Raw genomic sequence first — 57,671 nt, 5'->3', positions numbered from 1 at the left:
CACGATGAATTATGAAGGCAAGAGCTGGGAGCTGACAAAGGACGATCTAACCTTTACATACAACACGGAGGAAGTGCTCCGGGAGGCCTACGATTATGCCCGCTCCGAAGAAGATGAGGCGGAGCGCGCCCGGATGATCACGGAGCTGGAGACCCAGCCGAAGACTTTTTCCATCACCGCTTCGCCGGAAATGACCGGATTAAAGGAAAAATTGACCGAGCAGACAAAGGAACTGAATCAGGCGGCACAAAATGCGACCGTCAAAAGCTTTGACGCGTCCAGTGAAACGTTCACCTTTGCGGAGGGCCAAAACGGCCGTCAGGTGGACGTGGATGCGCTGGCGGCCTCAGTGGAGTCCGTGCTGAAAAACGAGCGTACGGGAAGCGTCACCATTCCGGTCAAGGAAGAACCGTTTACCGTCACGGCGGCGGATCTCAAGGCAAACATGAAGAAAATCGGTACTTACAGCACCAAATCCACCAATACCAGCAACGGCAACCACAACATGAAGCTGGCAATGCAGGCCATGAACGGAACGGTCGTTGGGCCGGGGGAAACCTTCTCCTACTTTGACAAGGTGGGGAGCTGCAGTAAGGACGACGGCTATTTGCAGGCAAACGCCATTGTCAACGGCAAGCTGGTCCCGTCGTACGGCGGCGGCATCTGCCAGACCAGCACCACGCTTTACGGTGCGGTGCTGCGCGCCAACGGGGAGATCGTGGAACGCTCCAGCCATTCGATCAAATCGACCTACTGCCCTGTCGGGCAGGACGCGGCGGTCAGCTACGGCGCGCTGGATTTCAAATTTAAAAACACGACAAATTACCCGATGTATCTCTACACGACCATGGAGGGCAAGACCCTTACGGCGACGATTTATGGCTACCAGTCGCCGGAGTACGACAAGATTGAGATCACGTCCCAACAGACAGAGGTAATCCCGGCAACCAGTACGCCCAAATACACGGTGGATAAGTCCATGGCGAAGGGAACCATGCGGCTGGACGCCAAAGCCCGCGAGGGCTACCGTGCCGCCGCACAGCGCGTGTATTACAAAGACGGCAAAGTTGTCAAGACGGAGAAACTGTCGAATTCGTATTACCGCCCAGCGCCGGCCTATTATTCCATTGGGCCGGATACCGACCCGGCAACCGCGACGCTGGTCAACGACAGCGGCAAACCGGTGAACGGACAGCCGACCAGCAGCACGCCGCCGGCGGAAACACCCAGCACCCCGGCAACGCCGGCGCCTGAGACACCGAGCAGCACGCCGCCCGCAGAGACGCCGGTCAATCCGGAAACGCCGACTACCCCGGAGACACCGCCGGTAGAGACGCCGGAAGCACCCATTACGGAAGGCGGGGACGCGGTACAGTCCGTCACGCCTACACCGGACACCGTTCCGCCCGAGCAGCAGACACAGGTGAATCCCGCGGTTTAAAAAATCGTTGTGTTTTTCCGGTTCCAGAGTGCCGATCGGTTGGACTGGAAGAAAAGTGTTTGAAATGATTTTACTAAGATTTTATCTTCTGGGTAAAATAAGGAAGCAGCCTAAATTTGTCCGAATGCTTGACAATTCCCACTAAATTTGTAAGAATAAAGATGTCGAAAGATTGAAAAATAGGATAGAAATAAGTGTATAGAAAATAAGTAAATAGAAAGGGGGCTGTCTGAACATGCAGGCAAAAACACCGGCAGTCAGTATCATCATTCCCGTTTACAACGTGGAAAAGTTTTTGCGACAATGTCTCACCAGCCTGGTGGAACAGACCTTTCAGGACCGGGAGATCATCGCGGTGAACGACGGTTCAATCGATGGCTCATTGGCCATACTAAGAGAGTTCGAAGAAAAATACGATTTTATTACCGTAGTCGATCAGGAAAACAAAGGGATGTCCAAGGCGCGCAACCGGGGGCTGAGCCTGGCGCGCGGCGAATACATCTGCTTTATCGACAGCGACGACTATGTGGCGCCCAATTTCCTGGAACGGCTGCACCAGGCCTGCACGGAAAATGACGCGCAGATTGCCTGTTGCTACTACTATTACCGATTCCCAACCTCCGGCTTTACGTTTGAATATCCCTTCCGCTGCAGCGGTGTCCTGACCCGTGAAGAGGCCATGAACAAGCTGCTGCGGGATACCCAGATTCAAAGCCTGGTATGGAATAAAATGTACCGCCGCAGCCTGTTTACGGATTACGACATCAATTTCCCAAGCATTGCGTTTGAGGATATGGCGACCGCGAACAAGGTGTTTGCCCATGTGGACCGCGTGGCGGTATTGGACGAACCGCTTTATTATTACAATCAGCACAGCACCAGCACACTGGCGACCATCAACGCCAATAAGATCAACGATTTTATCCGCGCGGTGGCAATGGTGCGGCTTTCGCTGGAGAAAAGCGGCCAGTACGCCCAGTATAAAAAGAGCTATCTTGCCCTGACGCGCAAGACCTCCATGTGCTGCTATTGGTATGTACTCCGTTTGTACAAGAATCGAAAATCCATGCGCGGCTGTCTGAGCAATATGAAGCGTATTAATCGCGCCATGCGCCATTATACCGCAGACAACTTCGATGCCGCCTGTCCGCAGCTCCCCGATGTGGTCTGCGTGCCGACGGATAAAAAGCTGGAAAAGGATTTTTCCGTACGCTGAAAACAGAATGTTTTTCCGGGCGATGCCGCCCCGCCGCGCCCGATGTGCGCGGCAGGCGGCGTCGCCCGTTCTCTTTTGCCGGTTCCAACCCCGGCGGACTTGTGGACAAATGATGTGAAAGGGGACCCCTGTATGAAAAACGACGGATTTATACGGCTCGCGGCGGCGACGCCGCGCATTCAAGTGGCAGACTGTAAGTATAATAAAGAGCAAATATTACAATTGGTAAAAGACGCGGCGGCGCAGGGCGCGAGCGCGGTGGTGTTTCCGGAGCTGTGCCTGACCGGTTACACCTGCGGCGATCTGTTCCACGACGCGGCGCTGCTTGCAGCTGCGGAACAGGCTCTGCGGGAACTGATGGAGGAAACAAAAGAGCTGGACGTGCTGGCGGCGGTCGGTCTGCCGGCGGCCTTCGGCGCATCGCTGTACAATACAGCCGCCGTGTTTTGCAGGGGCAGGCTGCTTGGACTGACGGCAAAAAGCCATATCCCCAATTACAGCGAATTTTACGAGGCGCGCTATTTTGCCGCCGCGCCGGCAGCGGACCAGCCGGTCCCCGTTACCTTCTGTGGGCAGCAGACCCTTCTGGGACGGGAACTGCTCTATTCCTGTGCGGAATGTCCGGAGCTGACCGTGGGGGTAGAGGTCTGTGAAGACCTATGGGTGCCGGAGCCGCCTTGTGTGCATATGGCGCAGCGCGGCGCGGTTGTCATGCTGAACCTTTCCGCAAGCGACGAGGTCGTCGGTAAAGCGGAGTACCGCAGAAGCTTGGTGCAGGGCCAATCCGCCCGCTTATTCTGTGCCTACGCCTATGCCGACGCGGGGGAAGGCGAATCCTCCACGGATCTGGTGTTTGCTGGTCACAACCTGATTGCGGAAAACGGTATTTTGCTGAAGGAAAGCAAGGCCTTCAGCACGGGGCTGCTTACGGCGGAGGTCGACCTGCAGCGCCTGCGCCAGGAGCGCCGCCGTGCGACAACCTGGACAAATCTGCCGGGAGGAATGCTCATATCCTTCTCTATGGCGGCGCCGGAACTGGAACTGACCTCTTATATTGCACAGCAGCCGTTTGTGCCTGGCAATTCGACAGATCTTTCCGACCGGTGCGAAACCATTTTGGGGGTGCAGGCGGCTGGCCTGAAAACCCGATTGGCCCACACCGGCGCGCAAAGTGTGGTTTTGGGACTTTCCGGCGGATTGGATTCTACCCTGGCCTTGCTGGTGGCGGTGCGCGCGTTCGACGCGTTGAACCTGCCGCGCAAGGGCATTCTGACAGTGACAATGCCGGGCTTCGGCACCACGGGCCGCACGAAGGGCAACGCCGAAAAGCTGGCGGAGCTGTTGGAGGTGGATTTCCGCACTGTGCCGATTGGAGACGCGGTCAGCGGGCATTTCCGGGACATCGGGCACGATCCCACTGTGCGCGATGTGACTTATGAGAACGCGCAGGCGCGCGAGCGCACGCAGATTTTAATGGATATTGCCAACCAGACCGGCGGGCTGGTCGTCGGCACGGGAGACCTTTCGGAACTGGCCCTGGGCTGGGCGACGTACAACGGAGACCATATGTCGATGTACGCGGTCAACGCCTCCGTACCGAAAACACTGGTGCGCCATCTGGTGCGCTACGCGGCGGGACAGGCAGGCGGCGCGCTGGGCGCGGTGCTGGAGGATATTCTGGATACGCCGGTCAGCCCGGAGCTGCTGCCGCCGAAGGGGGACGAAATTGCCCAACAGACGGAGGATCTTGTCGGTCCCTACGAGCTGCACGACTTTTTCCTGTATTACATGCTGCGCTTTGGTTTTGCACCGGGCAAAATCTACCGTTTGGCGCTGCGCGCCTTCGCAGGTGTGTACGATGCGGCGTCCGTGAAGAAATGGCTGTACACCTTTTACCGCCGCTTCTTTGCGCAGCAATTCAAGCGTTCCTGTATGCCGGATGGGCCAAAGGTTGGGCGTGTGGCTCTTTCTCCGCGCGGGGACTGGCGCATGCCCAGCGACGCGAGCGCCCGTATCTGGCTGGAGGAAATCGAAACGCTATAATACAAACAGGGATATTTTCATGAATTAATACTAAATGTATTTATAAAAGCAGCTCTTTTGCGGCGGCATCGTAAAAAGCGCCCGCGAAATCCGTTAAAAAGGATTTTACGGGCGCTTTTTAGCTGTGCTGCGTTTGTGTCTGTTTCCGGTTGGTCGGCTGTCTTTGCGCAGAACAAATTCTGTGTGAACCTGTACTTCATTTATATCCGAGCGCGCGAACGGAAAGCGTTGACAAAGCGATCGAAAGGTGATATATTTATAACATGATGATATAAATAGTTCACACGAGGAGGAACGAAAATGAAAAACAAATTTGCCTGCCTGGGGTTTCTGGGGCTGCTCGGTTTTCTGGGGTTTCTCTGTTCCAGTCCGGTCCTGTTCAGCTTTTTTGCAAACTTTGTCTTCTTTACTTATGCGCGCATTGTTCCCGACGAGCTGTTCTGGGAGAATGTAAAACAAGCGGGACTGGTTGGCTTCCTGACAGAGATGACGCTTTCTTCAACGGTCATCGCCTGTGGGCTCGTCATGCAGGATTGGGGCGTCGGGAATCCCGCGTCATTTTTGATTGGCGGACTGGCAATAACACTGACTATCAGCGAGCTGCTGTTCCTGCTGGTCCTTTCCTATCGCGAGTATAAAGAAAAAAGGGAGCCAGTGGGAGAATGACGCTGAAAACAAAGCTTCGCGAGCACCGCGCCCAGATGGGGATGAAACAGGAGGAGCTGGCAGCCCGGGTCGGCGTTCGGCGGGAAACGATCGGCCATCTGGAAAACGGGAAATTTAATCCGTCTCTCAAGCTGGCAATGGATATCGCCAGAGTGTTTCATACCACGGTGGAGGAACTGTTCCAATTTGATGAGGAATAAAACCGGACAGAGAAGTGATCTGTTGCAACACACATGGTAGAAATTAACTTTTCTTGCTGCGTTTCAGGACTGAACGGTGCAGCCTGATAAATGCAGCGTGGGATTTGGCAAATACGAATATGCATAAAAAATATAACGCGGCTCAAACAGAATACAAAAGGAGAATGCTATGATCCATTATATTGATAATGATCGAGGGCTAAAGGCAGATGTTTTTATCGAAATGGCAAATCAAGTTTGGCCCGGCTCCTATAACACGGAGTGTATGCAGAAAGCGATTCACAAAACGATCAACATTACCGCATGGGACCATCATAAACTGGTAGGCTGTGTCCGACTGTTAACCGATGGGTATCTGTTTGGCACAATATCAGAAATACTTGTCTTAAAAGAGTATCAAAAGCAGGGCATCGGAAAAGAACTGATGCGGCGTGCAATAGAGATTTCGCCAACATCTCTGTTTTTTGGCGCGCAGCCGGAGGCGGAAGGATTTTACGAAAGACTAAAAATAGAGAAATCGTTGCAATCGTTTTACGTGCAAAAAGATAAACACGAAATGAAATAAAGAGGGCGTTCCCACGCGGCTGATTCAGCCGTACGGGAACGCCCTCTTTTCATTTCAGATGTTGGATATGGTTTACCATTTTTGATCAATTGTCAAAAAAGGAATCCCAGTCAAAGTTTCCGTCCTTGTCCTTGTTGTCTTCCATCACTTCTACCTTGAAGCTGTACGGCGTATTTTCGTCGATCGGTTCCGATGGAGTGGAGGCCTCCTCCGGCGTGATGCTGCCGCGGAATTTCACGTCCGGCTGTGCAATTTCCAACGGCACCGGCACAGCGGGTTCCTTGGGAATCGTGTCCAGCGGAATTGCCTCAGTTTCTGCCGTGGGGTCGGATGTGGGACTGGATACGGCGCGCTGGAATAATTCGTCGCTGATTTCGGCATCCTCATCTTCCTGCGCGGGCAGATATCCCTCCCGCTGCTGTTCGCCGCTGCTGTCGGAACTGATGTCCATAAATTCGGTGATTTCGCCGGTATCGTAGACAAAATCATCGTCCCGGCGCTTTCCGGCAAAGAATTGCAGGTACACAAAGGCGCCGATGCCGCCCAGTCCAAGGACGATCAGAATGATGCCCGCAATGAGAGCGGTCGAAACGCCGCCGCTGTGTTCCTGTTCCGATTCTTCTCCCGGAGTGCCGGGACGCACATTGCCGCCGGAAACATTATTAAATACATTGCCATCCGAAGGGCCGCTGACGGTCCCGCTGGTGAGCAGCTCGCTCCAGTCCTGAGAGGAGAGTATATCGGGATCGCTGACCGCCGCCGCCGCGCGGGAGGCGTTGCGGTTGATTTCCGCGTTGTCCGTTTGTACATTGTCGACCGGCTTTTTACTGGGGGCCGGGTTTTCCGGCTCCACCGGTTCCACCGGCTGCTCGGACTCGCTGCTTTCGCCGGAGGATAGGCCGTCTCCCTCCCCCTCACTGCCGGACGGCAGGCTGGCGGTGCCATCGGGATTCAGTGGATCGCCGGATGGAACGGAGGCGTTGGGGTCATTGGGGTCGACAACCGGGGGAAGATTCGGGTCCGCTTCGCCCGGCGGGGTGACAGGTGCGTTGGGGTCGAACGGCGCGTTGGGGTCCGTCACAGGGGGAATGGGATCGGTTGCCCCCGGCACCGTCGGGTCTGCCGGGTCCGGCGTCGGCGTCACCGGGTCCGGGGTGGGTTCCACCGGCGCGGTCTGCGTGTTGGGGTCCGTGACGGGGACCTCCGTGGCAAACGCCGTGACGGCAAAGACCGAAACGGCAAAGGCAAGGGCGAACAACAGAGCCGCCGCTTTTTTTGTCCGTTTGTTTCGGGTCGTTTTTCTCATCGATTCACTCGCTCTCCTATCGAAGTCCAGGCAATTTCTGCCCGGAGAGTTTAAAGCCGCAGTTTCTAACATCATATCACAAAACCGGGCAAAAATACAACTGCCAGTTCGATATGCGAACAAATTCCTCCGCGCATGATGGAAAAGACGCAACTTCGATTGAAAACAGCCGGTTCCGATGCTATAATGGAAAAACAATTTGCACGGCAGGAGTGGTAATTTTGGCAGTCAGCATCACAACGGACAGCGCCTGTGACCTGTTCCCAAACCTATACAAGCAATACCGGATTGAGGTGGTTCCTCTGTATCTCTCGCTGGAGGGCAAAAACCTGCGCGACGTATTTGAGGTGAATCCGGACGATCTGTTTGAAAGCTTTGCACGCACGCGGAAGCTGCCCACCACCTCCGCGCCGCCGCCGGCGGACTTCTTTGCCCTGTTTCAACGGCTGGTGAAAAACGGCGACGACGTGGTGCATCTGGCGATGAACGGCAAGTTCTCTTCCTCTTATCAGAATGCCCTGCTGGCTGCGCAGGAATTTGACAACGTCTATGTGGTAGATACCTGCACCCTGAGCAGCGCGCTGGGGCTGCTGTGCCTGCGCGCCGCGGATATGCGGGACGCGGGGAAAAGCGCAAAGGAAATCTACGAAACGATCCTGACAGAGAAAAATAAGATTCGCACGCATGTGCTGCTGGATACGCTGGAGTATGCGTATAAAGGCGGGCGCGCCACCATGCTGCAGATGTTTGGCGCTAACCTGTTGAAGTTGCGCCCCTGCTTGCTGCTGGACCACCACGGCGTTTTGAGCGTGGTCAAGAAATTTCGCGGCAATTTTGCCCAGACGGCGAAGGAGTACGCCCGCTATGTGCTGGACCGGCCCCGAATCGACGGGGAACGCGCATTTGTGTCCACCACCGGCATGGATCAGTCCCTGTTCGACAGCATTGTGCAGACGGTAAAGGACAGCGGCGTATTCCGGGAGGTGCTCACCTCCCGCGCGGGCTGTGCCATGAGCTGCCACACCGGCCCGAATACACTGGTGATTTTTTATAAGGAAGCCTGACGGAACCAAAGGCCCGCATATGGGCCGGAAAGGCGGTACCGATGAACCGTAAAGTGAAAATTGTGGCGGATAGTACCTGCGATCTCTCGCCGGAGCTGCTACAAAAATATCGGATCGACGTGATCCCGTTGCCCGTGAATCTGGGCGACAGGCCCTGCCTGGACGGCGTGGACGTCCATACGGCGGACCTGTTCGCATATTATCAAGAGACGGGCAAACTGCCCACCACCTCTGCGCCTACGCCCGCCTATTATGAAGAGCTGTATGCAAAATGGGCGGAGGAGGGCTGGGACGTGGTTCACCTGAGCATCAGCCTGGACCTGACGAGTACGCACCGCATGGCAAAAATGGCCGCGGAGAAGTTCGGCTGTATCTATCCGGTGGACTCGCGCAACATTTCCTCCGGAATGGGTCTGCTGGCCCTGCGGGCGGCGGAACTGCGGGACGAGGGACAGTCCGCTCCGGAGATCGCGGACCACATTGCATCGCTTGCGCCCAAGGTGCGCACCTCCTTCGTATTGTCTACGCTTCTCTATATGTACAAGGGCGGGCGCTGCACGGGCGTTCAGGCGCTCGGAGCGAACCTGTTGAATTTAAAACCCTGCATCGAGCTGCAAAACGGCAGTATGGGCGTAACGAAAAAGTACCGCGGGAACCTGCCCGCCGTCGCCGCGCGTTTGGTGGAAGATAAGCTCAAAGGCGCGAAAAACATCGATTGTTCCCGCATCCTGATCACGCATTGTCAAGCGGAGAATGCGCTGGACAAAGTGCAGGAAGCAATCCGTGCCTGCCAGCCCTTTAAAGAAATCTGCGTAACGGATGCCGGGTGCTCTGTTTCCGTACACTGCGGGCCGGGCACATTGGGCATCATTTATTTGGAAAAATAGCATGCTGCCGGGAGAAAATCATGCCTCTTTTTGCCGGGGGTTGCTTTCGTGGGGAAGAAACGTTATAATAACCGCACGGCGTTACCGGAAGCAGAGCTTCCGACGCCTGAGCGAACATTGTTCCGTTGTGAAGGAGACTGCGTCTCTTTTATGGAATAATAACCGCACGGCGTTACCGGAAGCAGAGCTTCCGACGCCTGGGCGAACATTGTTCCGTTGTGAAGGAGACTGCGTCTCTTTTGTGGAATAATAACCGCACGGCGTTACCGGAAGCAGAGCTTCCGACGCCTGGGCGAACATTGTTCCGTTGTGAAGGAGACTGCGTCTCTTTTGTGGAATAATAACCGCACGGCGTTACCGGAAGCAGAGCTTCCGACGCCTGAGCGAACATTGTTCCGTTGTGGAGGAGACTGCGTCTCTTTTGTGGAATAATAACCGCACGGCGTTACCAAAATCGGTGGTTTTGACGCCTGAGCGAACATTGAATCATATCGGCTGAAAATTGTTCGTTAAATTACTACACAAAATGAACTGTGTTGCGCGACAGGCATGATTGAATAACCGCACAGCATTAGCGAAAGCAGAGCTTCCGACGCCTGAGCGAACATTGCATCATGCCGGCAGGGAAGAACCAGATGGCGTTCCCGCTGTATAAAGAAGCTGGTTCTTAAACGGGCATGATATCATGTAGACGCACAGCGGCCGCTGTGGTTCCGCGCCGATAGGGGTGCGAACGAAATGTATAGAGAGATAGGAGAAATTGTAACATGAATACCGAAACGCCGGCGAGTATTATGCTCGGCAGTCAAGAGGATCTGCCGCGCATCTATGCGGATATGGAACAGCAGTTCCCGCCGGACGAGATGTACAAGTACAAAATTCTTTTGCAGTTGTTGAACCGCGATAAATATAAGATCCTGCTCTACAAGCGGGATTCCGACGGGGAGCTGCTCGGGTATGCGCTGGTCTATACGATTGAGGACAGCAATATCCTCTGGCTCGATTACATTGCGATTTTAAAGGAACACCAGTCCCACGGGTACGGCAATCAGCTTTTTATGGCCCTGTGGCGCAAGTATTGCGACTGTGCTCTGTTTGACGGTATGATGTTCTCTGTAGAACACATCTGCCGGAACAATCCGGAGCTGGCCAAGCGGCAGAAACGCCGGATTGCCTTCTATGAGCATCTGGGTGCGCACCGCCTGCGTGCGGAATTCCTGCTGCCGCACGACAACGGCGCTTTGCCGATGTACCTGTATTTCAAGCCGCGGCGCGGCCTGTGCAGCATCAGCCGTGCGATACAGATGCAGGCGATTTCGCAGATGTACGATTATTGCTTTTTTTACCTGAAGCACCGCAGGGAACTGCTTGCCCGCTATAAACAGACCATTCGCGACGAGGTATTTACGGAACAATGACCCCGTCGCGAATGGTAATCCGGCGCTGTGCCTGCCGCGCGATGGCTTCGTCGTGCGTGATCAGAAGAATGGTTTTTCCTTCCTGATGCAGCCCGTGCAGAATCTCCATGACCGCCGAACCCGACTTTGTGTCCAGGTTGCCGGTCGGCTCATCCGCCAGAATAATGGGTGGCCTTGCCGCGATGGCGCGCGCAATGGCCACCCTTTGCTGTTGCCCGCCGCTCATCTGTCCGGGCCGGTGCCGCATCCGCCGCCCGAGGCCGACGCGCTGCAGCGCGTCCTCCGCCAGTTCTCGCCGTTCTTCCCGCGGAATCCTGCGGTAGGAGAGCGGCAGTTCCACGTTTTCCAGCGCGGTCAGGCCCGGCACCAGGTTGAATCCCTGGAAGATGAAACCGATCTTCCGATTGCGCACTTCGGACAGCTCGTCTTCGGAAAGGTCCTCCACATTTTCGCCGTCCAGCAGGTATTCGCCGGCGGTCGGCACGTCCAGACAGCCCAGCGTGTTCATCAGTGTGGATTTGCCGGAACCGGACTGCCCTACGATGGCAACGAATTCCCCTTTGTCCACATCCATGGAAATGCCGTTTAGGGCGCGCACTTCACTGTCCCCTTCGTTGTAAATCTTATAAATATTACGTATTGTAATGATATTTTCCATCATCTCACCCCGCCTGTTGTAGCTTGCCCCGGGCCGGGAAAAAGATACCGGATGGATTGCCAAAAGCTTTTACAATTCCATTGGAATCCGGTATAATAAAAAAGCGAAAGTCTTTATTTTCGACTGCTGTATGGAAAAAGCATATGGTTGTTTTTACAAAGGTGGAAGCGGCGTACTCCGGAAGATAAAAGGGGAGTTCCACGCTGTGAAACGGATAGGATCTTGAAACAAAGAGGAGAAACCATTTATGGAGTACGAAGATAAGAAATATTCTGTGGTTAGAAAAACAGTCAAAACGGGAATTGGCTTTGGAAGCGCGTTGGCCATGGTGATCAGTTACGTCACATGGAAATCCATCGGATGGGCCATTTTTCACGGGATTCTGGGCTGGCTCTATGTCATATATTATATTTTCCAATACGGATGGAGCTGAAAGTCGGCTAAAACCGCAGCGCGTACCTCCGTGCCATTGGAACCAGTGAGGAATGATGTAATGCCGGAAAATGGAACGGGGGAAGCTGATGATCGTCTACAAGCGCATAAAGGACTTTAAAGAAATAGATTTAGAGGGGCTGTTCCGCTCGGTTGGCTGGTTTTCCGGAAAGTTTCCGCGTAAGTTGAAAACCGCCATGCAGGGTTCCGATCGGGTGGTTTCCGCCTGGCACGGTGAAAAGCTGGTGGGGCTTATCAGGGGATTGGACGACGGCGTCTGGCAGGCGACGGTAGACTGTCTGCTGGTGGACCCTGAATATCAGGGCAGGGGGATCGCGTCAACGCTGCTGAAAACCCTGCTGAAGGAATATGCATCGTTTCTGTATGTAAACATTGTCCCGGATGAAAAGAAAAACGTGGAATTCTACCTGAAGCATGGCTTTAAAGTCATGAAGGAGGGAACACCCCTGCAAATAAAGGGGGACGGCTGGAAGTCTGGTAATTAAGGAACGGAACGCGTCACTTCAATACGTGCGTACTTGCAGGAATGCTTGTTTGTACATAAATATCGGTTATACCAGAATAGGATTATAGGCGCGGCGCCTGCCGTGCCGGAAGAAAGGGTTGTTTCAACATGTTGAATCCATATTGGAAACAATTTAAGAGCGGGACGGACATCCGCGGCGTTGCCAGCGAGGGCGTCGCCGGGCAGGAGATCAACCTGACCGATGAGGCCGTTGAAAAGATGGCAGCGGGCTTTGCACTCTGGCTGGGCGGCGCGGTCAAAAAAGAAACGGACAAGCTGATGGTCGCTGTGGGCCACGATTCCCGCATTTCCGCGGACCGCATCCAGGCCGCCGTTACGCGGACGTTGACCGCGGCGGGCGTGCAGGTGCTGGACTGCGGGCTGGCTTCCACGCCGTCCATGTTCATGACCACCATCGACCTGGCGTGCGACGGCGCGGTGCAGATCACGGCCAGCCACCACCCGTTCAACCGGAACGGCCTGAAATTTTTCACAAAGGACGGCGGGCTGGACGGGCCGGATATTGAGCAGATCCTCGCTTATGCGCAGGAGGGCAAAGTGCCGCCGGCCGGACAGGGCAGTGTAAAAGCGGTAAACTATATGGCGGACTATGCCGCGCGCCTGCGGGAAATGATTCAAAAGGGCGTGAATGCGGCGGACTATGCGCATCCGCTCGCCGGGTTCCATATTGTGGTGGACGCGGGCAACGGCGCGGGCGGCTTCTATACGCAGGATGTGCTGGCTCCGCTCGGCGCGGACGTTTCCGGCAGTCAGTTCCTGGAGCCGGACGGCATGTTCCCCAACCATATCCCGAATCCGGAGAACGAAGAAGCCATGCAGTCCATCTGCAAAGCGGTTCTGAACGCCGGAGCGGATATGGGCGTCATTTTTGACACGGACGTGGACCGCGGCGGCGCGGTGGACGCGCGCGGCGAAGAGATCAACCGGAACCGCCTGGTGGCGATCGCTTCCGCAATCGCGCTGGAAGGCAACGACGGCGGCACGGTGGTGACCGATTCGATCACCTCCAGCGGCCTGAAGCTGTACATCGAAGAGACGCTGGGCGGTAAGCACCACCGCTTCAAGCGCGGGTATAAGAACGTCATCAACGAGGCGGTGCGCCTGAATCAGGCGGGCATCAACTGCCCGCTTGCCATCGAGACCTCCGGACACGCGGCCCTGCGGGAAAACTATTTCCTCGACGACGGCGCCTATCTGGTCACGAAGATCATCATTCAGATGGCGCGCTTGCGCGCACAGGGCAAGACGCTTGACTCCATGCTGGAAACCCTGCAAGAGCCGGTGGAGTCCGCGGAGCTGCGTTTCCCGATTCTGGAAGAGGAGTTCCGTCCCTGCGGTGAACAGGTCATTGCGAATTTGGAACGCTATGCAGAGGAGAACGGCTGGGACATCGCGCCGGATAACCGCGAAGGCATCCGCGTTTCCTTTGGCAGGGAGACCGGAAACGGCTGGTTCCTGCTGCGTTTGAGCGTACATGACCCGATCATGCCGCTGAATATCGAGAGCGACAGTGCAGGCGGTGTCCGTGTAATTGCAGAGCAGCTTAACCGCTTTTTGCAGACCTGCAAGGGCCTCGACTTAAAGGCAATCGACCAGTTTTTGGCGTAATACAGAGTAGAAAGGCCCCGGAGAAATGCTTCTCCGGGGCCTGTTTGTGTGATAAGCGGGTTTCTATTCCGTTCTGCTGTTTTGCAGCAGGCGTTTCTCTTTGCAAACGGGCGTTTGCGGCAGGGCGAGCAGCCGCTCCCGTCGGAAGCGGTAGTAGAAGAAACCAATGACGTCCGCCAGCAGCCAGCCGATAGGAATGGCCCACCAGATCCCCTGCAGGCCGATCTGCGGGATGGGCGCGAGCACATAGGCAAACGCAACGCGGGTGCCGAGAGAAAATACCGTCAGCACGATAGACATTTGAGCCTGTTCCAGTCCGCGGTAGAGCCCGTAGAGAAGGAACAGCAGGCCGATCCCCGCATAGCAGCTTCCCTCGATCCGCAAATACTGCACGCCAATCTGTAAGATTTCTGTTTCAGAGGGGGACACAAAGACCGTCATGAGCGGCTTTGCAAAGACGGCGACGAGCAAAGAGATTCCCAGACAGAAAATGACGATCCCCCGAACGGAGGCGCGCAGTCCCGAGGCGATTCGCTCGCCCTTGTGCGCGCCGCGGTTCTGCGCCGCATAGGTGGAAAACGCGTTGCCGAACTCCTGTACCGGCAGATAGGCAAAGGAATCGATTTTGACCCCCGCGGCAAACGCCGCCATCGCCACCACGCCAAAGCTGTTGACCAACCCCTGAATCAGCAGGATGCCAAAGTTCATGATCGATTGCTGAATGCTGGATAAAACCGAGCATTGGACGATGCGTGCCATCAATTGTCTGTCAAACCGCAGGGAGTCGCGCGTCAGACGGAACGCGGGAACCCGCAGAATGCTGTAGATTAGGACGATTGCTGCGGACAACGCCTGGGCGGCTACCGTCGCGTAAGCCGCGCCCGCGACACCCATGTTCAGCGGCAGTACAAACAGAATGTCGAGCGCGACGTTCAAAAGAGCCGCCGCCGCAAGTGCAATCAGCGGAAGGGCCGAGTTGCCGATGCTGCGCAGAGCGGCTGCAAAAAAATTGTAGAGAAATGTAAAACCGATCCCCCAGAGGATGATTTGCAGGTAGGCGCGGGTATCCGACCAGATTGCATCCGGAATTTGTAACAGCGCCATAATCCACTCGAGGCCGCAGGCCGCGAGAATAAAGATCACAGCACTCACCAGCGCGACGAAAAGGAACGCGTTGAAGAGGCTGCGCCGGAGCTCCTCTGTTTGGCGCGCGCCAAAGAAAATGGAAAAGATTACGCCGCTGCCCATGCAAAGCCCCAATACCACAGAGGTCAGAAAGACCATCAGTGTATAGGAGGAACCGACCGCCGCCAGTGCGTCCGCCCCGATAAAATGGGAGACGATCAGCGTATCGACCACGTTGTAAAGCTGCTGGAGCAGTGCGCCGCCCATCATCGGCAGGGAAAACCGCAGGATCGCGCCTGCCTCGCTTCCCTTGGTCAGGTCGCCGCGCATACAGACACCTGCTTTCGTTATGTAATTATTAGATTGCGTTTTGTATCTATTGGCTAGTTTATCATAGGATTTAAGCAATGTCAATCTTGCAAATAGAAATGCCGGCCCTTGTGTTTTATCTTCAGATGCGATAAAATAAAAAATAGTTGTGTTTTCTCGGTTCCTGAGCATATTCCGATTGGGTTGGTAGGAACGGATTTTTTGTTACGTTTAAAAGTGGAAAATCCAAGGATTTTCTGAATGTAATAAAAAAATAACGGAGGGATGCTGGTATGTATTTGAAAGGGCTGGACGAGCTTGACCGCAAAATCATTGCCCTGCTGACGGAAAACGCGCGCATGTCCTATTCAGACATCGGGGAGGCGGTGGGCGTTTCCCGTGTGGCGGTGAAGGCCCGAATGGATGCGCTTGAAAAACGCGGCGTCATCGAGGGCTACACGACGATTATCAACCCGCAGAAAATTGGCAGCGCCGTTTCCGCCTATTTTGAGATTGAAACGGAGCCCGCGCAGCTTCAGGCGGTTGCGGACGCGCTCGACAATTGTGATACCGTCACCCAGATCTACTTTGTATCCGGTTGCTGCAAGCTGCACGTCCATGCCGTCGCCGCGAGCAGCGAAGAGCTGGAACGGTTCTTGCAGGCGTTTCTCTACCAATTGCCCGGGATTGCAAAGCTCAGCTGCAATATCATTCTATCCCGCAAAAAGGATATCAAGGGCCTGCGTCTGTAAGCCTTGGTTTGCTGTAAAAACAGAGTTACGGCAATTTTTGTTTTGCCGGCAGATTAATTGCCAGTAGAGCTTGTGCCGGTTAAGATACTGGAAAGATCACCCCGCTTGCTGTGGCAGTGGGATTTAATATAAAAACAGGGCTCCGGAGAATCATTCTCCGGAGCCCTGTTTTTATATGCCCGGTTTGGGCAGTCAAGAAACGTCTCTGTTTTATTAGAAAGTCAGGTCAGGCGGTACGCGCGGGCGGCAGCGTTTCCGCCTGTGTTTTCGGGCGGATCAGGACGAACGGCGTCAGCTCGCGGAAATTGTTGGCGGGGTTGTCCCGGATGATCTGCGCCAGCTCCGTGTTGGGCAGGGTAAGGTCGTCCGACTTGCCCAGAATTTCCACGCCGTAGTCGTTTGCATCCACGACCATACAGGAAATTCCCAGTGTCTCATAGAGCTCCTGGCAGACAGCGTGGGTGTTTTGGGGAATTTGGATGCCGAATTCGCCGTATTCCTCAAAGGCATGGTCATAGAAGCCGTCCAGCCCGCTGACCTCCCGGCCCGCGATCTCATAGAATACGCCGCGCTTGCCCATCAGCTTGCCGATGCCGCCCATCAGAGAGGCGTACAAAATTTTTGCCCGTCCGCAGGCGTCGATGGCATACTGCATTTTGTAGGGGCTGTCCACCCCGACACCCGCGGTGCTGCGGGTGGCGAATCGGGACAGGAGCCGTGCCAGTAGCCCCACCCGCATGTCCGCCTTATAGACAATCCGGCCCTGGCACAGGGAGACGATCTTTTCGCTGATGGAAAGGATGTCCCCCGGCTGATAGAGATTTTCGATATATTCCTGTACCAATGCGGGCAGGCTCTCTCCCACACCGATAAAATGCGTCTTGACCGCGTGGCGCAGGTAGGTTTTGCCGTTGGCTTCAATTGCAACCTGTTTGCCTTCATTTGCGTAAAATTCCATCATAAAACCCTCCCGGTCTTCGTTAACCGTAGTATACCCGGATTTACGGGGGCTTATGGAACAATTTCCTTAGCAAAAGCTTTCGATTTCCTTACAATCGGATTACAGACTTGTTGCCGGTAAAATTTGTATAAACCCAAAGAAACGCGGCAAAATAGAGGTTGCAGACAGACAATGAAACATAGAAAAGGATGTGAACCGTTTGGATACAAAAGTGACCGAACAGGAATATCAACAGATGACGCAAAAAGCGTCGCCCAACTCCAAAGTGTTCCGCAACTGCGTGGTGGCCTTTTTAGTCGGCGGTGCAATCTGCACGCTGGGACAGTTTTTGACGACGCTGTTCCTGATGCTCGATCTGCCGGAAAAACCGGCAAAGGCCTTTGTCTCCATCAGCCTGGTCGCCCTGAGCGCAATTTTGACCGGACTGAATGTCTATGACAGGCTGGCCAAGCACGCGGGCGCGGGCACGCTGGTGCCGATCACCGGCTTTGCAAACGCAATCGTCTCTCCGGCCATGGAGTTTAAAAGCGAGGGCTTTATTATGGGCTTGGGCGCAAAGATGTTTACCATCGCCGGCCCGGTGCTGGTATATGGTACCTGCGCTTCTGTGATCTACGGGCTGATCATATTTGTCTTGAATCTATACTGAAAAACAGGGGAGGTGAACACCATGCCAAAAAGAGTTGGCCGCTATACCCTTGTGATGGACAAAAGTCCGGGCATCCTGGGCTATGCGTCTATCGCGGGAAAGAAAGAAAAAGATGGCCCGCTGGGCGAATTTTTTGACACCGTACACGACGACAACACGCTGGGCGAGGAGAGCTGGGAAAAAGCGGAGAGCCAGCTGCAAAAAGAGGCGGTGGAAGCCGCGCTGCAAAAGGCCGCGTTGGAGAGCCAGGACGTCGACTGCATTCTGGCGGGCGACCTGCTGAACCAGTGTATTTCTTCCACCTTTGGACTGCGCAGTATGAGTATCCCGTTCCTGGGACAGTACGGCGCGTGTTCCACGATGGCGCAGACGCTGGGACTGGCGTCCCTGTTTGTGGAGACGGGGATTGCAAACCGGGCGGTTGCGGTCACGTCGTCGCATTTCTGTTCGGCGGAGCGGCAGTTCCGCTTCCCGTTGGAATACGGCGGGCAGCGTACGCCGACTTCCCAGTGGACGGCGACGGCGGCGGGCGCGATGGTGCTGGGCGCGCCGGGACGCGGCGAAGTCAAGGTGAATGCGGTCACATTCGGACGGATCGCGGACCTGGGCGTCAAGGACGCCAACAACATGGGCGCGGCAATGGCTCCGGCGGCGGCGCAGACGTTGAAGGACTATCTGTCCGACACGGATACCCGGCCGGAGGACTACGACCTGATCCTGACCGGCGACCTTGGCCGGGTGGGCTGCGACTTGATGCAGGAAATCCTGCGCAAGGGCGGCATCGACATCAGCACCATGCATAACGACTGCGGCCTGATGATCTATGAGCGCGAGGCGCAGGACGTCCATGCGGGCGGCTCCGGCTGCGGCTGTTCCGCCGCGGTGCTCAATTCACTGGTGATGCGGCAGCTCTCCACGGGTGAGCTGAAAAAGGTGCTGTTCCTCGGGACCGGCGCACTGATGTCTACCACCTCCTCCCAGCAGGGGGAGAGCATCCCCGGCGTGGCGCATCTGGTCTTTTTGGAATCACAGGTCAAATAATCAGAAAGCGCCCTGGAATGTTCCAGGGCGCTTTTGTCAGAGAATTGCAGGGCGTGTTTATCCGTTCAGAAGGCTTTCTTTCTTTTCTAATACTTCCAGCATTAACAATGTACCCAGCGTGAAACCATGTGCATATAAGTCAACATCTTCACAATGCACTGCGGTTTCGTACAGACTTTCTAATTTCTGAAATCTTTTGCAGTCGTCCAGTGACATCTTCTCCATAAAGTATCGTTTTTCATCCTCAATTTTCTTATTAACGGCCCGGTGCTCTGCAGTCACGTCTGCTCGACGTTCCCATGGTATAATTTGACCATCAAACAAGGCTTCTATAATACGTTGCATTTTAATCACTCTTTTCTAAATATCTCGACCACACCTTGAAAGAAATTACGACGCATGGTATGATATTTACGCCGTTATAGCCTTCGGGCATGTCGGTACGGGGAAGTGGCGTTTGTCTTTTGTAGGGACCGCCGCTTCCTTCATTTTTTTAAGTCGCCCCGCAGCTTTTTGATTGCCCGGCGCACCGCTTCCATCGCGGTTACGTTTTCCTGTTTGGTATATGCGTCGAGAATCTCTTTGCTTTCGGCATCCAACCGTGCATAAACGCGGTACGGTTTGGGATTGTCCGTGGGACGGCCCATTTTTTTGTCCGCCATTGCACACCTCCTTTTATGAACGCCATAAGTATACACTATTGGCGTTCATAAGTCAATAGAGCCAGTAATAAGCGTTTATATGAAAATGCGGTCTTACGCGCAAAACAGGCTGATTCTCTCGCTTTAGGAGGAAGAATCAGCCTGTTTTGTATCGTTCGCATACTGTGAATGGTGATGCAGTTCCAGATGCTTTGGTTTTTGCAAGTAGCGCACAAAAAATTTTTACAGACACTATTCAGCAATGACTTCTTCGTTTTGCCAGATAGGCAAACTGAGATGCTCACTTGAAAAACTGATCAATACCACGCGTTTTTATCTGTCCCGTACAGCACAGACATTTAAAGCGCGGTCCCTTTTGCCGGTACTGACAGCCGGGATAGATCGACCCCCTCCAGTTCCAGAAGTTTGATCTTTTTGGCAATCCCCCCGGCGTAGCCTGTCAAACTACCGCCGGAGCCCACCACGCGGTGACAGGGGATGATGATAGAAATGGGGTTGTGGCCTACGGCGCCGCCTACCGCCTGGCTGGACATGGTTTTCCTGCCTGACTGCTCCGCTATTTTTTTAGCAATCTCACCGTAGGTAATAACCTCGCCATATGGAATCTGGCATAAAATGCGCCATACGCTCTGCCGGAATGCTCCGCCGATGGGACGCAAGGGAAGTTCGGCAATTTCCGGCTTCTCTCCGGAGAAATACCGGTCCAGCCAGTTTTTCACGGCATGGAACAGCGGCAGGTCGTCTTTTTTTGTCATAACATCCGGGATGGTGCCTCCAAAGTATTTCTGTCCCTGGATCCAAAGGCCTGCCAGATTTTCCCCGTCGCAGGCAAGCGTCAGCTCTCCGACGGGAGAAGCGCAGGTTGTAACGTAAAACATATCAAACACTCCTCGGATAATAAGATTTGCAGACGGTTTTAAGTGAGTCTGCTGGGTCCGCTCCACAAGAGCAACAGACAATGAGACACCCATGATACAACAACGGTAGGGCAGGTGAATCAAACGAAACATTCCCTGCAAATCTGTGATGCAGAATGAGCGAAATGGGTTGCAATATTGATGGAGCAGGGACGTAATGGCTCCTATATGGAAAGGACAAGCCTTATGAACAGGGCTTGTCCTCTTGTGTTTTTGTTTAATTATGGCCCGATGGGCCATGTTTTTGCGCTGGTCGATCGTTGCCGCGAAAAGCGATATCCGCGTGGACCGCATCTGTTGGATTCATGTCGGCTTCGTGGCCTTTACAAACAATCTGTAAATCGGGCGGCGGTTAAAAGAACACAGCTTATGCGCGCTTTTCCAGAGTCACTCTTTTATCCGGAGTTGCTCCGCTCTGCGAAACGCCCCGGTTGCAAAGCCGGATAAACTCCTGTGCCAGAGCCTGGTTCTGCGGCTGTACGGGGATGTAGAACGGCTCGTTGGAGGCACAATCGATCTGGATCATATACCAGCCGTTCTCTCCATCAGCCACGCTTACCTGCCGGACGGCGTTTTGACGGATGTAAAGCACCTCGATGTCGTTTTCCGCAATCTGCTGCGCGACCATGCCCTGATCCATCAGTGAAACCAGATATTCCGTCTCTTCGGGCCGTTTGAGACTTTCCGCGTTGCGCTTCTGCTGTTCCTTTGTAATCATCTTATCCCAATAATAGGCGTGGATGCGGTCGCTGAACCGGTACATCAGGTCCAGATAACTGCACATCTTAAAGGTGCGCCGGGACAGGCTGTCCCGGATCTGCGGCAGGTTTTCCTCCATTGCGGGGCGGTACGCGTTGAAATCGTTTTGCAGCAGAGTTGCCAGCATTGGATGGAACAGGAATTCGCGCGCAGCGTTGAAGTGCAGCGCCGCCTTTTTGACTTCCCCCGCGTCCTGGTAGCAGACGACGAACCAGTTGTCCAGCAAACGATGAATATACTGTACGTAGAGGATGCTTTCCACGGTCCACTCGGTTTTTTCAATGTCGCATTGCCCTTTTTTAAAGGTCATCACGCGGTTTTCATGCCAGGCCAGTACATATTCCGGTTTTTCATGAACCCATTTGTTGGTCTGCGGCACATAAAGGATATTTTGGATCGGCAGGCCGCGAACCAGCTCCGCGTTTACCGCGGTGCGGTACGGCGCGGGAAGCTGGTCCAGCGATTCGATCTGACGGGGCCAGGCGTCCTTCGCGCGGGAGGTATCAATTTTAAAGCTTCTTAAAAACATGCGTCATGCTCCTTTAATCTTTCACAAGGGATTTCAGCCCGGTCTGAAACCGGATTTCCGTCCCGTCGCATTCGGCGAGAATGGTGCCCATCTCGTCGGTTCGATAAATCGTTGTACCCGCGCGGTTGAGCTTCTGCATTGTTTCCCGGTGCGGATGGCCGTAGTCGTTGTCCAGCCCGCAGGAGAACACCGCGTATTTTGGCTGCACCGCCTGTAAAAAGGCGTCACAGGTGGAGGTGGAACTGCCGTGGTGGCCGCATTTGAGCACGTCGCTCTGCAGGTCGTAACCCAGTGCCACCATTTCTTCCTCGCTGTCCTCCTCCGCGTCGCCGGTGAAGAGGAAGCTTTTTTCGCCGCAGGTCAGCTTTGCCGCGATGGAATAGCTGTTCAGCCCGCTGTAGGAATCGCTGTTGGGTGCGAGGAATTCCAGCGTTACGCCCTCTTCCTCCAGGACGGTCATGCCGCCCCGGCCCTGTGTGATTTGCAGCCCTTTGTCGGAGATCGCGGTCAGCAGCCGTTCGTAGGTTTTGGTGGTGGGCGTCTGGCTGTCCGCAACTCTGGGGAGGTAAACGTCCCCGATTGTAAACGCGTTGACCACCTCATCCATGCCGCCGATATGGTCTTCGTGCGGATGCGTGGCGATCAGCTTGTCGATTTTTTGAATGCCCATGCTTTGTATGTACGCGACGAGCTCGTCGCCGGTCGCGTTGGTGCCCGCGTCGATCAGGATGGTTTCGCCGCCCGGTGTACGGATCAGCTCGCAGTCGCCCTGGCCGACGTCGACGTAGAAGACGGAGGTGGAACCCTCCGGAATGGCGGGGATGTTCTGTGTGTCGTCCAGCGTACTCCAGCGGGCGCGCAGACCGCCGATTGCCGCCGTCAAAATGGCGGCGATAATCACCAGATACGCGGGGTAGCGGGAGCGGGGGGAACGTCTCGTTTTGCTCATCGTCCTGCCTCCTCTGCAACGGAGTTCGCGGCGACGATGTCCCGCACCAGCAGGGCCAGGTCGTCCATTGTCTCCAGCGTGCCGGCGCGGCGGCGGAATTCCGCGGCGCCGCGCATGCCCTTCAGGTACCAGCCCACATGCTTGCGGGCCTCCCGCATGCCGTGCCGCTCGTCTTTGTAGGCGCAGAGGCGCTGGATGTGTTTGACCATGACGGACATGCGCTCGTACAGGCCCGGGCTGGGCAGGATGCGGCAGGAGTCCGTCAGGTAGGCGTTGATCTGCTGGAAAATCCACGGGTTGCCCAGCGCGCCGCGGCCAATCATTACGAGATCGCAGCCGGTTTCATTCAGCAGCCTTACCGCGTCCTGCACGGTGTAAACGTCGCCGTTGCCCATCACGGGGATGGTGACGGCCTCCTTGACCTGCCGAATGATTTCCCAGTCGGCGGGCGGCTCGTACATCTGATCCCGTGTGCGCCCGTGCACCGCGATGGCATCCGCACCCGCGGCTTCGCAGATTTTGGCGATCTCCACGGCGTTGACGGAAGTTTTGTCCCAGCCCTTGCGGATTTTCACAGTGACCGGTACGGGCACAGCCTCCTTGACCGCCGCGACGATCTCGCCGCAGAGGGACGGGGTTTTCATCAGCGCGCTGCCGGAGCCGTTGCCCGCCACCTTGGGGACGGGACAGCCCATGTTGATGTCGATGGCGTCCGGGCGGTATGCCATCGCCTTTTTGGCGGCCTGCGCCATCACGGCGGGATCGTCCCCAAAGAGCTGGATGCCCGCAGGGCGCTCCGCCTCGCCCAGATCCATCAAAAAGCCGGTCTTTTTGTCATTGAACTGCAGCGCTTTGGAGCTGACCATTTCGCTGACGACGTAACTGGCGCCGAAGCCCGCGCAGATTTCGCGGTAGGCCCGGTCCGTCACGCCGGCCATCGGCGCGAGTACCGCGCGGCCGTCCAGTTCGATAGTTCCAATTTTAATCATTTTGTGACTCCATATTCCTTGTACATCCTGTTGAATAGTTTCATCACCAACTATATTTTAGCCGCAATGCGGCAAAGAGTCAATAGGATGTGCAATAAAAATAGTGATGGTCCCCATACTTTCAAAAAGGGAATGTTGCCGCTCTGCGGGTACGTCCAGCGGCAATTGACAAATGTAAATATCGCGGTTATTATACAGGTGAAAAGGCAAGTTGTGAACGGTTTGCCTCATTATAGCGTTAAGAAATAGCCGCTGGTGCAGGAGCTGGGCGGCTATTTCTTTTTGTTTATTGCAACGGGGAACTCCGACAAAATCACGAGAATCGTGAGAAAGTAAATGCCGTTGTCCGCAGATGACATTATACCACTTATCTTTCCACCAGAAAAGTGATATAATAAAACAATCTATCGATATAGGACAGGAGAACCAATATGAAACTGCTTGTTTTAGACGGCAACAGCATTCTGAACCGTGCGTTTTACGGAATCCGCTTGCTGACCACAAAAGAGGGCCTGTACACCAACGGCATCTACGGCTTTCTCACCATGCTGCAAAAGCTGAAAAACGAGACGGAGCCGGACGCGGTCGCTATTGCGTTTGATATGCGCGCGCCGACTTTTCGTCATAAGGAATATGCGGGCTACAAGGCGCAGCGCAAGGGCATGCCGGAGGAGCTGGCCCAGCAGCTGCCGAACCTGAAGGAACTGCTGCGATTGCTGGGCTACCGTCTGGTGGAGTGCGAGGGCTTTGAGGCCGATGATATTTTGGGTACGCTGGCGGCCAAATGCACGGAGACGGGCGACGAATGCGTGATTGCCACCGGAGACCGGGACAGCCTGCAACTGGTAAACAGCCGTGTCACCGTGCGCCTTGCCGCCACCAAGATGGGACAGCCGCAGGTGACGCTGTACGACGAAGCGAGGATCCTAGAGGACTACGGCGTGACCCCGCCGCAGCTCATCGATATCAAAGCCATTCAGGGCGACAGTTCGGACAATATCCCCGGCGTGGCGGGCATCGGGCCCAAGGGCGCGGGGGAGCTGGTCCAGAAGTTTCACGACCTGGACTATATCTACGACCACGTGGAGACGCTGGAAATCAAGGAAGGCATGCGGCAAAAGCTCATTAAGGACCGCGATAATGCCTTTTTAAGCCGCCATTTGGGTACGATTCGCACGGACGCGCCGGTGGATACGGATCTGGAGGATTATATTCCCGGGGAAGGCGACCGCGACGCGGCGGTGCGTCTGATGGCAAAGCTGGAATTCTTCTCTTTGATTGAGAAGATGGGCTTGCAGGTTCCGCCGCCGCAGGAGCAAAAGACAGAAGAACGGAAGGCCCTGGAGCTGGTGCAGGGCGCGCCGGACGATCTGCTGGACCGGCTGCGCACGGAGGGACGCGCGGACTTCCTGATGCGGTATGAAGGGGAGAATATTGCCGCCGTTTACCTGAACCACGGCGGGACGCTGTATGAGATTACGGACCCGTATTTCCTTCCCACCCTGTGTAAAGAAGATAAAATTAAGATGAATACCCACGACGTCAAGCCGTTTTACGCCGCGATGGACCGCGTGGGCGTGACGGAATGCGCTGGCGGCGCGTTCGACACCCTGCTGGCGGCGTATCTGCTGAACCCATCCGCTTCCGGGTACGACGTGACGCGTCTGGCGCAGGAGTATAGCCTGCCGATTGTTTTGTCTGAGACCGGGGAAGCACTCAAGCGTGGGGACACGGAAGGGCTTAAAAAGCAGCAGGAGGCAGTTCTGCGCAGCCAGGCCGCCATTTTTCCGGGGCTGGTGGACAAGCTGGCGGCGGAGATTGCGAAAAACGACCAGACGGAGCTGCTGGAGACCATCGAGCTGCCGTTGGCCCGTGTGCTGGCGCACATGGAAACCATTGGATTCGATGTGGATGCGGAGGGCATCGAACAGTTCGGAGAGACGTTACAGACGGAGATCGACCGCATCCAGGCGGAAATCTACAGCGCCGTCGGGTATGAATTCAACATCAACAGTCCGAAGCAGCTCGGCGAGGCGCTGTTTGATAAGCTGGGCCTGCCGCATGGCAAGAAGACGAAGACCGGCTATTCCACCCGGGCGGACATTCTGGAGAGCCTGCAATACGAGCATCCGGCGGTGGAAATGATTCTCAATTACCGCAGCCTGACGAAGCTGAAATCCACCTATTGCGACGGATTGTCCAAAGTTATCGCGGAGGATGGACGCATTCATTCCAGTTTCAATCAGACGGAGACGCGCACCGGACGAATCAGCTCCACGGAACCGAATTTACAGAACATCCCGGTCCGCACGGAGCTGGGACGTGAGATGCGCCGCTTTTTCATGGCGAAGGAAGGCTGTGTGCTGGTGGACGCGGACTATTCGCAGATCGAGCTGCGCGTGCTGGCGCATGTGGCGGACGATAAAAGCATGATCGAGGCCTTCAAGAGCGAGGACGATATTCACCGTATCACGGCGGCGCAGGTGTTCCACATGCCGGAAGAGATGGTCACGCCGATGATGCGCAGCCGCGCCAAGGCGGTCAATTTCGGCATCGTGTACGGCATCGGGGCGTTTTCGCTGGCGAAGAATATCAACGTCTCCCGCAAGGAAGCGGAGCAGTATATTCATGATTACCTGGCGCATTACAGCGGCGTGGACGATTATATGAAGCGCGTCGTCGCGCAGGCGAAGGAACAGGGCTATGTGGAGACAATGTTCGGACGCAGGCGGTATCTGCCGGAGCTGGCCTCCTCCAATTTCAATACGCGGTCCTTTGGCGAGCGCGTGGCGCGCAACATGCCGATCCAGGGCGCGGCGGCGGACATCATCAAGATTGCGATGATCCGCGTGGAGGAGCGTCTCAAAAAGGAAAACATGAAGTCCCGCCTGATTTTGCAGGTACACGATGAATTGATCGTCGAGGCCCCGGAAGACGAAGCGGAAAAAGCCGCCAAACTGCTTACAGAGGAGATGCAGAACGCCGCCCAGCTCTCCGTCCCCTTGATCGCCGACGCGGGCGTCGGCAAAACCTGGTACGACGCAAAATCCTGACCTCCGGTCGGGACGGCGCGGGCGGACGTTGACTCATAATAGAGACCACGGAAGGCCGCGACGGAAAGGACCAGCTCCCGTGTGACATTTTAGCCAACAATTCTCAGAAAACCATAGAAAAGCAATCCTAAGCAAAGTTCCGCCGGCAATGAAAAGCACCTTGGTTGCCCTGGGCCAAGCATCCCCATGGGGATACCGGGGGTTGTAAGGGGGGCGTGAGTCGAAGTACCCCGGAGCCCACTCTCGCGCCCCTACGCGTGCTTTTGCTTACTTTTGTGGCAAGACGGACGTGCAACGTCTTTCGCGCCTCCGGCGATAGTCGTTTGGAGCATCGAGCGAGGCTTTAGCCTCAAGCGAGCGTCCCCACCGGAGGTGCCCGCCCGACATGAGGGCAAACTAACGGGTTTCTCCCGCTTTTTTAAAATTGTAAAAGAAAAATATTGCTGGTGCAACAAAGTTGATATTGTTTATTAAGAAAAGAGTAGAGAACTTATTGCTTTCATAACGAAAAATTTGTTTTACTTTTTCAAAGCGACGAGTTCCCCGGCGAAAGCCGGGGAACCAAAAGCCCGTGCGGCAGCACAACAGGTCCGTAAAGGACCCTATCACTCGTTCCCACTCGCTCTTCTCAGGAAGAGAGTTCCGTTCTCTGCGGAGAACGGCCAAAGGCGCCGCCTTTGGAAACCGCCACTTTTCAGAAAAGCGGGAAAACGCGATTTTGGGAGGCCAAACCATGTTTATCTGTCCCGTCTGTAAACAGCCCTTATTCCAAACAGAAAAAACCTGCCGCTGTCCGCGGGGCCACAGCTACGACCTCGCTTCTGAAGGGTACGTCTACCTTCTGCCGCCCAATAAGAAGCATTCCAAAGACCCCGGCGACAACAAACAGATGGTCGCCGCCCGGCGGTCGTTCCTGGAAACCGGCGCGTATCAGCCGTTCAGCGATACCCTGAACCGGTTGGCACTGCACCTGATGCAGGACGTTCCCGAACCCGTGGTCCTGGACGCCGGCTGCGGCGAAGGCTATTACACCGGGCGTCTGGCGGATGCGTTTCAGCAAAAGGCGGACGTCTATGGATTTGACATTTCCAAATGCGCGGTGCGCGCCGCCGCCAAACGGTACAAATCTCTGCATTTCGCGGTGGGCAGCAGCTTTGGTATCCCGTTTGCAAACGCCGGTGCGGATCTGCTTGTCAATGTGTTTGCCCCCATTGTGCCGGAGGAAATGAAGCGCGTGGTGCGGCCCGGCGGCGTGCTGATCCTGGCGGTGCCGGGCGAGCGCCACCTCTATGGGCTGAAGGAAATTCTGTACGACGCGCCCTATGAAAATGAATGCAAGGATACGCAATATCCGGGGTTTACCTTTTTGGAGCGCACTGTCGTACAGGGGCGGTATACCACAACGGACAACCAGCAGATGCTGAATCTGTTTGCCATGACCCCCTATTACTGGAAAACCGGCGTGGAGGGTGGGGCGCGTTTGCGGCAAGCAGAAAAACTGGATACAGAAATCTGTTTCCATTTTCTTACCTACCGGCGCGATGCCGATCAAACGGAAGGATGATGCGCATGCAAAAGAGAGAAGAAAGAATCACCCGGCCGGAGCTGGAAAACATGGCGTTTCTGTTTTTGGTGACAGTGGCCGCGTTCCTGATGCGGCTGTATCTGTTTCCCATTGAGTCCAACGATTACCACCAATTTCTACAGGGCTGGTTTGCGACATTAAAAGAAAACGGCGGGTTTGCCGCGATTGGCATGAAGATCGGCGATTACATGCCACCCTATTTTTACATATTGGCGTTGCTGACATATATTCCATTGAACGATTTGTTTTTGATCAAGATCGTTTCCTGTCTGGCGGACTTGGCGCTTGCGTTTTATGTCATGCGCATTGTGGAGCTGAAATATCCCGGGCGCTCTCATGGGGCGATGGCCTATGCGGTGATCTTGTTCCTGCCCACGGTGTTTCTGAACTCTGCGGCGTGGGCACAGTGCGACGCGATGTTCACCGGCGCGCTGGTTGCCTGCCTGTATTATCTGTTGGTCAAACGCCCCAACCGGGCGGTGCTGGCGTTTTCCATCGCGTTTGTACTGAAATTACAGGCAATCTTCTTTGCGCCGTTCCTTTTGCTTTTGTTCCTGAAGCAAAAGGTCAAGCTGCGCAGTATGATTTTGATTCCGGCTGTATATCTGCTTTCGATTATACCCGCTGTAATCATGGGGCGCGATTTATGGGACCTCCTGACGGTCTATGTTGCCCAGTCGGGGATCTATAAAAGTATTTGTATGTCCATCCCGAACCTGTACGCATTCTTAGGCAACGTCGCGCTGGACGAGGTCGGCAAGGCCGGTGTGATCTTTGCGGGCGGCGTTGTGCTGATGACGCTGTTTGTGCTTTTTAAAAAGCGGTATGTGTTCACGCCGGAGATATTGGTCACAATGGGACTGCTCTTTGCAATTTTGATGCCGTTTGTCCTGCCGCATATGCACGAACGATATTATTATCTTGCGGATATACTCAGCGTAATATACGTGTTCTATTTTCCGAAGAAACTGTATACAGCGGTTATCATGTGCGTATCATCCGCCTGTGCGGTGGGAAATTATCTGTTTGGACTGGCGTATTACCCGCAGCAGCTGTTGGCGATTGCTATTTTGATCAATCTGATTCTGTTGTTTAAACATCTGCTCGAACTGCTGGACCACAGTCCAGAGCCGAAGCCGCTGGAGGCCGCAATATGAGTGCGGTGCAAATTGTTCCGATGGAGGAACGGCACCTGGACGCTTTGGCGGAGATCAGCCGCCTCTGCTTCTCCATGCCGTGGACGCGGGATGGTCTTGCGGCGGAGCTGACCAGTAATACCGCCCGGTTTTGGGTGGCGGAAGAAACGGGAACCTGCGTCGGTTTCGCGGGAATGCATGCCGTCTGCGGGGAATGTTATGTCGATTTGGTAGCAGTCCACCCGGCACATAGGCGGAGAGGAATTGCCCAACAGCTGGTCCAGACGATGATCGGCTGGATGGAGCAAACCGGCGGCGCGTTCATCACGCTGGAGGTGCGCGTTACCAATCGGCCCGCCATCGCGCTGTATGAAAAGCTGGGCTTTGCGGAGGTCGGGCTCCGGAAGGGCTTTTACACGGACAATCATGAGGACGCGCTGCTGCTGACGCGGAACGCACAAATTTGATGGGATAAAGGGGAAAACAGCATGAAACTTTTGGCACTGGAAAGCTCCTGCGATGAGACGGCGGCCGCCGTGGTGGAGGACGGGCGGCGCGTCCTGTCCTCCGTGATTGCATCACAGGTGGAAGAACATAAATTATACGGCGGCGTGGTGCCGGAGATTGCGTCCCGGCGGCATTCGGAGGCCATTGTCCCGGTGACACAGAAGGCACTGGACGACGCGGGCCTGACCTTACAGGAGATCGACGGGATTGCCGTTACCTATGCGCCGGGATTGATCGGCGCGCTGTTGGTGGGGGTCAATTTTGCGAAGGGGCTGGCGCTCTCCGCAAATAAACCGCTGATCCCGGTCCACCATCTCCGTTCGCACATCGCGGCAAACTACATTACCTCGCCGGAGCTGGAGCCGCCGTTCCTGTGCCTGGTCGTGTCCGGCGGACATACCCATATTATCAATGTAAAGAGCTATACGGAACTGGAGGTCATCGGCCGCACGCGGGACGACGCGGCGGGAGAGGCATTTGACAAAGCGGCGCGCGCAATGGGTATCCCGTATCCCGGCGGCGTGGAGATGGATAAGATTGCGGAGAACGGCGACCCAAATGCCTTCAAGCTGCCGCATCCGCGTGTGGACGGCGCGCCGTACGATTTCAGCTTTTCTGGCCTGAAGACAGCGGTCATCAACCTGATCCACAACGCAAAGCAGAAGGAGGAAACGCTTTCCGTGCCGGATTTGTCTGCGTCCTTCCGAAAAGCGGTGGTGGACTGCCTGGTGCAGAATACGGAAAAAGCCGCGCGGGAGACCGGGGCGCAAAAATTGGTGATCGCGGGCGGCGTGTCTGCTAACTCCCTGCTGCGCCGCCGTTTGCAGGAGGTCTGCAAAGCGCGCGGCTGGGCGTTTTATATGCCGGCGCTCAATCTCTGCGGGGACAACGCGGCGATGGTCGGCGCGCAGGGTTACTACGAATTCCTGGCGGGGAATACGGCGGGAATGGACCTGAATGCCTGCGCACAAATGCCCATTCAGGGACCTAAAGCATTGTAAACTGGTAGGATTTGTTCAGAAAATGAAAGAAAGACGACAAAACCCTGCAAAATTCTAAAAATTGAGCAGGAAATTCATAATTTATCAATTGATATTCTTCAAACAATGTACTATAATGAAATTCAGTAACGTGATTTGGCCATTGGGCCGGAAGGAGAAAACTTTATGACAAAGAACGAATCCGTCTTAAATTGGATTGAAAACATGAAACAGCTTGTCAAACCGGATCAGGTTGTCTGGATTGACGGTTCCGAGGAGCAGCTCAACCAGCTCCGCGCGGAGGCCTGCTCCACCGGAGAAATGATTAAGCTGAATGAGGAGAAGCTTCCGGGCTGCTACCTGCATCGCACCGCCGTCAACGACGTTGCGCGCGTGGAGGGCAGAACCTTCATCTGCTCCCGCAAGGAAGAGGATGCAGGCCCGACCAACCACTGGATGGACCCGCAGGACGCTTACAAAATGCTGTTTGATATTGCAAAGGACAGCTATCAGGGCCGCACCATGTACGTCATTCCGTACTCCATGGGCCCGATCGGTTCTCCGTTCGCCAAGATTGGCGTCGAGCTGACCGACTCCATTTATGTTGTTATGAACATGAGCATCATGGCGCGCGTCGGCAATGCGGTCTGGGATGTTCTGGGCGACAGCAACGACTGGGTGCGCGGCCTGCACTGCAAATGCCAGATCGACGAAGAGAAGCGCTACATCTGCCACTTCCCGGAAGACAACACGATCATTTCCGTTAACTCCGGTTACGGCGGAAACGTGCTGCTGGGCAAGAAGTGCTTTGCACTGCGCATCGCTTCCTATCAGGGCAAGACCGAGGGCTGGATGGCGGAGCATATGCTCATCCTGGGCCTCGAGAACCCGAAGGGCGAAGTCAAATACATCACCGCTGCGTTCCCGTCCGCTTGCGGTAAGACCAACCTTGCCATGCTGATTCCGCCGGAAGGCTACAAGAGCAAGGGATATAAAGTATGGACTGTCGGCGATGATATCGCCTGGATGCGCAAGGGTCCGGACGGCCGCCTGTGGGCGATCAACCCGGAGAACGGCTTCTTCGGCGTGGCGCCTGGCACCAACCTGAAGTCCAACCCGAACGCACTGTACACCACCAAGGAAGGCACGATCTTCACCAACGTGGTACACAATCTGGACGACAACACCGTTTGGTGGGAAGGACTGGATAAGAATCCGCCTGAGAATGCAAAGAACTGGAAGGGCCAGGATTGGAACGGCAAGACCGCGACGGAGAAGGGCGCGCATCCGAACAGCCGCTTCACCGCTCCGGCGAAGAACTGCCCCTGCATCAGCTCTGAGTTTGAGAACGGCGCGGGCGTGCCGATCTCCGCAATCGTCTTCGGCGGCCGCCGTGCGCAGACCACTCCGCTGGTGTACCAGTCCCGCGATTGGAACAACGGCGTATTCGTGGGCTCCATCATGGCTTCCGAAACCACTGCTGCCGCGACCGGTGCGGTCGGCGTAGTCCGCCGCGACCCGATGGCCATGCTGCCGTTCTGCGGCTATCACATGGGCGATTACTTCAAGCATTGGATCGAGATGGGCGAAGAGCTGGGCGACAAGGCGCCGAAGATCTTCAACGTCAACTGGTTCCGTCTTGACGACGAAGGCAACTTCATTTGGCCGGGCTTCGGCGACAACCTCCGCGTCCTCGAGTGGATCATTAAGCGCTGTGATGGCGAAGTGGATGCACAGGAGACCGCGATTGGCTATGTCCCGTATGCGGAAGACATCAACCTGGAAGGCCTCGACTTCAGCATCGATACGCTGAAGAGCATTCTGGAAGTCAAGAACGACCAGTGGGCGAAAGAGGCGGAAGGCATTGAAGAGTTCTACACGAAGTTTGGCGACAGACTTCCGCAGGAGCTTCGCAACCAGCTTGAGACGCTGAAGGCCAACCTGAAATAAGCATTCTTTTGATAAGCTTGGGCGCTCCGGTTGATCCGGAGCGCCTTTTTGGTTCCTTTTGCGGCTTGGATTGACACAATATTCCCAGCATGCTATACTGAAAAAACGAAGAATGAAACAGACCTGAAAAGGAGCAGCATATGATTTGTAACCGTTGTGGGTTTGACAATCCGCAGGATGTGCATTATTGCAAACAGTGCGGTGCGGACCTGTCCGCGCAGGCGCCTTCTGCGCCGCCGCCCTACCAGCCGCAGCCGAACCAGTGGAACCCGCCGCCCCCCAATTATTACGTACAGCCGTCCTATCCCGCTTATATGGAGGTGATCTCGCCTTCCAGCCGCTGGGTAGCGCTGATCCTCTGTATCTTCCTGGGGACGTTGGGCATTCACCGTTTTTACGTGGGAAAGATTGGTACCGGTATTTTGTATCTGCTGACCGGCGGCGCCTTTGGAATCGGTTGGATCGTGGATATTATCATGATTGCGTGCGGCAGCTTTACGGACTCCTACGGCGCGCAGCTCAAGCAATAGAACAGAGAAAAAGCCCGGTTCCGCAGGGAATCCGGGCTTGCTTTTCTATAAAGGATATGGTATAATATTACACGTTGTAAATCCGGGTGTAGCGCAGTTTTGGTAGCGCGCTTGAATGGGGTTCAAGAGGCCGCAGGTTCGACTCCTGTCACTCGGACCAAAAAGTTAGGACAAAACAGATGTACGATCACATTTGTTTTGTCCTAATTTTTTTGTTACTAATAGCGATAGCATTTACATTATGCATATGCTGGTAAAATAAAATTTATTTCTACTAAAACTTACATAAAGAGGCGAAATGATTTGAATAAAGTGCAGAAGGCTGCATATGAGTTGATACAAGCAGATGCAAGGTTTTTGTATGCGTTAGTCGATATTTCGCAAAGTGCTAAAAATATTAACAGTAACTACATTTGTATGTGCTTACCATATATAGGACTTTTTGCAGAAGGAGCAGAGCAATGGTGTAAAAAAGTTGGATTAAATGCACCGCGCTTTAATGCAAATGAAAAAATATTTTATATGCAATTAAGACAGGGACATAAACTTTTTGAAAAAAGTTATAAAAATTATACTATGCAACTTTCTCAAAAGTTTGCCGAGAGTGAAAATTACTTTTACAACATACGCAGCTTTTATGAAAGAATATTTGGATATTACAATGTAGGTACCGACTTGTGTAATGATGAGTTTTGCGGGAATACGATTTTATGTGCAATGTATACTCCTGTAAAAACGCTAGGGAATAAAAATATAGGGCCATGGATAACAAATATGAGCGTAGTTGCTGGAAAATTAGCCGCTTCTTTGGGATGTAAGGAGTTTCCAATATATAGATATAATGATAATCTCATTGTTAAATATGAAGACTACCATTTTTACAAAAACTCACCACTAAAGTTGGAGAATGATTTTGGCTTTCTATTGTTTTCTATACTTTGCAGTGTGAATTATGCAATAGAGTTTGTTGAAAACTATTTTATAGAGGAAATACCTCAAAAATTTAAATTTGCATATTTACAGTATTACTATCTTTGTAATTTTATTAAAGAGCTAAACGCTCAAAAGAATACTGATTTTTATATAGATTGCTGTTTGTGTAATAGGAATTTTCGCAACTGCCTTGCTCATTATGGTTTGGGCCAGTACATAAATGAGACTGAAATTATTCCAGATGATATATTAAAGGGGTTAACAAATAAAACCTTCGGAGAAGACTACCTGACGATAAAAGCAAAGCTCTATAAAATTTTAAGGACTTTAACTGAACAAATAAGACAGACAATTTTAAAATAATCTATAAGAGACCGCCGTTTTACTATAGTTATATTCTTGTTAGAATTCTGAAGACCTTTCGAGCATTTCTATGATCAGGTTTATGTAAAAATCACTTTTTCACTTGTTGACTCAAAAATAAAATAATGATATGATAATTTTGTTGATTTTTACAAAGAGGAGTGATCTCATGGCAAAGGGTATTCAGGAAATAATTTCCCTCATTCAAGAAAAAAACATTCAAATGGTTGACTTTAAAATGGTCGACATCAACGGGCAATATCGACACGTGACCATACCGGCGGAAAACTTGTCTGCCGATACCATGCAGTACGGCATCGGATTTGACGCTTCCAATTACGGTTACGCCGTGGTCGAGAAGAGCGATATGGTTTTCATCCCCGACCTGGATACAGCTGTCGTCGATCCCTTCTGCGAAATTCCCACGCTCTCCATGACCGGCAACGCCATGGTCATTGATAATCCGGAAAACCGTCCGCTGGCCCAGTATCCGCGCAATATCGTTCTGGCTGCCGAGCAGTATATGAAAGACAGCGGCATTGCCGATACCATGCTGATCCTCCCCGAATTTGAATTCTATCTGTTTGACCAGGTGGGCTGGGAGGTGCAGCCCAACAGCGTCGGCGTTACCGTGGATGCTAGGCAGTCCTACTGGAACAGCGCGGTGGAAGGGAGGGGCTGCGTGATTCCCAAACAGAAGGCGTATCATATTGCCAAGCCCTTTGACCAGTCCTATGAGTGCCGCAGTGAGATGTGTCTGCTGATGAAAGAGGCCGGCATTGACATCAATTATCATCATCCGGAGGTTGCGGCCTCGGGCCAGTTTGAGATTGAACCCCAGTTGGGACAGATGTCCAAGATGGCCGACGCAACGATGATGATCAAATATATTGTCCATAATACCGCCTTGAAATATGGAAAAACGGCTACGTTTATGCCCAAGCCGATCTACGGAGAGGCGGGCAGCGGGATGCATGTCCACATGCTGCTGCTGAAAGACGGGCGGCCAGTGTTCTCGGACGATAATGGCTACGCGCACCTGAGCGAGACGGCCCACTATTTTATGGGCGGGCTGCTGAAGCACATCCATTCTCTGTGCGCGCTCACCAATCCCAGCACGAACTCTTTTAAGCGATTGGTGCCCGGCTTTGAGGCGCCTGTCACTGTGGGCTACGCGACTTCCAACCGCAGTGCGGTCATTCGGATTCCCGCCTATGCGAAGAGCCCTGACAAGCGCCGCTTTGAGCTGCGCAATCCCGACGCAACCTGCAACCCCTACTTCTGTTATGCTGCGATTTTGATGGCGGGCCTGGATGGCGTCAAAAACAAAATTGATCCGCATGCAAACGGCTGGGGCCCCTATGACGTCAACTTGTATACACTTTCTGATGAAGAAAAAGCAAAGCTGAAAAGCCTCCCGGTCTCTCTTGATGCGGCACTTGACGCTTTGGAGGCAGACCACGACTATCTGACGGCGGGCGGTGTGTTCCCAGAGGCGCTTCTCCAAAATTTTATAAAATCCAAGCGTGAAGAGTGCCGCCAGATTGCTTCCATCCCACATCCCGCGGAGTTTGAAAAGTATTATAATATTTGATGGTACGGTGCTTGGAATTCGGGCAGACCCGGGTTCCATTCAGTACAGACAGAGTCAAAATAGACCGCTGATTTTTGTCAGCGGTCTTTTCACTTTTCAGACGCTGCAATACATGCGATAAGATACACAAAGATGGATTGCGCCAATATAATTTGTAGAAACCCTTTCTTTTCTCCAGCCGCGTATGTTATAATTTCATATCCAATAAAATAATAGAGAAATCAAAATTGGTTTTATATAGATTGTCCGTCCTGTAACAAGAGATAAAAAGAGGTGTTATGTGAGCAGAACAAAACTTCCATTATTGAAACAAAACCGGACCATTCTCTCAGAAAAGCTGAAAGAATCCCTGTCGTCGGTACTGCCGGTGACGGGCATCGTTTTTTTGCTTTGCTTTACCATTTCCCCGGTGCCGAACGGCCTGTTGATGGGCTTTGTCCTGGGGGCGCTGCTGCTGATCCTGGGCATGGGCTTTTTTACACTGGGGACCGATATGGCGATGACACCCATCGGCACCCATGTCGGTTCCGCCGTCACCAAGTCCCGCAGCGTATGGCTGATCGTGCTGGTGAGCCTGTTGGTGGGAATCTTCATCACCATGTCTGAGCCGGACCTGCAGGTTCTGGCCGAGCAGGTGCCCGGCATCCCGAATATGACTTTGATTCTTGCGGTTGCGGTTGGCGTCGGCGTTTTCCTTGTGGTCGCCATGCTGCGCATGCTGTTCCGCATCAAACTGTCCTATCTGCTGATCGGAGTCTATGCGTTCGTTTTTCTATTGGCCCAGTTTGTTCCAAGGGAGTTTCTTTCTGTGGCGTTTGACTCCGGCGGGGTCACCACCGGCCCCATGACGGTCCCGTTCATCATGGCGCTGGGCGTCGGCGTCGCGGCTATCCGAAGCGACAGCGATGCGGAAAACGACAGCTTCGGCCTGGTCGCCCTGTGCTCCGTCGGCCCGATCATCGCCGTGCTGGTACTGGGAATCCTGTACAGCGCCGGTACAGGAGAGTATATCCCCGTGACAATTCCGGAAATTGCCGATTCCAAAGAACTTTCTCAGCTGTTCTTATCCTCCCTGCCCAAGTATATTGAGGAAGTCGCGATCGCCCTTTGCCCCATTCTGGCGTTTTTTGTCCTGTTCCAAATAACAAAGCTCCATCTGAAAAAAGGGGAGCTGATTAAAATATGTGTCGGCCTTGTCTATACATATGTCGGTCTGGTGCTGTTTCTCACCGGCGTCAACGTCGGTTTCATGCCCGTGGGCAACTATATCGGGCAGCTCATCGGCAGTATGGAACACAACTGGATCATTGTGCCGATCGGGATGGTCATCGGATATTTCATCGTAGCCGCGGAGCCGGCTGTCCATGTTCTGAACCGGCAGGTAGTTACCATCACCGCCGGCGCGATTCCCAAAAAGGCTCTGTCCACCAGCCTCTCCATCGGTGTTTCTATTTCGGTGGGGCTTGCCATGCTGCGGATTGTCACCGGTCTGCCGATCCTGTACCTGCTGATCCCCGGCTATCTGATTGCCGGTGTTCTTACGTTTTTCTCCCCCGCGCTGTTTACCGCCATCGCGTTTGATTCCGGCGGCGTGGCCTCCGGCCCCATGACGGCGACGTTCCTTTTGCCGCTGGCGATGGGAACCTGCAGCGGCGTGGGCGGCAATGTGGTGGTGGACGCGTTTGGCGTGGTGGCGATGGTGGCCATGATGCCGCTGATTACCATTCAGGTGCTGGGCGTATATTATAAATACAAGTCAGAAGACACGGAAACGACGGAAGACGCCCCCGCCCTCCCGGAAGAGGACGACGTCATCACGTTTTAAAGAGGAGACATCATGAGCAATATGTACTATTTGGTTACGGTGGCCAAACGGGAATACGGAGAAGCCTTTCAGCAATTTTTTTATGACAACGGGATCCATACGATGACAGCCGTCCTGTGTGAGGGAACCGCACAACAGAAAACCCTGGACCGTTTGGGGATCGAAAAGACAGAAAAGGTGATGCTTTCTTCCGTGGTTTCCGGGACGCTGGCGGCAAAAATGCTGCGGGGGCTGATGCGCACCATGCAGATCGATGTGCCGGGCAATGGGATTGCATTTACCATCCCGTTGCGGAGCGCGGCGAATGCCGGCAGCCTGCAATATTTGACCCATGGACAAAATACAGAACAAGATGAGGTGACGGAAATGGAAGAAACCCGCTTTTCCCTGGTGGTGGTCATCGTACAAAAGGGTCACACCGAAGAGGTGATGGACGCGGCGCGCAGCGCCAACGCGGGCGGCGGCACCATTGTGCACGCCAAAGGGGTTGGAGAAAAAAGTGCCACAACGTTTTTCGGCGTGTCCATCGCTTCGGAACAGGAACTGATCTACATTGTTGCAAAGCAGAAGGATGAAAAGAACATCATGCGTGCCATCATGGAGCAGACCGGTTCCAAAAAAGAGCGCGTGGCGGCGGCTTTCTCCCTGCCGGTCAACCATGTGGTGGGTCTGCGCAGCCTGACGGATGAATAAAGCGCGTGGACAAGTTGGATAGGTGGCAAAATGATAAAAATGGAACCCGGACCGCGGATCAGCGGTCCGGGTTTTATGCGATGTGGGGGCAGGAATCCCATGTGGTCCAATGGTTTAAAGGCCCTGTTTTTGGCCGTCGAGCACCATGCATGCGAGGTCCAGGGCGTTTTTTACGTGGTCGACCTCCGCCTGTGTATGGTTGACCTTGTGCAGAATTTGTTTGGCGTTTTCCAGCGCATGGTCCAGCGCCGCCCGTTTTACGTCGCAGTCACAGCGATATGCGTCTGTCTTTTTGACGGCCTCTGCGGCGGCGATGGAAGTTTCCAACGCGGCGGTACGGACGGGTTTTGCGCCGTTTAAAGCCGCAATTGCCGCATCCAGAGCTGTTTTTGCGCAGTCAGTTTCCTTCTGTGTCGGCGCGGTTTTATGGAGCACCTGTTGGGCCGCCTGCAATGCGGCGTCCAGGGCGGCTTTTTGCCCCGTACCGCCGTAGAGATAGGCCGCGGTGCTTTTTGCGGCTTCGGCAGCGGCGATGGAATCCCGCAGAGCGGTCAGGTTTGTGGGCTGGCCGTTTAAGGCTTTCGCTGCGGTTTGCAAGGCGTTTGCCGCCCCGGTGATTTCCTCAGCAGTGGCGGAGGGCTGTTTCAACAGGCGTTCCGCGTTTGCCAGTGCGCGGTCGAACGCATCCCTGGTGGATGCGTTGTAGTATTTTGGCAGTTCCATCATTTTTTTGGCGTCGTTGACCGCCTTTTGCAGCGGAAGGTTGCTTTCGTGGCCGTCCACGGTAAATGCCTTCAAACAGATGTTGGCGGGTGTAACACTGCTCTTGCCGGACACGCCCTGCTGCAGGTCGCCGTAATCGGCAAGGTCCAGCCATTCGCCGCCATGAAAGCGGATGAAGCTTTCGCCGGAACGAATGGAAGCTTCGCTGCGCACCCCGTCGCAGTAGCCGTCCAGCTCGCACGCGACGGGGTAGATTGCTGCGGCGTACCGGGCCCGGTTGTCTGCATCGGGGTTCTGAATTTGAACGACAATTGCGAATTTTTTCCCCTTTTCCACGTTGACCGGAAGTTCCAGACGGACGGTATGGTAGCCCGCATAAGGCTGCATCCCCTTCTGTTCTTCAGAAAAGGCCGGAACACCGCTGGTCGGGTCGCCTGCAAATTGCAGATCCGTGTAAACCTGAATGGAATAGACTGCATTGTGCGCGGTGGTGTAAAACGCCGTGGCTTGAATGGTTTCATCGCCGGCAGCGGTAAAAACGTTGGACATGTAGACCGGCTTGGCCGGATTGCCTGTTGCGCCTACCGTGGTGCTCCAGCCGGTGCCGTCGTATTGATAATTGTGGTCATACGGCTGGTCGGCGGAAGCGATGAATTGACAGGTTTCGGATAAGGAGCTGTCCTCATAGGAGAGGTAGAAGCACCCATTCATACCCCAATTTTCGCCCCAGCTGTTCCGGATCAGCCAGCCGCCGTCGCCTGTTGGCAGTTTGCCGGACGTGGTGCGGAATGCCTCCTTGGGAATCTGATCGTTCCAGCCTACAATCTGCACCGCGTGGTTGATGTTTACCCGGTTCGGCCCGTTGTATTGCTGGGCGATGATTACGGAGCCGTCACTGAGCGGATAGTCGTTATAGGAGCCGGATGCGTAAGAAACGGATACGCTGTATCCATCCATCAGCGCTTTTTTGACTGCATCGCTATTCCAGTTTCCATTGCGGTCCTTCGTCGGCAGGTAGTTGCTGTCCACCAGCCGGTAGGGCGCTGTAAAATGATTCCCCTCTGCAACGTCGCCATATTCCTCCAGATATTCGTTTTTCAGCGCCGGGGTTCCATAGGAATCCAGCCTGGAAGGGTCAAAAAAGTCGTAGCGTTCCGGATAGGGAACGGCTGCATCGGTCTGAAACCCAATGCGGGACAAAGTGGCGTTGGCCATAAAGGAATTCCCACCGTATTCGTACCATGGATGCCACCAGCTTGCTGTTTCGCTGGCGTTGAAGGCATAGGGATGGAAGGTATCGCCGCCTGTCCCGTCCTCCGGCAGGGCCGGATTCGCCGCGCCGTGATAGGTAAAATAGGCTAAATGACGCGGGGAAAGCATCGTTTGATCGTTCGGATAGAGGGAGGACTCCGCCGCGCCCACCGCGGCAAAAGCCCAGCAGGTTCCCCAGTTGGTCTGGTTGCGTACTATGCCGGTTACCGTTCCGTGATCCAGAACGCTGAAAGCGCCGGGGAATCCGGCTTCCGCGTGCGCGAGCGTTTCTGAGAAGGTTCCCTCCTGCAGGTAGGACGGATCGATATAGGGATGCACGTAACCCAATGACCCGCCGTGGTCCGCCGGTTTGTCCCCGGTTTGGACGGAAGATTCCATCGCCGCGGGATTGATTTCACTCATAGCGAGGTTTGCCGCCAAAGCTTCTTTTACAGGCTGTCCGCTGGCAGAGACGCCGGTGCTCCCAAAGGTACAAACCAGCAGGGACAGCGTCACCAGCAGGGACAGCGCTTTACCGCCCCGTATTCCATTGATTTTCAATTGATTTCCACTCCTTCGGTGTTGCAAGGCGCGTGATAAAACGGCCTGTTCTTCCTGTACCTAGATATGCGCCGATGCAAGGTTTTGTCAAATTTCACCAAGTAGTTATTAAATTAGAACAATACTGGTGCAAATCGCCAAATTCCAAATAGATCTGGCGGAGACACAGGGCGCTATTGACCAAAGCGTGGAGGAAATAGAAATCCCGGCCAACAGGGCGGCGGCTTGCCTGCCTCTGTTTAGCCGGGATCTTTATTATGCGGGAATGGATTGTGGGGATGCAGGCTTGTCATTCGCGGATCGGCTCCATATGTGTGCAGGGCCGGTCCGTGTTGGTATAATTGGTGCATCCGTAAAAGATATTTCCCGTTTTGGGGCTGCGCTTGACAATCATAAAACCGTCTTTGCAGGCGGTGCAGGGGAAAATATCGTGCCGGTGTTCCTTGTCGTTGGTCATGAAATCGCAGACTTCCGCGTCGTTCGTACACATCCAGAGGTTCAGCCCGTAATTTTTGTTGAACTCGTATTTGAGCGGAAAGCCGCACACCGGGCAGCGGAGCTGGAACAGGTCGACGGTTTCCAGATTCATGTCCGCCGCGTGCGGAAGGTGGAAGTCCCGGATCAGCTCAACCAAAAAGCGGGAGGGGCGCTGCTTGGGCGCGGCGATGTAGACGCGGTTTTTGGTACGGGTCAGCGCGACGTAGAACAGGCGGCGTTCTTCCGCGAAGGGAACGCTGCGGTCCTCGTAGGTCACCAGCTTCATAATGGGGTCATCTTCCAGCTGGCAGGGGAAACCGAACTTCCCCTCAAACATGTTGATCAAAATGACGTTGTCGTAGCCGAGCCCTTTGGCGCTGTGCGCCGTCATGAACGAGAGCGGGACTTTTGGATATTGGGGGCAGTATACCCGGTTGCCGGGACGTTCCTCAAACAACCCGGTGCGGAACAGCTTGTACATATCGTAATTGTACCGGCCGATCAACAGAACGGAGGATTGTTCCCCATATTCCGCGACGATTTTGCCGATCATTTCGAGCACGGCGCGGGCCAACGCCTGCATCGGTTTGTATGCGTCGTCAAACGGGTGGATCACAATGGGGTCCTTTAAATGCTTGGGAGAAATGAGCTGCTTGCGGATCTGCGCGGCGTTTTTCTGCACAAACCCGCCCGCGATGTCGATCAGCTCCTGTGAATTGCGGTAGGTATGTGTGATCTTCAATTCGGTGCCGGAGCCCATCAGCTCCAAAAAGCGTGTGAACAGGGTGATGTCCGACCCCGCGAACGCGTAAATGGACTGCCAGTCGTCGCCGACCGCCACCACCTTTGCCTTGGTGATCTCCGAAAGGCGCTTGGTCAGGTTGAAGCGTTGGCGCGCGATGTCCTGGAATTCATCGATGATGATGTATTTGTAGGGCAGGGCAATGCCCTGCCGCTCAATTTCCTGTAAATAGAAGTGTGCATCGTTGATCATGTCCGCGAAGTCGATCTGGTTGTTCCGCTTCAGAGTTTCCTGATAGTGGGCATAGACCTGCTCCGCGATGTCCAGGAAAAGCAGCGTGCGGGGATTGTCCGTCTTTTCTCGCAGAAGGCGGAACCCGTTTTCCGTGTAGCCGGAGGTTTTGAACTGCTCGATGAATTCCATCAGGAAGAGGATCAGGCGCACCACGTATTTGTCCTTGCCGGTTTCCACGATCTTTCGGTATACCTCGTCCAGGTCACGCGGCTTGAGCACAAAGCCGGCAGCCACAAGGGTTTCCCGCAGATGGTCGAGCAGCGGCCTGCGGTCGTTGTAAAGTGACCAGGTTTCCAGCAGTTCGGTTTTCCCCTTTTTGTGCAGCGTCCGTTTGTCCCGGATCGATTTTTTATATTTGGCGATCTGCTGTGGAGTGAAAACGTTGCTGTAACCGCTTTCCGTCAGCCCGTAATGCTCCAAGTAAGCGGTATGCTCCCCCTGCGTAATATAGAAATCCGGCGTGTAGGTTTTGCGTGCGCCCGGTATGGGCAGCGGGTACGGGCGCTCGTATTCGTAGTCCAGACCGTTCAGATACAGGAAATTGGCAATCTGCACCTCCTGTATGGAGCGCAGGTATTCGCCGGTCAGGGTCTTTACGCGTCGCTGGCGCTGATGCTCCACCTTTTTGACGTAATCCCCCAGGCCGCTTTTCATTGTCTCGTAGTCCTGCGAAGCCTTGATCAGGTGGTACTGGTTTAAAGAGGAGAACTGGAATACGTCCTCGGACAGGTCGAAATAGTAGCCCATGAACAGCACCAGATTGCGCATCAGGGATTTGTTGTCAAAGATGGCCTTTTCCAGCATCTCAAACACGATCTGGTAGGAGGAAAAATTGATTTCCGGCGGCGCCGCGGAAAACCGCTTGACAATCTCAAAGGCAAACGCATGGAATGTGCAGATTTTGGCGGGGATATTCAGCCCTTTGTTGATGCGTTCCTTCAGCTCGCCGATCGCCTTGTTGGTATAGGAAATGACGATGATTTCTTCGGGCAGAACGTGCTTCTTTTCTACCAGGTATTTGACCTTCGCGGCCATTGTGGTGGTTTTTCCCGCTCCGGCTCCGGCGACCATCAGGCAGTGGTCGTCGTCCGTGATGACGGCGCGGCGCTGTTCGTCGTCCAGCCGGATCCCCGGGTCAATATCCTTCAGAATGTTGTCGAAGTACGCTGCTTCCCGGTGCAGGATGGTTTCCACGTATTGCTCGTTGTGCGCGGTGATGGCGGCGTCCAGATGCAGGAAGCGCCGCAAAAACGACTGGAGCTGACTGATGTCCACGCGCAGCGCCTTTGCCTGCCCGCACACATAGGAATAAATCAGCTTATCCCTGAGACAGCGGAAATAGGGGGCGTAGGTCTGCACCATCCGGTCCTTCTGCCGGGCGGAAATATAGTTGTCCGCGCCAAACGCGGAGCAGTAGTCCCGGTCGAAAGAAGTGAGCATGTCGGAGATCATGGCGTAATCGATCCCCTCCGCGGCGGGCGCGCCGTCCTGCTCCTGTGGGAAGTAGGAGGCCGGCAGACCGCAGTGCGGGCATTTTTCGGCGTGGGTTGAGATCTGTTGGCCGCATTCGGGGCACGGGATCAATGCCATCGTCCATTCTCCTTTACGCGATTGTTCCATAACGTAATATTCGTCTTGCTTTATTCTTTATTGTATAACAGGTGACAAATATTTACAATATAGAACGGCGATTCCGCTGAAAAATGCTTGCGCGGTTGGCGTCCCATTCCGTCGCCGTGCATTCGATCAGCAGTTCTTCTGCCGCAGACAGCGCGGCAACCAGACAGAGAGACAGCAAAACAGCCGGAGATTGGGTAAACGGAAGTGACAGCGGATAAAGGAACAACAGCAGGCCGGCGAGCTTATTGGCCCGGGTGTGCAGGCAGCCAAAGCGGCCGAACCGGGCTCTGGCAATGCACGCCGCGCCCAGGCGCAGAAGGGAAATGGCGGCGACCCAAAGCAGGACGCCTGGCGCCTGTGCGAGCAGGGGCCACAGGCGGAACAGCATGGTGCAGACAAGGCAGAAATCCGCGGCGGAATCAAGCCGCGCGCCGAACACGGTCGACGCATGGAGCCGCCGGGCCAGCCAGCCGTCCAAGATATCGGTCAGGCCGCACACAAGGTAAAGAAAAAAGAACAGCGTCCCCGGGAATGGCAGGAACAGCAATAACACGGTCAGCCCAAACCGCAGGCCGGTCAGCAGGTTTGGAATCTTTTTGACGGCCATGCACAGGCCCCCTTTCTGAAATCTGTTCCATTGTAGCATATCGAAGGCGGTACGGAAACAGCAAAAGCGGCCCCGTTCCGGCGGGGCCGCTTTTGTGCGTGTCTTTTATTTTTTAACTGCGAGCAGCTCGATGTAACCGCGTGTGCCGATGGGCTCCAGCTGGATGCGGGGATTTTCCTTGTCCCACTGGTAACCGACGACCGAAGGGTCATACCGGTCGATTGCCTGCCATACCTGTTCAATGGCTTCGCCGTAGTCCTCCTCCGCGAAGGGTTCGCCCTGGAACATCAGGTAGGTGCACGCGGGCAGCTCGATCAGGTCGAACCCTTCGGGAATGGGACCGTCATAGTCGAGCGGGAGCTCCACGCCCTGCACATATTCGGAGGTGCCGGGCTTGATGTACGATTTTGGCAGCCAGAGCGAGACCGGCTCGCCGCTGATGGATTTGATACTGGTCAGCAGGCCCCAAACGTCGCAGCCCACCTCTTCGCAGTAGGCAAAATAGTCGGCGGCTTTGACGCCCCGTTTGATGAGCGCTTTGCGGGCGGGCTTCTCCACGGGCTGGATGAAAATGTTCTTTGTGTTTTCCATATGCTTCTCCTTCTTTCTGTCCTCTCGGTATTTGACGCCGTAGGGAGTGAACAGGTACAGGGGCACGGGGCCGGTGGCGTATTCGCGGGGGTTACAGCCGAATTCCCGGTAGAACGCGCGCTGGTATCCGTCCACGCTGCCAAAGCCCAGCTCAAAAGCTACATCCGCGATTTTGCAGCGTTCGTCCCGCAGCTTGAGCACGGACCGGGACAGCCGCAGCCGCCGGATGTAATCTGCCGGGCTGAGATTAACCCATTGTATAAATAATCGATAAGAATACCATGGGGAATAATACGACGCGCGCGCCAGATCCGCCAGCGTGATCGTCTCGCCCAGATGGGCGTCAATGTAGTCCTGCATCCGCTGGACGGCCTCCATCTGTTCCTGCAAGTGGTTCACCTCCCTGTGTTGCTATCATACCAGTTTACCGGAGAGCGTTTCTCGACCTTTTTTGCTGTGCCCGTTTTTCATAGGATTTGCCGGACTGCTCATTTTATGAATGTATCATACGGCATTTGGAAGAAACAGGCAAGCGGTCCGGCTCGCATTTGCCCCCGTTTCGTGGTATTCTTAAAAAAGAAAAGAAAGCTGTCACATGGCGTCCCTTTTGGCGTCTAACCGTACAGGAGGTGTCGAAAAAAATGCAACAAACGGAAAAAGAAATCATTGAAAAAGCCCTGTCCGGCGACCAGAAGGCGCTGGAAAGCATCCTGTCCGGCATACAGGATATGGCGTTCAACCTGTCCCTGCGGATGCTGGGGACAGTGCCGGATGCGGAGGACGCTGCGCAGGAAATTTTGATCAAGGTGATGACGCGGCTGTCCGCCTTCCGCGGAGACAGCAGCCTGTCCACCTGGGCGTTCCGCATCGCGGTCAACCATCTGCGGGATTACCGCAAGCATATGTTTGCCCAGCGCCCGCTGAGCTTTGAGGCGTACGGCGCGGATATCGCGTCCGGACGGGAAAAGGACGTTCCGGATCTGAGCGGCGGGGTGGACGAGGCCCTTTTGGAGCGGGAGCTGAAGCTCTCCTGCACCAATGTGATGCTCCAGTGCCTGGACGCGGAAAGCCGCTGTATCTTCATCCTGGGCACGATGTTCCGGCTGAACAGCCAGGCCGCCGCCGAAATCCTGGAGATCACCCCGGAGGCCTACCGCCAGCGGCTGTCCCGCATCCGCAAGCGGATGGCGGCGTTCCTGGCGGAATACTGCGGATTGAGCGGCACCGGCATGTGCGACTGCCGGAAGCGCATTCATTATGCGATTGCCAGCCATCGCATCCGGCCCGACTGCCTGGAATTTCAGAAGCTGGACGCGTGCGGATACGACGCCATTTGCTCCTTTACGGACGCAATGGAGGAGATTGACGGGCTTTCGCAGATTTTTGCGGATTTCCCCGCCTATCGCTGCCCGGAGGAGGCTGCCGCGCGCATGCGGGAACTGATGGCCTCCAAAAGTTTTGCGGAGGTGCTGCATGAATAAGATATTGACCTACCTGACGGAGCTGGAACAAAACAACAACCGGGACTGGTTCCACGCGCACAAACCGGAGTACCAGGGGGCCTGCCGGGCGTTTGAAGAGCTGCTCCAGGTCCTGATGCTGGAGCTGAAAAAGTTTGACGACTGCATTCCGGTGGTGGAGCCGAAGGAGCTGACCTTTAAGCTGATGCGCGACACCCGGTTCAGCCACGATAAGTCCCCGTACAACCCGGCGTTCCGGGCGCACATCGCGCCCCGCGGCAAGCTGCCGGTTCCGGTCGGGTATTATCTGATGATCAAACCGGGCGGCCGGTCTTTTTTGGGCGGTGGGCTGTTCGCGGACATGTTCAAGGACGCGACCGCCATGGTGCGCGAGTATATCGCCGCCCACGGGGACGAGTGGCAGGAGATCATCACCGCGCCCGCGTTTACCGACCGTTTTACCGTGGGCGGGACCGCACTGAAAAATGTGCCGCGCGGATATGACGCGGCGCATCCGCAGGCGGCCTATTTGAAAAACAAAAGCTGGTATCTGGAGTTTCCCGTTTCGGACGAGCAATGTTTGGCGGCTGATTTCATTCCATTCGCCGCGTCTGTCTTTGAGGCGATGCAGCCGTTCAATGCGTTCCTGAACCGGGCGCTGGAAGGCTTTGAGATGCCAACACGGTCATGAGTGAAAAAGGGGCTTGTAGTATCAGCGATACCTGCTATACTGGAGGTACGGTACCGTAAAAATCAAATCAAAGCGAGGAGATTCTTATGGATGGATTTACAGTTAAGCAGATCGGTGTGATCCGCGCGGGTGCGGCAGGGTTCTATGTGCAATTGGAGCCGGCCTATCGCAAGGCGATGACCGGGTTGGAGGGATTTTCCCACTGCAATATTCTCTGGTGGTTTTCCGGCTGTGACAATGCGGCGGCGCGGGGAAAACGGACGGAGCAAAAGCCCTATACAAACGCACCGGAAACGCTGGGCATCTTTGCCACACGTTCACCGGAGCGGCCAAACCCCATCGCGCTGTCCTGCGTCTGCATCACCGGATTGGATGTGGAGAACGGCAGGCTTGCGCTGGCGTATATCGACGCGGATAACGGGAGCCCCGTGCTGGATATCAAACCGTATACGCCGAGCGTCGACCGGGTGGAAGCCCCCGGCGTGCCGGATTGGTGTGCACACTGGCCGAAAAATGTGGAGAGCAGTGGGGACTTCGATTGGGAACACGAGTTTAACTTCTAAACAGGAAGCTTTGCATAACCATCGACAAAACAGCGGAATAAAAGGGAAAGCGCGCCTGGCGGCCTGTCCGCCGGGGGCGCTTTTTCGTCAGAATGCGGCAAAATCTTTTCACACCACGTTGTTGCTGCGTCGAAAATACGGTATAATAACCTCACGGCGTGACCAAAATCAGAGATTTTGCGCCTGAGAGAACATGGAATCATGCCGGCGAGGAAAATGCTTTCAAACAGCAGGGTGAAATGAACCGCGCGGATTGGCGGGCATGATGGAATATCCTCACGGAGTGACCAAAATCAGAGATTTTGACGCCTGAGAGAACATTGAATCATGCCGGCGGGGAAAATGCTTTCAAACAGCAGGATGAAATGAACCGCGCGGATTGGCGGGCATGATGGAATACCCTCACGGCGTGACGGGAAGCGGAGCTTCCGGCGTCGGGAGTATTGCACCGTTGTGATAAGGACTTTGCCTCTTTACGATATACATAGAAATAAGGTAAGAGATGGCTGGGAGGGAAGAATGCGATGAGCGAATACTGCCGCATCCTCATTGTGGAGGATGAATACCTGACGCGTCAGGGGATCAAGCACCTGATCAACTGGGAGCGGGAGGGCTTCAAAGTGGTGGGAGAGGCGACAAACGGGCAGGAAGGCCTGAAGCTGGTGGAGGAATTTCATCCCCACATCGTGCTGACAGATGTTGTGATGCCCGTGATGGACGGGATCGCCTTCACCAAGGAGCTCTGGGCGCGGTATCCGGACGTCCGTGTGATTGTGCTGAGCGGTTTCAGCGATTTTACCTACGTCAAATCCACGTTCCAGCATGGCGCGGTGGATTACATATTAAAGCCGACGCTGAATCCGCAGGACCTTTTGAATACACTGAAAAAGGCCGCGTCGCAGATTCCCAGTTTCGTACTGTCCAAAGGGGGCGGCGATTCGCTGGAGACGCAGATGAACCAGCTGCTCTCCGGGTTTGGAGTGGAAGAGGCGATGGAAGGGCTTCGCGGCTTTTTTCCCTATCCACGCTTTTTTCTGGTCGGCATGCACGTCCCCTACGCGCTGGGCAATACGGCGAACCTGGCGCAGCAAAATGCGCTTCTGGCCGCCGCCGCGGAGGAGTTTTTGCCCGGCGTGGCTGCGAAAACCGTCGTAGTGGATCAAAAGTTGCTGCTTTTGGTCGTCAACTACACGGCGGAGCCGTACCGCGCGCTGACCGAGCGGGTCAAACGGATGGCTGCTTCGCTTAAATCCAGGACGCCCAAGGCGTTTTATGTATACAGCCGGGAGTTTTCCGGCCTAAACCATTTGAAAGAAATCTATCAGCAGCATTTTGCCGCCTATACCCGCCAGCGGTTTTACGACCGGGAGGCGGCGGTCCTTGCGGCGGAATCGTTTGAAAATACGGGGGATGCGCCGGTGTTCGATGCGGCAAAATTTACCGCCGAGGTGCGCGGCCAGCAGTACCGGGAGGCGGTGGACCGGCTCTGCGACTATGTGCAGGAGGCGCGGAAACGGCGCGCGCCGGGCGAATTTGAGCTGAAATCCCTCTTGCAGGACGCGCTGTACCAGATCCTGTCGGCCTGGGAGGAGCAGGGGCTCGACCCGGAGGGGATCGGCCATCTGAAACGGGACTGCTTCATACGCGTCAGCGAGGCCCGGTACGCGGAGGACCTTACAGTAGCATTTGAGATGATCCGCGCGGACTTTGCGGCGCTCGTCGAGAAATACGCGCTCCGGTCGGAACACCAGACCATGCAGGAAATCCTCGATTATGTGGCGGAGCATTACGCGGAGCCGCTCACGCTCAATGTGCTGGCAAAGAAATTTAATTTTAATTATTCCTATTTGTCCTCCTATTTTGCCCAGCACAACCGAGAGGGCTTCAGCGAATACCTGAACCGCGAGCGCATCCGCCGGGCGGAGGAACTCCTGCGCAAGGAGGACATCCCTGTTTCCGAGGTGTGCGGCATGGTCGGTTATGGGGACCACAGCTATTTCTGCAAGGTGTTTAAAAAGTTCACGGGGAAAACGCCCAGCCAGTTCCGCAAGCAGTACGGTGCGGCGTCGGGAGGCGGTCGGATATGAAAAAGAGCTGGAAGGGCAGGCTGCATGCCAACAGTCTGTTTATTAAAATTGTATCGGTTGTATTGCTGAGCGTCATCTGCGTCGCCGCGCTGACGCTCAGTATTTCTATCCGCGCGTCGGAGAGCGTATACGTGGATACGTTTACGCAGTCCAGCTCCCAGATCATCGGGCAGATTTCAGAGAACATGAGCGGCTTTAACGACGAGGTGGTCAACATCATGGGGGCCATCAAGAACAGCTGGGCGTTCCGCAGCTACCTGACCAGCAGCGACCGGACGTCAGCCTCCGCGTCGTACACACAGTACAGCATGGTTTCCGCGCTGGAAAGCGCGCTGCCGCCCGATTACTATGAAAAAATGAGCATCGTGGTGGTGGGCGTGAACGGGTCCACCTATCTGAGCAGCGACGCGGGCCTAACCATCCCGGTGGAGGAGCTGCTCGACAGCGCGATCACGCAGGAGACGCGCCGCCAGCCCAACCGCATCCTGTACCAGTATACGGACGACGGCTTCACCACGCTGACCCAGGGCGACAGCGCCATTGTGGTCAGCACGGGGCTGAATTATGCGGGCGGGCAGTCGAATTACGGCTATGCATATATTCTGATTCCGCAGGATGTGCTGCAGGGATTTTACAGCAGCTTCAGCAGCGAGGCAAACGACCTGCTGCTGCTGGACAGCGGCGGACGGATCGTCTCGTCCACCCGCAAGCAGATGGTCGGCTTTACAGACAGTGCACTGCTGGAATCCGCGAAGCAGGTGGAGCAGAGCCAGATGAAATACCATACGATTGTCCAGAACGGACGCTCCTCGGCGGTCGTCGCGCAGAAAATCCCCCATTGGAACTGCCACCTGGTGGGCGTGATCGACCGGGACACCATTCTGCGGGAGGCCGGGGACCGGGAATCCATCGTGGTTCTGAGCATGCTGGTGGTGGCCTGTGTGCTGGTCAGCATGTTCTTTGTGGTGCGCAAGACGACGCAGCCCATTCAGTCGCTGGTGCGCGAGATGAAGACGATCACCAAGGGCGATTTCAGCCACCATATCCCGGTGGAGGGAAACTACGAGGTCAAGGAGCTGTCCACGGCGTTCAATTACATGCTGGACGGCCTCAACAGTTATATCGACCAGCTCATGGAGATGGAGCGCGAAAAGCGGCAGGCGGAGATCAGCGCCCTGCAAATGCAGATCAATCCGCACTTCATCTATAACACGCTGACTTCGCTCAAGTGGATGATCTGGCAGGGGGATTCTCAAAAGGCGGTGCAGGCGATCGATGCGTTCAGCCTGCTGCTGCGCAGCACCATCAGCGACAAACAGGAGCGCATCACGGCGGAAGAGGAGATGGGCAATCTCAAAAACTACGTCTTTTTGCAGCATCTGCGCTTTGGCGAGCAGATCAAGGTGGACTTCTCCCTCGCGGAGGACTGCCGGAATTGCCTGATGCCCAAGCTGATCCTTCAGCCGTTTTTGGAAAACGCCTTTTTCCACGCATTCAACGACGCGGACGACGGCAGCATCTTTGTATTTATCCGCCGCCGCGGCGGCACGCTGGTATGCGAGGTGATTGACAACGGCTCCGGTATGATGCTGGAAAAGGTAGGAAGCACGCTGTCGAGCGGGGGCCGCAAGGCGGACCACTTCACCGGAATCGGCATTAAAAATGTGGATGACCGTATCAAGCTGCTGTATGGGGAGGACTACGGCGTCTCCATTTCCAGCGAACCGGGCAAGGGAACGTCCGTTACGGTGACGATTCCGGCCCAGGAATCCAAAAATTGTCCCAACACCTAAAAAAATTACCAGCACCTTTTGACAAAGTCTTAAAAAAAGACAAATACAAGAGAAGAAATTCCTACCACCTTTTGGGGAGGATGCGGTAAAATAGAACAGAAATGAAGAGATTGTTATGCGAAATGATAAGAAAACCCCAAAGCCCAACGGGCTGTTTCCAGGATCCAATTGCAGAATCGGGGGAATGATCGTGAAGCGCCGATCCTTGTGGGCATTTTTGCTCTGTATGACGCTGCTGTTTCTGACGGCGTGCACGCCCAAACCGACGCAGGCTTCTCTGGTTGGAACGGACAACCCGCCGGATACCATCACCATCTGGGCATGGGATGAAAACTTTAATATCAAGGCCGCCAATTTGGCAAAGGCCTATTACGCGAGGACCAATCCGGGCGTTGTGGTCAATGTAGTCAGCATGGCGCAGACAAACATTGTCTCCAAGCTGAACACCGCGTTTTCCGCCTCCAATTATGAGGGGCTGCCGGATATTGTCCTGATTGAAGATTACAGGATTCAGAATTTCCTCAAATCCTTTCCCGGGGAGCTGCGAGACCTTTCCGCAATTGTCAATCCCGATCAGTTTATGGACTATAAGCTGCGGGTGATGACGGACGACGGAAAGGTCTACGGAGTCCCCTTTGACAGCGGCGTGGCCGCCCTGTTCTACCGGCGGGATTACATCCGTCAGGCGGGATACACCGAAGAGGATATGGAAAATCTGACTTGGGATAGATACATTGAAATCGGAAAAGCCGTCAAGGAAAAGACCGGGAAGTGCATGCTGACGCTTGACCCCAGCGATTTGGGACAGATCCGCATTATGATGCAGTCAGCGGGCGCCTGGTACATGAAAGAGGACGGCGAGAGCGTCAACTTTACGGACAACCCGGCACTGAAGGCCGCCATCCAGACCTATGGCAAGATGATCGATTCGGGCATTGCGCTGCAAATCTCCGGCTGGGACCCGTTTGTCAAGGCGTTTCAGGAGGGGGAGGTCGCCAGTGTGCCGTCCGGCTGCTGGGCGATGTCCAGCATTGTGCAGGCGGAGGACCAGAGCGGCAAATGGGCCGTGGCTCCGATCCCGCGCATGGCGGAAGTCCCGGAATCCATCAACGCGTCCAGTATCGGCGGGGGTAGCTGGTATGTAATCGATAAATCTCCCGGCGCGGACCTGGCGGTGGACTTCCTCAGCAAGACCTTTGCCTCCAACGACCGCCTGATGAACGATTTGGTCAAGGATATCAGCCTGGTCAGCACGCTGAAATCCGCGGGCAGTATGGAAAACTACAGCCTGCCCAGCGCGTTTTTCGGCGGGCAGAAAATTTACGAGGACTTTGCCAAATGGACGGAGCAGATTCCGCCCGTCAATTACGGGTTATATACCTACTCAATGGAGGATATCATTGCGGAGAGCCTGCAGTCCATTATGCAGGGCGTCGATATGGACGAAATCCTCAAAAACGCGCAGACGCAGGCGCGCGCCTCTATTGTCAATTCTTAGGCACAAACACCGCGTGTGTGGTGATTGGAGAATAGTTGAAGGAGAAAAGATGTATGAGAAGGAACAAACAGAAAAGTCTGTCCCTGCTGCTCTGTATCTGTCTGCTGATGCAGGTGTTCGCGCCTGTGTCCGCAATGGCGAAAACAGAAGGCAACCCCGGCGATCTGCTGTATTTTGTCAACTGCGCCGCCACGAAGATTGATCAGACGGCGGACGGAGACCAGATGGGCGAATACCAGTCCGTCACCGACCAGGTTTACGGCGAGGACGCATCCACAGGCCATGCCTGGGGCTATGTGGAGAACGCCGACATGGTAAGCGGCGGCAACAAGGACAGCCTGGTCAAGACCGATACCTATTGGTACACCAGCGACAAGATCGAGTTCGACCCGGCGACCAGCGGCTTCCGCTATCATTTCGCCGTGGAGGACGGCTTCTATGAAGTCACCGTCGGCATTAAGATTCCCAACTGGTGGTCGGCCCGCAAGGTCGACATCGATTTGGAGAATGAGCGCGTCGCTTCTCAGGCCAGCGTGCCGGGCGGCAATTCCCCCAACGCGACCTTTACAAAGACCGCGGAAGTCCTTGTGGAGGACGGCGAGCTGAATGTATTCGTACACAATGAGAAGCGGACCAGCGGCAACGATGACCCGATGCTCAGCTACATTCTTGTCAAGCGCGGGCAGTCCTACAACGCCGATACAGTCAAGGCAAAAATCGCGGAAATCCAGGGCAAGCTGACTCAGGATGAGGCGAACGGCGTTGTCTACGCGGAGAAACCGCTGGGCGAGCTGTATGTGGGCGAAGAGAACAAGGAGGACAACCTCCAGGCGATGAATGCTGCGCTTGCGGAAGCGCAGGAGCTTGCGGCGCAGGAGAGTCCAAGCACGCGTGCCGTCAAGGAGATGTGCGAGCGGCTGGATACCATCTATCAAAACCTGCGTTCCATCGAAGTATACGATTCCTTCTCCGGCACCGAAGGCGCCGAATGGAAGGACACCAACGGCAAACCGATCCAGGCGCACGGCGGCCAGGTGCAGAAGATGACCATGCCGGACGGCAGTGAAAAATGGTGGTGGATCGGTGAAGACAAGACGACCGGCAGCCACAGCAACGGCATCAGCACCTATTCCTCCGACGACCTGTTCAACTGGACGTTTGAAGGCTATGCGATGCGCTCCGTGCCGAGCCGCGAGGCGCTTGACACCGACCCGTACTTCACCGCGCTCTACGGCAATCTGACGCCGGAAGAGAAGGATTACGTCTATCTGTGCATCAACAAGACGACTTCGATCATCGAGCGTCCCAAGATGATCCATAATGAGAAGACCGGCAAGTACATCATCTGGTTCCATGCAGACGGCCCGACGGAGGAATCCACCTCCAGCTACGCGGCAGCCGCGGCCGGCATGGCGATCAGCGACACGCCGAACGGACCGTTTACCTTTGTCCGCCGCTCCCGTTTGCACCAGCTGCCGGAAGAGGAGTACTATGAGGACAACGGCCAGCTTGACTGGTATGAGGAGCCGGCAAACCGCGGCTTTGCGCGCGACATGAACCTCTTCATCGACGACGACGGCGTTGCGTACATCATCTATTCCAGCGAAGAAAACCGTACGATGTTCATTTCCCGCCTGAACGACGATTACACGGATTTGGACGTTGCACAGGACCCGGTCGGACTGGCAAAGAACGGCGAGGACTTTGTCCGCCTGTTCCCCGGCGCGCAGCGTGAAGCGCCCGCCCTGTTCAAGTACGACGGCACCTATTATATGATTACCTCCGGCGCAACCGGCTGGAGCCCGAACCCCGCCCGCTATTGGAAGGCCGATGAGATTCTTGGCAAATGGACCGACATGGGCGACCCGTGCGTCGGCGACGTGGACCACAAGACCTTCTGGACCCAGAGCACCAACGTCATTCCGGTCGATCCGGAAAACGGCAAGTTCATTTATATGGGCGACCGCTGGGGCTATGGCAAGGAGCAGGATTTCAGCGCGGCGGCACTGGCGGATTCCCGCTATGTCTGGCTGCCGGTTGAGATTGACGCCACCGGCCATGTCACCCTCAATGACGTCAAAGAATGGGACCTGAGCTATTTTGACAATATCAACAACCTCAAGCTGAAGAGCGAGATGGACGACCTTTACTACGGCGCGGATACCCTGCCGGCGCAGGTGGATGTCAGCGTCCGTGAGGATGGCAAATGGACCGACCACAAGGTCCAGGTCAACTGGGACCTGAGCGCTCTGATTCCGGGCGCGAAGAGCAAAGTGACCGGCACGCTGGAAGGCTTTGACGGCCTGACCCTGACCACGGAAGTCATGGATATCCCGGAAGGCATGCTGTACTACATCGACAGCGGTGCGGCGAAGGGTTCCAATTATTACGACATCATCTCTGAGAAAGCGCCGAACCTGGTCAACACCGAATCATGGGATCAGGCGTATCAGGACGGCAGCTGGGGTTACACCGGCACCGATGCCGACATCGGCAACAAAAATCCGGACAGCCTCGACGCGTACACCAGCGGCTGGTGGGCGAAGGGCGGCAAGAACATCGATTACAAGCTGCCGCTGAAAGCGGGCGAATACCTCCTCTCCCTGGGCTTCCAGGAGTGGTGGAGTGTAAACCGGCCCATGAAGGCGGTCGTCTCCTACACCGGTGCGGACGGGCAGAAGGTGGAAACCACCGTCGGTACGTTTGCCAACTCCGGTGAGAAAGCGTTCCTGTTCCCGTTCACCGTTGCAAACGACGCGGATGTAACCATCAGTGTGCAGCGGCAGAATTCCAACAATCCCGATCCGGTCCTGAGCTGGCTCGCCATTACCGGCGAAGTGAAGGACGAGCCGGAACCGGAGGAGCACAGCCTGACGGTCAGCTTCCCGGCGGCAAAGGCGGAGCTTTCCATTGGAAATCAGGACCTTGGATTTGCAAACCTCATTGGACGTTACCAGGATACCCTGATGAGCGGCGACGAACTGACACTCGACTTTACGCCGAGAAACGGCAGAGAGTTTGCCTCCATTACGGTAAATGAAGAACCCGTTTCCATTAAAGATTCCAACAGCTATTCCTACGGCCTGACCATGCCGAACGCGGATACAGAGCTGAACTTTGCGTTTGTAACCGTCGACAAGAGCGTCCTGCGCACGATCGTTGCCACCGCGGAAGGCCTGAAGGGCGGCGACGAGTACGCCGATGCGGTGCCGTCTGTGCAGAAGCGCTTCGATGCGGCGTTGGAAACAGCGCAGAAGGTCGCGGACAAGATCGACACAACCCAGGAAGAGATCAACAAAGCGTGGTCCGACCTGCTCGACGCCATCCAGCACCTCAGCTTTGCAAAGGGTGACAAGACCGCTCTGAAACAGCTGCTGGAAATGACGGAAGACCTCCAGCAGGGGAACTACTCCGATGCCAGCTGGGCGGCATACCTGGAAGCGCTGGAGAATGCGCAGGGAGTTGTTGCGGACGAGGATGCGCTGAAGAACGACGTGGAAGACGCCTATCAGGCGCTCCGCGATGCGATTCTGGCTCTGGACGAGGGCGCAAACTGGCAGACACTCCGTGCGCTGATCAAGGCGGCCGAAGAGATTGAGGCCAACCTGGACGCGTATCTCGACACAGGCAAGCAGGACTTTATCGACGCGCTGGATGATGCGCGGGAACTGGCCGACGGCGCAACCCAGAAGGAAATCGACAAGGCGGCGGGCGCGCTGACGGATGCAATGGGCAATTTGCTCCTCATTCCCAACAAGGATGCGCTGAGAGAGCAGGTTGAAGAAGCGAGTGCCATCGACCTGAGCAAGTATACAACCGATTCCGCAACGGCTGTTGCAAACGCAGTCACGGCGGCCAATGCGGTTCTGGA

General features: G+C 55.0%; 47 protein-coding genes and 1 tRNA gene (2 of these 48 cut by a window edge). 34 read left to right on the top strand and 14 right to left on the bottom strand.

The window, feature by feature from the left end:
• The 6 genes from BN2106_RS14335 to BN2106_RS14310 form a co-directional block, all read left to right on the top strand.
• On the top strand, nucleotides 1–1,441 hold the 3' portion of the coding sequence (locus BN2106_RS14335; RefSeq protein ID WP_050699237.1) for a VanW family protein. Its footprint begins 329 nt before the window's first position; only the last 1,441 of its 1,770 coding nucleotides appear in the window; the start codon falls outside the window, past its left edge; its stop codon occupies nucleotides 1,439–1,441.
• A 235-nt stretch (nucleotides 1,442–1,676) separates the two neighbouring features.
• Complete coding sequence (locus tag BN2106_RS14330; protein ID WP_050699236.1) at nucleotides 1,677–2,657, top strand: glycosyltransferase; 981 nt, start codon at nucleotides 1,677–1,679, stop codon at nucleotides 2,655–2,657.
• Nucleotides 2,658–2,789: 132 nt separating this feature from the next.
• Nucleotides 2,790–4,700: an NAD(+) synthase gene (locus BN2106_RS14325; RefSeq protein WP_050699235.1), complete on the top strand. Its 1,911-nt coding sequence runs from the start codon at nucleotides 2,790–2,792 to the stop codon at nucleotides 4,698–4,700.
• Nucleotides 4,701–5,000: 300 nt separating this feature from the next.
• The gene (locus BN2106_RS14320) at nucleotides 5,001–5,366 is read left to right on the top strand and encodes a DUF3796 domain-containing protein (protein ID WP_050699234.1); all 366 of its coding nucleotides are present in this window, start codon (nucleotides 5,001–5,003) and stop codon (nucleotides 5,364–5,366) included.
• Nucleotides 5,363–5,566 (top strand): helix-turn-helix transcriptional regulator, encoded by a 204-nt coding sequence (locus BN2106_RS14315; protein ID WP_050699233.1) that lies wholly within the window; start codon nucleotides 5,363–5,365, stop codon nucleotides 5,564–5,566. Before BN2106_RS14320 ends, BN2106_RS14315 begins: the two co-directional genes overlap by 4 nt.
• 169 nt (nucleotides 5,567–5,735) lie before the next feature.
• Nucleotides 5,736–6,131, top strand: coding sequence for a GNAT family N-acetyltransferase (locus BN2106_RS14310; protein WP_195891853.1), 396 nt, complete (start codon nucleotides 5,736–5,738; stop codon nucleotides 6,129–6,131).
• Nucleotides 6,132–6,216: 85 nt separating this feature from the next.
• Here BN2106_RS14310 and BN2106_RS14305 read toward each other — a convergent pair whose 3' ends face one another.
• A complete protein-coding gene (locus tag BN2106_RS14305; protein ID WP_050699232.1) occupies nucleotides 6,217–7,437 on the bottom strand; it encodes a hypothetical protein in 1,221 nt (406 codons plus the stop codon).
• Nucleotides 7,438–7,658: 221 nt separating this feature from the next.
• On the opposite strand from BN2106_RS14305, the gene BN2106_RS14300 reads away from it, so the two are divergent.
• From BN2106_RS14300 to BN2106_RS14290, 3 genes are all read left to right on the top strand, one after another.
• Nucleotides 7,659–8,501, top strand: a complete 843-nt coding sequence (locus tag BN2106_RS14300; RefSeq protein ID WP_050699231.1) for a DegV family protein — start codon at nucleotides 7,659–7,661, stop codon at nucleotides 8,499–8,501.
• A 41-nt stretch (nucleotides 8,502–8,542) separates the two neighbouring features.
• Entirely contained in the window at nucleotides 8,543–9,388 is an 846-nt protein-coding gene (locus BN2106_RS14295; RefSeq protein ID WP_050699230.1) for a DegV family protein, read from the top strand.
• Between the two features lie 767 nt (nucleotides 9,389–10,155).
• Nucleotides 10,156–10,806: a GNAT family N-acetyltransferase gene (locus BN2106_RS14290; protein WP_050699229.1), complete on the top strand. Its 651-nt coding sequence runs from the start codon at nucleotides 10,156–10,158 to the stop codon at nucleotides 10,804–10,806.
• Here the strand turns inward: BN2106_RS14290 and BN2106_RS14285 are convergent.
• The gene (locus BN2106_RS14285) at nucleotides 10,793–11,467 is read right to left on the bottom strand and encodes an ABC transporter ATP-binding protein (RefSeq protein ID WP_407921750.1); all 675 of its coding nucleotides are present in this window, start codon (nucleotides 11,465–11,467) and stop codon (nucleotides 10,793–10,795) included. The two genes, BN2106_RS14290 and BN2106_RS14285, sit on opposite strands and share 14 nt — an antisense overlap.
• A gap of 244 nt (nucleotides 11,468–11,711) precedes the next feature.
• On the opposite strand from BN2106_RS14285, the gene BN2106_RS14275 reads away from it, so the two are divergent.
• The 3 genes from BN2106_RS14275 (at nucleotide 11,712) to BN2106_RS14265 (ending at nucleotide 14,051) form a co-directional block, all read left to right on the top strand.
• Nucleotides 11,712–11,897: a hypothetical protein gene (locus BN2106_RS14275; protein ID WP_050699227.1), complete on the top strand. Its 186-nt coding sequence runs from the start codon at nucleotides 11,712–11,714 to the stop codon at nucleotides 11,895–11,897.
• Between the two features lie 70 nt (nucleotides 11,898–11,967).
• Nucleotides 11,968–12,402 carry a GNAT family N-acetyltransferase gene (locus BN2106_RS14270; protein ID WP_242846340.1) on the top strand — a complete coding sequence of 145 codons (435 nt, stop codon included), beginning with the start codon at nucleotides 11,968–11,970 and terminating at the stop codon, nucleotides 12,400–12,402.
• 128 nt (nucleotides 12,403–12,530) lie between these two features.
• On the top strand, nucleotides 12,531–14,051 hold the full coding sequence (locus tag BN2106_RS14265) for a phosphohexomutase domain-containing protein (RefSeq protein WP_050699225.1): 1,521 nt from the start codon (nucleotides 12,531–12,533) through the stop codon (nucleotides 14,049–14,051).
• Between the two features lie 63 nt (nucleotides 14,052–14,114).
• Here the strand turns inward: BN2106_RS14265 and BN2106_RS14260 are convergent, their stop codons facing one another.
• On the bottom strand, nucleotides 14,115–15,506 hold the full coding sequence (locus BN2106_RS14260) for an MATE family efflux transporter (protein ID WP_050699224.1): 1,392 nt from the start codon (nucleotides 15,504–15,506) through the stop codon (nucleotides 14,115–14,117).
• A gap of 272 nt (nucleotides 15,507–15,778) precedes the next feature.
• Between BN2106_RS14260 and BN2106_RS14255 the strand changes: the two genes are divergently transcribed.
• Entirely contained in the window at nucleotides 15,779–16,237 is a 459-nt protein-coding gene (locus BN2106_RS14255; RefSeq protein ID WP_050699223.1) for an Lrp/AsnC family transcriptional regulator, read from the top strand.
• Nucleotides 16,238–16,463: 226 nt separating this feature from the next.
• Here the strand turns inward: BN2106_RS14255 and BN2106_RS14250 are convergent, their stop codons facing one another.
• Nucleotides 16,464–17,198: a F420-0--gamma-glutamyl ligase gene (locus BN2106_RS14250; RefSeq protein ID WP_242846339.1), complete on the bottom strand. Its 735-nt coding sequence runs from the start codon at nucleotides 17,196–17,198 to the stop codon at nucleotides 16,464–16,466.
• 199 nt (nucleotides 17,199–17,397) lie between these two features.
• Here BN2106_RS14250 and spoVAC point away from each other — a divergent pair, with 199 nt between their 5' ends.
• Together spoVAC and spoVAD are read left to right on the top strand one after the other, a co-directional pair.
• Nucleotides 17,398–17,847: a stage V sporulation protein AC gene (gene spoVAC / locus BN2106_RS14245; protein ID WP_278275359.1), complete on the top strand. Its 450-nt coding sequence runs from the start codon at nucleotides 17,398–17,400 to the stop codon at nucleotides 17,845–17,847.
• A 21-nt stretch (nucleotides 17,848–17,868) separates the two neighbouring features.
• Nucleotides 17,869–18,888: a stage V sporulation protein AD gene (gene spoVAD / locus BN2106_RS14240; protein WP_050699220.1), complete on the top strand. Its 1,020-nt coding sequence runs from the start codon at nucleotides 17,869–17,871 to the stop codon at nucleotides 18,886–18,888.
• Nucleotides 18,889–18,945: 57 nt separating this feature from the next.
• Here the strand turns inward: spoVAD and BN2106_RS14235 are convergent, their stop codons facing one another.
• From BN2106_RS14235 to dusB, 6 genes are all read right to left on the bottom strand, one after another.
• On the bottom strand, nucleotides 18,946–19,233 hold the full coding sequence (locus BN2106_RS14235; RefSeq protein WP_050699219.1) for a DUF6809 family protein: 288 nt from the start codon (nucleotides 19,231–19,233) through the stop codon (nucleotides 18,946–18,948).
• Between the two features lie 140 nt (nucleotides 19,234–19,373).
• Nucleotides 19,374–19,550, bottom strand: a complete 177-nt coding sequence (locus tag BN2106_RS16540; protein WP_195891852.1) for a ribbon-helix-helix domain-containing protein — start codon at nucleotides 19,548–19,550, stop codon at nucleotides 19,374–19,376.
• A gap of 338 nt (nucleotides 19,551–19,888) precedes the next feature.
• Nucleotides 19,889–20,428: a methylated-DNA--[protein]-cysteine S-methyltransferase gene (locus tag BN2106_RS14230; RefSeq protein WP_050699218.1), complete on the bottom strand. Its 540-nt coding sequence runs from the start codon at nucleotides 20,426–20,428 to the stop codon at nucleotides 19,889–19,891.
• Nucleotides 20,429–20,834: 406 nt separating this feature from the next.
• The gene (locus BN2106_RS14225; protein WP_050699217.1) at nucleotides 20,835–21,755 is read right to left on the bottom strand and encodes a hypothetical protein; all 921 of its coding nucleotides are present in this window, start codon (nucleotides 21,753–21,755) and stop codon (nucleotides 20,835–20,837) included.
• Nucleotides 21,756–21,768: 13 nt separating this feature from the next.
• A complete protein-coding gene (locus BN2106_RS14220; RefSeq protein WP_050699216.1) occupies nucleotides 21,769–22,704 on the bottom strand; it encodes a ComEC/Rec2 family competence protein in 936 nt (311 codons plus the stop codon).
• Nucleotides 22,701–23,693 (bottom strand): tRNA dihydrouridine synthase DusB, encoded by a 993-nt coding sequence (gene dusB, locus BN2106_RS14215; RefSeq protein WP_050699215.1) that lies wholly within the window; start codon nucleotides 23,691–23,693, stop codon nucleotides 22,701–22,703. The genes BN2106_RS14220 and dusB overlap by 4 nt, the downstream gene beginning before the upstream one ends.
• A 431-nt stretch (nucleotides 23,694–24,124) precedes the next feature.
• On the opposite strand from dusB, the gene polA reads away from it, so the two are divergent.
• The 12 genes from polA to BN2106_RS14150 all read left to right on the top strand — a co-directional run bounded on the left by polA (nucleotide 24,125) and on the right by BN2106_RS14150 (nucleotide 38,842).
• The gene (gene polA, locus BN2106_RS14210; protein ID WP_050699214.1) at nucleotides 24,125–26,746 is read left to right on the top strand and encodes a DNA polymerase I; all 2,622 of its coding nucleotides are present in this window, start codon (nucleotides 24,125–24,127) and stop codon (nucleotides 26,744–26,746) included.
• Nucleotides 26,747–27,479: 733 nt separating this feature from the next.
• The gene (locus tag BN2106_RS14200) at nucleotides 27,480–28,310 is read left to right on the top strand and encodes a putative RNA methyltransferase (RefSeq protein ID WP_050699212.1); all 831 of its coding nucleotides are present in this window, start codon (nucleotides 27,480–27,482) and stop codon (nucleotides 28,308–28,310) included.
• Between the two features lie 5 nt (nucleotides 28,311–28,315).
• Nucleotides 28,316–29,488 carry a glycosyltransferase 87 family protein gene (locus BN2106_RS14195; protein ID WP_050699211.1) on the top strand — a complete coding sequence of 391 codons (1,173 nt, stop codon included), beginning with the start codon at nucleotides 28,316–28,318 and terminating at the stop codon, nucleotides 29,486–29,488.
• Entirely contained in the window at nucleotides 29,485–29,934 is a 450-nt protein-coding gene (gene rimI, locus BN2106_RS14190; protein WP_050699210.1) for a ribosomal protein S18-alanine N-acetyltransferase, read from the top strand. Before BN2106_RS14195 ends, rimI begins: the two co-directional genes overlap by 4 nt.
• Nucleotides 29,935–29,955: 21 nt before the next feature.
• Entirely contained in the window at nucleotides 29,956–30,975 is a 1,020-nt protein-coding gene (gene tsaD, locus BN2106_RS14185) for a tRNA (adenosine(37)-N6)-threonylcarbamoyltransferase complex transferase subunit TsaD (protein ID WP_050699209.1), read from the top strand.
• Between the two features lie 165 nt (nucleotides 30,976–31,140).
• Complete coding sequence (locus tag BN2106_RS14180) at nucleotides 31,141–32,904, top strand: phosphoenolpyruvate carboxykinase (GTP) (protein WP_050699208.1); 1,764 nt, start codon at nucleotides 31,141–31,143, stop codon at nucleotides 32,902–32,904.
• A 140-nt stretch (nucleotides 32,905–33,044) separates the two neighbouring features.
• Nucleotides 33,045–33,434: a TM2 domain-containing protein gene (locus tag BN2106_RS15845; RefSeq protein ID WP_082236524.1), complete on the top strand. Its 390-nt coding sequence runs from the start codon at nucleotides 33,045–33,047 to the stop codon at nucleotides 33,432–33,434.
• 82 nt (nucleotides 33,435–33,516) lie between these two features.
• A tRNA-Pro gene (locus tag BN2106_RS14170) sits at nucleotides 33,517–33,594 on the top strand.
• A 143-nt stretch (nucleotides 33,595–33,737) separates the two neighbouring features.
• On the top strand, nucleotides 33,738–34,730 hold the full coding sequence (locus BN2106_RS14165) for a hypothetical protein (RefSeq protein WP_050699207.1): 993 nt from the start codon (nucleotides 33,738–33,740) through the stop codon (nucleotides 34,728–34,730).
• 169 nt (nucleotides 34,731–34,899) lie between these two features.
• Complete coding sequence (gene glnA, locus BN2106_RS14160) at nucleotides 34,900–36,324, top strand: type I glutamate--ammonia ligase (protein ID WP_050699206.1); 1,425 nt, start codon at nucleotides 34,900–34,902, stop codon at nucleotides 36,322–36,324.
• 280 nt (nucleotides 36,325–36,604) lie between these two features.
• Nucleotides 36,605–38,149, top strand: coding sequence for a DUF1538 domain-containing protein (locus BN2106_RS14155; protein WP_242846338.1), 1,545 nt, complete (start codon nucleotides 36,605–36,607; stop codon nucleotides 38,147–38,149).
• 12 nt (nucleotides 38,150–38,161) lie between these two features.
• Nucleotides 38,162–38,842: a P-II family nitrogen regulator gene (locus tag BN2106_RS14150; protein ID WP_050699204.1), complete on the top strand. Its 681-nt coding sequence runs from the start codon at nucleotides 38,162–38,164 to the stop codon at nucleotides 38,840–38,842.
• A 114-nt stretch (nucleotides 38,843–38,956) separates the two neighbouring features.
• Here the strand turns inward: BN2106_RS14150 and BN2106_RS14145 are convergent, their stop codons facing one another.
• The 4 genes from BN2106_RS14145 to BN2106_RS14130 all read right to left on the bottom strand — a co-directional run bounded on the left by BN2106_RS14145 (nucleotide 38,957) and on the right by BN2106_RS14130 (nucleotide 46,098).
• A complete protein-coding gene (locus tag BN2106_RS14145) occupies nucleotides 38,957–41,377 on the bottom strand; it encodes a lectin like domain-containing protein (protein WP_050699203.1) in 2,421 nt (806 codons plus the stop codon).
• 289 nt (nucleotides 41,378–41,666) lie between these two features.
• Nucleotides 41,667–44,480: a UvrD-helicase domain-containing protein gene (locus BN2106_RS14140; protein WP_050699202.1), complete on the bottom strand. Its 2,814-nt coding sequence runs from the start codon at nucleotides 44,478–44,480 to the stop codon at nucleotides 41,667–41,669.
• A gap of 82 nt (nucleotides 44,481–44,562) precedes the next feature.
• Nucleotides 44,563–45,117, bottom strand: a complete 555-nt coding sequence (locus tag BN2106_RS14135) for a CDP-alcohol phosphatidyltransferase family protein (RefSeq protein WP_050699201.1) — start codon at nucleotides 45,115–45,117, stop codon at nucleotides 44,563–44,565.
• A gap of 105 nt (nucleotides 45,118–45,222) precedes the next feature.
• The gene (locus BN2106_RS14130; RefSeq protein WP_242846337.1) at nucleotides 45,223–46,098 is read right to left on the bottom strand and encodes an AraC family transcriptional regulator; all 876 of its coding nucleotides are present in this window, start codon (nucleotides 46,096–46,098) and stop codon (nucleotides 45,223–45,225) included.
• Nucleotides 46,099–46,349: 251 nt separating this feature from the next.
• Between BN2106_RS14130 and BN2106_RS14125 the strand changes: the two genes are divergently transcribed.
• The 7 genes from BN2106_RS14125 to BN2106_RS14095 form a co-directional block, all read left to right on the top strand.
• Nucleotides 46,350–47,189, top strand: a complete 840-nt coding sequence (locus BN2106_RS14125; RefSeq protein ID WP_082236521.1) for an RNA polymerase sigma factor — start codon at nucleotides 46,350–46,352, stop codon at nucleotides 47,187–47,189.
• Nucleotides 47,182–47,859 (top strand): DUF2461 domain-containing protein, encoded by a 678-nt coding sequence (locus tag BN2106_RS14120; protein WP_050699200.1) that lies wholly within the window; start codon nucleotides 47,182–47,184, stop codon nucleotides 47,857–47,859. The genes BN2106_RS14125 and BN2106_RS14120 overlap by 8 nt, the downstream gene beginning before the upstream one ends.
• Before the next feature lie 86 nt (nucleotides 47,860–47,945).
• Nucleotides 47,946–48,422 carry an SAM-dependent methyltransferase gene (locus tag BN2106_RS14115; protein ID WP_050699199.1) on the top strand — a complete coding sequence of 159 codons (477 nt, stop codon included), beginning with the start codon at nucleotides 47,946–47,948 and terminating at the stop codon, nucleotides 48,420–48,422.
• Nucleotides 48,423–48,946: 524 nt separating this feature from the next.
• The gene (locus BN2106_RS14110; protein ID WP_050699198.1) at nucleotides 48,947–50,509 is read left to right on the top strand and encodes a response regulator transcription factor; all 1,563 of its coding nucleotides are present in this window, start codon (nucleotides 48,947–48,949) and stop codon (nucleotides 50,507–50,509) included.
• Nucleotides 50,506–52,302: a sensor histidine kinase gene (locus tag BN2106_RS14105; RefSeq protein WP_050699197.1), complete on the top strand. Its 1,797-nt coding sequence runs from the start codon at nucleotides 50,506–50,508 to the stop codon at nucleotides 52,300–52,302. The genes BN2106_RS14110 and BN2106_RS14105 overlap by 4 nt, the downstream gene beginning before the upstream one ends.
• Before the next feature lie 190 nt (nucleotides 52,303–52,492).
• Complete coding sequence (locus BN2106_RS14100; RefSeq protein ID WP_050699486.1) at nucleotides 52,493–53,800, top strand: ABC transporter substrate-binding protein; 1,308 nt, start codon at nucleotides 52,493–52,495, stop codon at nucleotides 53,798–53,800.
• 53 nt (nucleotides 53,801–53,853) lie between these two features.
• Nucleotides 53,854–57,671 carry the 5' portion of a family 43 glycosylhydrolase gene (locus BN2106_RS14095; RefSeq protein ID WP_050699196.1) on the top strand. The gene runs 484 nt beyond the window's last position, so the window shows 3,818 of its 4,302 coding nt (coding positions 1–3,818); the start codon lies at nucleotides 53,854–53,856; its stop codon lies off the right edge, out of view.

It is taken from the genome of Anaeromassilibacillus senegalensis (assembly GCF_001261775.1).
Classification (GTDB): Bacteria; Bacillota; Clostridia; order Oscillospirales; family Acutalibacteraceae; genus Anaeromassilibacillus; species Anaeromassilibacillus senegalensis.
Note: the sequence above shows the minus strand (reverse complement) of the source record. Positions and strands in the feature narration are given on the sequence as shown.

Excerpts from the sequence above, each read along its gene's own strand:
- BN2106_RS14330 (WP_050699236.1), top strand. The coding sequence starts at position 1,677 with ATGCAGGCAAAAACACCGGCAGTCAGTATCATCATTCCCGTTTACAAC.
- BN2106_RS14325 (WP_050699235.1), top strand. The coding sequence starts at position 2,790 with ATGAAAAACGACGGATTTATACGGCTCGCGGCGGCGACGCCGCGCATT.
- BN2106_RS14320 (WP_050699234.1), top strand. The coding sequence starts at position 5,001 with ATGAAAAACAAATTTGCCTGCCTGGGGTTTCTGGGGCTGCTCGGTTTT.
- BN2106_RS14315 (WP_050699233.1), top strand. The coding sequence starts at position 5,363 with ATGACGCTGAAAACAAAGCTTCGCGAGCACCGCGCCCAGATGGGGATG.
- BN2106_RS14310 (WP_195891853.1), top strand. The coding sequence starts at position 5,736 with ATGATCCATTATATTGATAATGATCGAGGGCTAAAGGCAGATGTTTTT.
- BN2106_RS14305 (WP_050699232.1), bottom strand. The coding sequence starts at position 7,437 with ATGAGAAAAACGACCCGAAACAAACGGACAAAAAAAGCGGCGGCTCTG.
- BN2106_RS14295 (WP_050699230.1), top strand. The coding sequence starts at position 8,543 with ATGAACCGTAAAGTGAAAATTGTGGCGGATAGTACCTGCGATCTCTCG.
- BN2106_RS14290 (WP_050699229.1), top strand. The coding sequence starts at position 10,156 with ATGAATACCGAAACGCCGGCGAGTATTATGCTCGGCAGTCAAGAGGAT.
- BN2106_RS14285 (WP_407921750.1), bottom strand. The coding sequence starts at position 11,467 with ATGATGGAAAATATCATTACAATACGTAATATTTATAAGATTTACAAC.
- BN2106_RS14275 (WP_050699227.1), top strand. The coding sequence starts at position 11,712 with ATGGAGTACGAAGATAAGAAATATTCTGTGGTTAGAAAAACAGTCAAA.
- BN2106_RS14270 (WP_242846340.1), top strand. The coding sequence starts at position 11,968 with ATGGAACGGGGGAAGCTGATGATCGTCTACAAGCGCATAAAGGACTTT.
- BN2106_RS14265 (WP_050699225.1), top strand. The coding sequence starts at position 12,531 with ATGTTGAATCCATATTGGAAACAATTTAAGAGCGGGACGGACATCCGC.
- BN2106_RS14260 (WP_050699224.1), bottom strand. The coding sequence starts at position 15,506 with ATGCGCGGCGACCTGACCAAGGGAAGCGAGGCAGGCGCGATCCTGCGG.
- BN2106_RS14255 (WP_050699223.1), top strand. The coding sequence starts at position 15,779 with ATGTATTTGAAAGGGCTGGACGAGCTTGACCGCAAAATCATTGCCCTG.
- BN2106_RS14250 (WP_242846339.1), bottom strand. The coding sequence starts at position 17,198 with ATGATGGAATTTTACGCAAATGAAGGCAAACAGGTTGCAATTGAAGCC.
- spoVAD (WP_050699220.1), top strand. The coding sequence starts at position 17,869 with ATGCCAAAAAGAGTTGGCCGCTATACCCTTGTGATGGACAAAAGTCCG.
- BN2106_RS14235 (WP_050699219.1), bottom strand. The coding sequence starts at position 19,233 with ATGCAACGTATTATAGAAGCCTTGTTTGATGGTCAAATTATACCATGG.
- BN2106_RS16540 (WP_195891852.1), bottom strand. The coding sequence starts at position 19,550 with ATGGCGGACAAAAAAATGGGCCGTCCCACGGACAATCCCAAACCGTAC.
- BN2106_RS14230 (WP_050699218.1), bottom strand. The coding sequence starts at position 20,428 with ATGTTTTACGTTACAACCTGCGCTTCTCCCGTCGGAGAGCTGACGCTT.
- BN2106_RS14225 (WP_050699217.1), bottom strand. The coding sequence starts at position 21,755 with ATGTTTTTAAGAAGCTTTAAAATTGATACCTCCCGCGCGAAGGACGCC.
- BN2106_RS14220 (WP_050699216.1), bottom strand. The coding sequence starts at position 22,704 with ATGAGCAAAACGAGACGTTCCCCCCGCTCCCGCTACCCCGCGTATCTG.
- dusB (WP_050699215.1), bottom strand. The coding sequence starts at position 23,693 with ATGATTAAAATTGGAACTATCGAACTGGACGGCCGCGCGGTACTCGCG.
- polA (WP_050699214.1), top strand. The coding sequence starts at position 24,125 with ATGAAACTGCTTGTTTTAGACGGCAACAGCATTCTGAACCGTGCGTTT.
- BN2106_RS14200 (WP_050699212.1), top strand. The coding sequence starts at position 27,480 with ATGTTTATCTGTCCCGTCTGTAAACAGCCCTTATTCCAAACAGAAAAA.
- BN2106_RS14195 (WP_050699211.1), top strand. The coding sequence starts at position 28,316 with ATGCAAAAGAGAGAAGAAAGAATCACCCGGCCGGAGCTGGAAAACATG.
- rimI (WP_050699210.1), top strand. The coding sequence starts at position 29,485 with ATGAGTGCGGTGCAAATTGTTCCGATGGAGGAACGGCACCTGGACGCT.
- tsaD (WP_050699209.1), top strand. The coding sequence starts at position 29,956 with ATGAAACTTTTGGCACTGGAAAGCTCCTGCGATGAGACGGCGGCCGCC.
- BN2106_RS14180 (WP_050699208.1), top strand. The coding sequence starts at position 31,141 with ATGACAAAGAACGAATCCGTCTTAAATTGGATTGAAAACATGAAACAG.
- BN2106_RS15845 (WP_082236524.1), top strand. The coding sequence starts at position 33,045 with ATGATTTGTAACCGTTGTGGGTTTGACAATCCGCAGGATGTGCATTAT.
- glnA (WP_050699206.1), top strand. The coding sequence starts at position 34,900 with ATGGCAAAGGGTATTCAGGAAATAATTTCCCTCATTCAAGAAAAAAAC.
- BN2106_RS14150 (WP_050699204.1), top strand. The coding sequence starts at position 38,162 with ATGAGCAATATGTACTATTTGGTTACGGTGGCCAAACGGGAATACGGA.
- BN2106_RS14140 (WP_050699202.1), bottom strand. The coding sequence starts at position 44,480 with ATGGCATTGATCCCGTGCCCCGAATGCGGCCAACAGATCTCAACCCAC.
- BN2106_RS14135 (WP_050699201.1), bottom strand. The coding sequence starts at position 45,117 with ATGGCCGTCAAAAAGATTCCAAACCTGCTGACCGGCCTGCGGTTTGGG.
- BN2106_RS14125 (WP_082236521.1), top strand. The coding sequence starts at position 46,350 with ATGCAACAAACGGAAAAAGAAATCATTGAAAAAGCCCTGTCCGGCGAC.
- BN2106_RS14120 (WP_050699200.1), top strand. The coding sequence starts at position 47,182 with ATGAATAAGATATTGACCTACCTGACGGAGCTGGAACAAAACAACAAC.
- BN2106_RS14115 (WP_050699199.1), top strand. The coding sequence starts at position 47,946 with ATGGATGGATTTACAGTTAAGCAGATCGGTGTGATCCGCGCGGGTGCG.
- BN2106_RS14110 (WP_050699198.1), top strand. The coding sequence starts at position 48,947 with ATGAGCGAATACTGCCGCATCCTCATTGTGGAGGATGAATACCTGACG.
- BN2106_RS14105 (WP_050699197.1), top strand. The coding sequence starts at position 50,506 with ATGAAAAAGAGCTGGAAGGGCAGGCTGCATGCCAACAGTCTGTTTATT.